A 56837-nucleotide genomic window follows, 5' to 3' on the forward strand; every position below is an offset into this window, starting at 1 on the left:
AGGCTCATCAACAAGTTCATAAGCTCGATTCGCGATACCACAGTCGCGGATATCGACGTGGACGGAGATCACCGGCTTGCCATCCATGCCCGCATCTTCGAGAGCAAGCCGCTATTGCGGAGTGTCTTTTCCGAGCTCCACCGCACCTTCATCGCCCTGGACGAAAAGTATCTGAGCGGCGACGGACTGCGAATCGAGATCGGAGCTGGCGTAGCGCCGGTCAGGGATCTTGCGCCGGACGTCCTTGCAACCGATATCGTCCCGGGTCCCGGGCTCGATCGCGTGCTGGACGCCCAGGCGATGGACCTCGCCGATTCCTCGGTTCGCACCATCTTTGGCCAGAACTGTTTCCACCACCTGCCCGATCCGGAAGCCTTCTTCCGGGAATGCGAACGGGTCCTGAAGCCAGGTGGTGGCGTCATCCTGCTTGAGCCTTATCACGGTCCTTTCGGATCATTTCTCTTCAAGCGCCTTTTCACGACAGAGGGTTTCGACAAGAGATATCCATCATGGCAGACGCCTGTGGCCGGCCCCATGAACGGTGCAAACCAGGCATTGAGCTACATCGTTTTCAAGCGCGACAGGGATGAGTTCACCCTGAAATTTCCCGCACTCAGGATTGTCCACGAACAAACCTGTTCGAACTACCTCAAATACCTCGCCTCGGGCGGATTGAATTTTAGGCAGCTGTGCCCGAATTGGGCGATCCCCGCTGTCTCGCTCCTGCAGTTCATGTTGTTTCCATTGAACCGATGGCTTGCATTGCATCACATCATCGTCCTCCGGAAAGAGCCTTGAAAGCGATGCTGACGTGCGCCGAGACCGATTCACTTAATACATCCGCCGCATCGGTCCATTGCTGTTTCGTCCGGATCCATCTATCCAATCGTAGTTCCTATCCCCGGCTTCAATGGTCCCTGCAGATATGAAGATCATTGTCACCGGCGCAACGGGATACATCGGGGTCCGGCTGACCGATCTGGCCCGTCAACTGGGGCACGAAGTTATCTGCATGACGCGGCATGCGCATGCTTCGGACAAAGCCTGGATCAAGTTCGATCTTCTCGATCCAGCACCCCTCGAACTGCCTGCCGACACTGATGCGGTGATTCATCTTGCCATCACCCCTCACTCAAGGGCCGCAGACCCAGACTTCGAGTTTGAGGCAACCAGATTTCTGGTCGAAGCGACGCAGCGGGCAGGTGCCCGGATGGTTTTCGTTTCAAGCCAGACCGCGCGGCAGGATGCTCCCACCTCCTACGGCCGCCTGAAGTGGCAGATCGAGCAATTGGTGGGCAAGTCCGGCGGTCTCTCGGTCCGTCCCGGACAAGTCTATGGCGGAGCCGAAAAAGGCCTGTTCGGAGTGCTTGTTCATCTTGTCCGAACCCTGCCGGTCGTCCCCGCGTTCCTGCCCGCCCCGAAAGTGCGCCCAGTCCATGTGGATGACCTTGCCGCGGTACTGCTGGGCTGCGCGAGTGTGAACTATCCGTCCGGCACGGTGCTGTGCGTCGGTTCTGAGGAGCCGGTGTCGATGACACGATTCCTCACAACCATTGCCACCGTTCGGGTTCGTCGCTTGCGCCCCCCCATCCCGGTTCCTGTGATGGCAATCCGAATCCTCTCCCGCATGGTTGGACCGAGCCTGCGCAGCCGTCTGGGGCTCGTTCGGCTGATGTCGCTGATCGAATTGCCAGACATGGAGACAACTGACGATCTGCGAAGGACGGGCATAACCCTGCGTCCGCTATCGTCGGGAATGACAGTATCGGGAAATGATCGACGCCGGAGGCTGGCGGCCGAAGGGCGTGCCCTGCTATCCTATGTATTGAAGGCCGATCCGGCGCCGGGTCTGATCAGGCGGTATGTGCGATGCGTGGAGACAACCAGGTCACCACGACCAATGGACCTCCCCGGTATCTTTTTACGGTATCCAGCGGCTTTGGCACTGCTGGATTCACCGGCCATCCGGAAGCTTGATTGCGCAGGGGAGTTTGCCTGGCGGCTCGACGCTGCCGTCCTATTGGCCGAAGCCACAGTCGCTGGATCCAGACGCTTTCTTGAGATCAATCGGCCCGTGGGACGCACCCGCAGTCTGTTCCGGCTGGGCCACGCGGTGCATATGGAAGCCTGGTGGCGCCTGCTCGCGCTGGCGGGCAGGCCGGTTGTTGACCAGATAATTCGAAAGACATGGCAGAGCTGATGGCTGCAGATTTCGACATCATCGTCATCGGCAGCGGCCCCGCCGGTGTATCCGTCAGCTTCCCCCTTGTTGAGGCCGGACTGAAAGTCCTGATGGTGGACGGTGGACGCGAACCGGACTCTCCATCCCCTTCATCCCCGTTTCTTGTTGGGCGCTCCGAGGACCGCAGCCAGTGGAAGTGGATGATCGGAGAGGACTTCCATGCGCTCCGGGACGATTCAGGTTCGCCCAAGATGCGTGTCCCGGGACACGCCTTCGTTTTCGACGGTTTCGGCGATGCCAATCGCATCGGCGCCAGCGATTACGTTGCGATCGGCTCGCTGGCCCGAGGCGGGTTGTCGAATGCCTGGGGCTGCGGGGTTGCCACGCTTTCGCAGGACGAGATGCGGGAATTTCCGTTCCCGCGCACTGAGCTTGAGCCGTCCTATGCCGCCGTCGCCCGGCGCATCGGAATCAGCGGTGCCGAGAACGATGATATGGCTGACTATTTCGGCCTTGATGCTTGGGCGGATCCACCAATCCGGGCCGACGCTCTCAATGCCCGGCTTCTTGAGCGCTACTCCGAGATTCCGAACGCGGCGTCTGCGCTTGGCTTCCGCCTTGGGCGGTCACGGACAGCCGTTCTCCAGACGGATCGAGGTGCGCGAAAGGCCTGCGATCTGTCCGGTAACTGCCTGTGGGGCTGCGACCGGCGCTCGCTCTACACAGCGACCGAAGACCTGTCCGCACTGAAGAAGCACACAAACTTCGTCTACAGGCCAGGTTTTGTGGTCGAAAAACTGATTGACAAGAATGGATGGCACCAGGTGCTGGGATCCGGCCCGGATGGGAACACGACTTATGGTGCGCCCAGGCTCGCCCTTGCCGCTGGAACCCTGGCAAGTACGCGGCTTTCGCTGCAACTCATTGGCCATCGTCTCCCCGTGCCGATGCAGGCATGTCCCTCCGCTGCCTTCATGGTCTGGATTCCGGTGATGCTTGGGCGAAGACGTGAACCAGCGTTCGGACTGGGGCAATTGTCATTCGCGATGGACCTGGCTGGAGGTGCCGGCGCTTTCGGCTCGCTGTTCAATCCGACGGGCATCCCCATTGCGGAGTTCAGTCGGCACATGCCGTTTCGCAAGCGTTTTGGCATCGACATTCTCGCAACACTGATGAGTTCATGTCTCGCCGGAAACGTCTTCCTGCCCGGCCGACTGTCGACGGCAACCGTGACCTTGGGTGGCAGTGGTCAGTTGCATGTGCAAGGCGCTTACGCGACGGAGGTCGCCAGCCTGATGTTGGAGGCCGAGAAGCTTTTGCGTAGAGCATTCCGCAGACTCGGTGCTGTGATGCTGCCGGGCAGCTTTACAATCGGCCGCCCCGGAGGTGACATCCACTATGCCGCCACCCTGCCGATGCGGGCGGCACCGACAATCGGAGAAACAGACAGCCTTGGCGAGCTTTATGGCGTCAGCGGCATCCACGTTGTCGATGGAGCCAGCCTGACCGATTTGACCGAAAAATCCCACACTTTGACTATCATGGCTAATGCCGACCGCATTGGGCGCAGAATTGTTGCCGCCAGGAGCCAGCCGGCCGGTTAGATGCCCGGAAAATGGCAGCCCTGATACTCCTCACGACCGAAAGTGTTCCTGTGAACTGATGGGACTGGTCGGCACGCGCGACACGTCGAACGCCAGTGCCGCCAGCAGCAGTTGCGCGCCGAGGATGACCGGCAGCGAGGCGATCATGATGGTGCCGACCGGCGTCGGCACCCCGGCCATGCCGTAGGAGATCCAGTTGACCAGGCCGAACAGGGTGCCGAAGCCGAACAGCAGCAGGCCGGTCACGGTCTCGATCGAGCCCACATTGAAATCGCGCATCAGGTAGGAATAGACGAAGCGCTTGAAGAAATTGCGCAGATAAAGTTTCGGGAACTCGCGCAGCACCCGCCGGATGTTGAGCGTGCTGATCTCCTCGCCGTAGATGGCCCGCATTGGCACATCGCGGACTACGGCACGCGCCAGATAGAGCCTGAACAGCATGTCGGATTCGAAGAAGAAGCGCGTGGAGATCTTGCCGAGCGGCAGTTGCGCCAGCGCCGAGCGGTGGATGGCGGTGAAGCCGTTGGTCGGGTCCATCACGTCCCAGTAGCCCGAGGACACCTTGCTGACGAAGGACAGCGCCGCGTTGCCAACCAGCCGGATCTTCGGCATCCGCTCCAGGTCCTCGATCGAGAAGAAGCGGTTGCCCTTGGTGTAGTCGGCGCGGCCCTGCAGGATCGGCGCCACCAGCGCCGGGATGTTGGCGGGATCCATCTGGCCGTCGCCATCGACCTTGATCATGATGTCCATGCCGTCGGCGAGCGCCCGGCTGTAGCCGGTCATCACCGCGCCGCCGACGCCGAGATTGGTGTCGTGAAAGATCACCGTGACGGCCTCGCCGAAACCCGCCGCGACGACCAACCGGCCCGCGCCTTCGCTGCACTTGTCATCGATGACGTAGACCCGCTCGACATAGGGCAGCAGGCCCGAGACGACGGCGACGATGTGGTCGGCGCAATGGTAGCAGGGAACAATGGCCGAGATGCGCTCGGGCTTGCTGTCGATCATGGTCATGCTGTGTGCCATCCTGCGGTTGCCTCATGCGGGTTTAGCAAGCGGCATCGCGCCCGCACAACCCCGACAAACCGGCCATGGTTTTTGATAGGCGCGCGATCCGGCGCGGGGCACGCAGGCGCCGCTCGCCACGGTCGGGATATACCGGGCTCACTGCGGCCGGTACCAGTAGCCCGCGCGTTCTACCGCGAGGCCCTCCGGAAACTGGTAGAACACCACAAGCGACGCATTCCTGCCGTCCGCCGCCAGCAGCGGCGACCGCCAGCTTGCCTGCCGGTTGTCGCAAAGCCCGAAAGCGGGAAAACTGTCCCGCCATTGGCCTCCAACTATGTTGACCCGGAGAATGGTGCCGGATTCACGACAGACATAATCTATCTGCCAGGCGAAGCTACCCTTTTCCGGTGTCGCCTGGTATTGCTGCCGGCCGGGGATCGCCGGCACCTCGATGAACCGGTCGAAGCGGATCTCGTCCCGGAGGTGGAACACCAGCAGGCTGCCCTCCTGGTCCACCTGTTGCGAGGAATCGCGCAGCAACGCCAGGGTTGCGCTGTCGAGGCGGGTACTGTCGTAGCGGCCCACCACGACGGCGTCGATGTTCTCGTCGGCAAGGAAGGCCGCAAATTCCTCCGCGCCTTTCTTGAGGGCCGTACCGATCCTTGTGGCGGCCGGGTGGTCATACCAGCCGTTTTCCAGCGTCTCGCCGATGGAGACCGCCTGGCCGCCGAGATCGAGGATCCGACCCTGCTGCCCATAGCGTCTCGACAGGTCATCGGCGATCCTCTGCCGGTCCAGCTTGTGGTCGTAGAGGGCTGCGTGGGCGGCCTTCGGCGAGTCCGCCAGCGCGAAGGTCCCGGCGCCGTAGCCATACCGCGGGATCAACGCGATATGGCCGGTGAGCATGATGACGAAGAAGCCGGTCCAGAGCCGCCGGTGGTTCCCCTGCAGGACGAACAGCACCGCCGGCACGAGGAGGGCCAGACTGGGAGCGACATAGCGTGACGAATTCTGCGCCCAGGACAGCAGCACCGTCGCGATCAGGAAGGTCGCGGCGGTGAGCCAGATCCCCGCAGCGACGTCGCGGCGGAGCAAGGCCCGGGCAACCGCATAGAAGGCCACCACCGCGCCGAAGAGATAGGACAGGCCCAGTTTTCCGTCCACCGCGCCGCTGACGCTGTAGGCTCCGGTGTTGACCGTCATGTCCCAAAACAGCGCCGGATGCAGATAGCCGCTGTGGACAGAGACGAAAACATGGGTGCCGAAGAACGGACTCTGCCACTTCTCGTTTTCGAAGGGGAAGAATGGATTGCCGGTCACGTAATAGACAAAGAGCAAATAGGAAACCGGCAGGATCAGAGCGGAAACGGCGGTAATTGCTATCTTGCTGTATTTCTCTTGAAACCGCTTGCTGGCCGCGATGTAGGCTGTCAGGGCAATCGCCAGGAATGCAATCGAAAAGACCAGCGTGTATTTCGATATGAAGGCCAGGCCAAGGATCAGCCCTGCCCAAATGGCATTGCGATATGTGAAGCCGTCGGTCTCCGTTTCGGAAGACACGATCCGCAGGCACCAGAATACCATGACCGCCGTCATCAGTAGCGCCGAATTGTCAACAAACCCGCTGAGCGTAACGTTGTAGAAGGCCGGCACAAGGATGCAGACAGCCGTACCCAACAGGATGGCGGTGTGCGGCAGGCGCGCGCCCAGCCGGGAGCCGGCGCTGGCGAGCACATAGAACGCAAAGAGAAAGATCGACAGATTCCAGATCTTGGCCGCGTGCAGATCCTGCGCCAGCGTCGCCGACGCGGTCTGGCCCCACAGTTCGATCAGCGGCAGCAGATTGATGGTCCGCTTGGTCGGGTCGATGGTGAGGGCGCCGTCGCGCAGGATGTCGGTGATCATCGGCCGGTAGGCGGCGATGGAGTCCGAGCCGTTGTCGGGGACTGTCGCGAAATAGACAAGGATGATCGCGCCGGCGAAGACCAGAAACAGGATGGCGAGGTCGGTGAGAGCGGATGTCGCATCCTGCGCGCGCCTGCTCAGAATGCTGCCGGGACGCAGCTTCCCGCGACAGAACCAGCCGGCAGCGGCGATCGGGATGAGGTGGAAGGTGGCGATCACCCAAGGGGTAAAGACCCCGAGATGGACCAGGCACAGCAGCGCCACGGAATAGACCACGTAGCCGATGATGAGGGCGCCGGCGACCTGATCGTTGCTCTCCACCCGGCCGGGCGCGAACAGCAGGCCGAGGGCAAAGACCGTGCACCATTGGAAGACGACGATCATCAGCGCCGGCGTGTGGCCCAGAAGCATCAGCGGGACGGCAACGGAGGCGAGCAGCAGCCCCGGCAGCGCGCGGGGAAAGCGCAGCGCCATGAGCGCCAGCACCAGGCCGCCGGCCAGGGCCGAACCGTAGACCGGGATCCAGTCGGAACCGATGTCGAAGGCGGATTTCATGGCGAGCTGGAAGACCGCCGCCGCCATCAGCACCAGGAGAGCGAGGACCAGCGCGGCCTCGGCGTCAATGCGGGAGAAAAGCTTCATATCGACATCCATGGCTGTGGGCGTGAACGCGGCGGCCGGCGGCCGTGCCCTGTCGCCATTGCGGGCAGCTGACACGCCCACCCCTCCTCTGGCGGCCCCACAATCCGGCGAGACCATGAGCAGCCGGAAACCGGATGAACGGCCATCAGGCGAACGGCGAGGTCTCATCCAAGCCGGCGGCACCCGCTTCATATTCAACACTTGCCGCCAACACAAGCGCGGGGCGCGGCGCCGGACAACCGAAGTCGCGGCAGACGCAGTGAGGGCCGGGCTGCTGGCGCGCGGCCGGCCGTGGGACGGATCAGCGACTGTTCGGCGGGACTGCCGGCAGGAAGCCGTCCGTTGCGGCGCCAGCCGCCCTAGCTACTGAGGGAACCCCTGCAGGCACGTCAATCCGGCTGCTCGACCAGTTGCAGACGGATGTCCTCGATGCGGATGCCGCCACCCGTGCCGGAGGTGTCGGCCCAGATGCCGATATAATCCTCTCCTTCATCCTGAAGACGTTTCGGCACAGTGTAGTCGAAGCTCCAGGATTGCAGGCGCGAATCTGGCGCGAATTTTCGCCAGCCGCTATTGCCGACACTCGCCGTGGAATAGGCAACCGCGAATTCCGCCGACGGCCGGTCGGCAACCGTCGCGGCACGGATAGTCACCCTCACCGTGCGGCCGCTGGCCAGATCCTCGACCTCGGGCGACAGCGCAATGAACGCGCCTCCAGTGGTGTAACCGCTCGTCGGATCTTCGGCCGTCGACCGGAGCGTGAAGGCCACGTCGCCAGGGCTGCGATCAATGGTGTTGTCCGCCGCCGCCGTGATCGGGGTGCCGGCATCGAGCGTGAACAGCGGCCGGTCCGCCGAAGTCGGAAAGAGTGCGGGAAAGAAACCGGCCCACCAGGCAAAGGCCGCCGCGAGGATGCAGGCCAGCCCGAGGAGCGCGCCGACCGGCCCGGCGCGAAACGACCGGGCTCCGGCTTGTTCGGGTGGGCGGCCCGCATCGTTGGCCACGTCGAAGACCTCGGGACCGGCGGAGACGTCTGGGGAGCCTGAGACATCCGGCCAGGCTGGTTCATCGGCGCCGAGCTGCCGGCGCGCTTCGGCAAGCGCCTGGTCGATCCTCTCCTGCATCTGGCGGCGGCGATCGCCGTCAATGGCGCGCTCGTCCATCCAGCGCTCCATTTTCCGCACCGCGGTTTCCATGCCGGCTTCAGCGCCCTGGGGATCGGTGCGCGCGGCATCCACGATCCGTTTGACCAGTGGTGAGTCAGGCATCTGGTCTGTCATTGCGGCTCCCTCAGCACTCGATCATGGTCGTCACCACCGTCCGTCCGGTCCGGTCCCGCAGCATGGCAAAGACCGATTCCGCAGGCAAGAAGCGCAATCGGGCAGGGGCGGCCCCCTGGTCGATAGCGGCTTGCTGCCCGCCTATAGCACAGCCGTTTCCCAAAGGTCGAACCAATGCCTGGTCGATGCTCCGGGACGCGGAGATTGAGGGCAGAAGGATGATGGCGCCGCCGCCAAAGGCGCGGCCATGACAGCCGCGCCCTTGTGAGTTCAATGCTCCCGCCGCTCAGAACGTGAGCAGTCGGAGCGCATTGAAGTCGGTGATGCCGCCGCCGACGCGCTTGGTGGCGTAGAAGAGCACGTAGGGCTTGGCCGAATAGGGATCGCGCAGGATCTGCACGCCCTGGCGGTCGACGATGAGATAGGCGCGGCGGAAGTCGCCGAACGCGATGGCCGGCGCGCCCGGGGCGATGTCGGGCATGTCCTCGCATTCCTCGACGCGGAAGCCCATCAGGCTGGTCTCCAGCCCCTCGCCCAGCCGCGGTTGCCAGAGATAGTCGCCATCGGCGTTCTTGAGCCGGCGCACGGCGCTCAGCGTCATGCGGTTCATGAGAAAGACGCCGTTGCGGCGGTAGCGGGCGCCGAGCGAATGCACCAGGTCGAGCAGCACGTCGGCGGGCGCGTCGGGATCGAAATCGCCCGGAGTGCCGGTCGCAAGCGTGCCGACCTGGCCGAAGCCGGCGGCGTCATGGGCGACGCGCGGATAGGCGAGGATGCCGCGCGGCATGGTCAGGCCGTCGCCCTCGATGAAGGCGCGGGTCTCCTGCTCGCCGAAGGCGGTGGCCATTTCGCCCACCAGCCAGGTCTCGATGTCGACCACCGAATCGTCGAGCAGCTGCTTGGTGGCCGCCGGGCAGGCATAGAGCTCCATGGCGGGGAAGCCGAGCTCGGCCAGCTGCGGGGTGCTGGTCTCGACGCGGGCGGCGGTTTCGGCCACCCAGCCGGAGCCGGCGCCCGAGACCACGAAGGGCCGCTTGTAGAGGCTGGTGGAGATGGTGAGCGCGGAGGCGAGCGCGCGGATCGGCGATTCGTCGCGCAGCGCGGCCGTCAGCGCGGTCTCGGTCTCGTCAGGGACGAGATAGCCGCCATCGGCCTCGGAGCCGACGCTCATGCCCTTGCCCTCGAGCCCCTCGTAGCCATCGGTGCGGCCCTTGCGGACATAGGCGTTCATCGCCGCGCGGACCTCGCCGTCGCCGCCTGGGCCGCCGAGAGGGGGCCGGGCGGCGCGGACCACCAGCCGGTCGAAATCGGCCAGCGCGGTGTCGAGCCGGCGCAGCTTGTCCTCGGTGAGCGCGTCGGCGGAGCCGCGGCGCTCGAGCTGCGCCAGGCGGGCGTCGTTGGTGGCGCGGAACTCGCGAAAAGCCTCGCCGAATTCGTCGAAGGCCTCGGCGATGTCGAAGTCGGCGGCGGGGGCAACACCGGCGGCGGCTTCCGGCTGGCGGGCCTCGCCGGCCTCCTGGATCTGATGGGTCATGGGACGTCTCCTGTGGTTGAATTGGATGCAGGATCATCGCATGGCGGGCGGGAGGGTGGACGAAAGGGCACCCTTTTTTCCGCGGGGAGCCGGGTGGGCCTGGCCAAGCGGCTGATTTTCCACAACCCGTCCGATGCCGCGGGATGGCCGCGGGGTCGGAGTCATCCCACAGATGGCGAGGCCAGGAACGATCTCGCCCCACCCGGCGCTGCGCGCCACCCTCCCCGGAGCGGGGAGGGAAAACCCGCCTCGAGCACGATGGTTTTCCTCCCCCGCCCCCGGGGGAGGTGCCGGCGCAGCCGGCGGAGGGGGCAAGTTTTGGATTCTGTGGTGAGGGGGTCCGGAGGCACCCGCCCCTCCTCCCCGTCACCCGAGCCGGGGTCCAGCGGCGGCGCGTCGGCGGCGCGGAAGACTCCGCGGCCGTCAGGATGCCGGCTCGGGGGCCGGCATGACGGCGGAAGCAACACCGATGTGCCAATGTGACAGGGCGGCGGGGAGGTGGTCGGGCTACACCCATTGCCGCCCGCTTAGGCGCGAACCATCCTGACCATCCGCCGCGTATCGGGACCAGCATCCGGCGAATAGCCGTGACTGTCCCCGAAATCGGAGCGAGACCCAAGATCCTCAATAGCGAGCCCCCAACGCGCGCAGGCCTCGGTGTAGAAGCCCCAGGGGCGCTCCACGACCGGCAACCCGGTATCGCGCCAGAGCTTGTCAGGCCCGTCGCCAATGATGATGTTGCCGAGCAGCATGCCGCCATCGGCCAGGGACCGAGACACCAGGGAGAGCGCATCTTCCAACACAGCATCGGTGAAATGGATCATCACCGAAAAGGCCCAGATATAGTCCTGCCTGTTTTCCAAATGGATGTCGGCGAGTGAGACGACGTGCAGCAGCGTCGGGCGACGGTCAGTCAATCCGCTTTCGGCCAGTTCCTGACGTGCCTCCGCAAGGGTTTCCGTCCTGCTTTCCAGCCCAGTGTAGTGACCCGGTTGGAGATAGGCGATCAGCGGTATACCGCCGCGCAATGTGCCGCAGCCGAGATCAAGCAGCCTGTGAACAGGAGCCAATCCAAAGCGCCGGAGAAAATCGAGCTGGAACTGGCGGCGTTCGGCCCAGACTTCCAGGGGACCAACATCTGCATGGCGGCGGCCAATCGGCGACTTATCCGACGTCATCGTCATCTCCCGACAGAGGGTTGCTCGCCTGCAGCGCAAATACTGCACTTGAAGACCCAGGAGCAGCCTATGCCAGCAAAAAGCACACTGGCAAGACGGCGACCGCTCGGCGTGGAAGAGACGAGCGCCTCGCAGTGTGGGTCAGGCCAAAACGGCGATCGACGACACCAGCCGGGTTGTGGCGGTTCCTGCGATCTGTTCCCGTAGCCGCACGAGGTTGGAATTCGAGACCGGCGACGGTTCGGTGCAGGCCATCATAGTCACTCCGGCGCTGGACGGGGCAGCGGCGCAGGAGACAAAAGAACCGGCAATACCTGTCGGTGAAACCCCCAAACCATCTCCGGCGGCGGCGGCGGGGATGTTGGCGCGGATGACGATGCCGGTCTGGCGGAAGACGGTGCCGAAGACCGCAAACAGCATCGGCGAGATGTCGAGCGTGATGCAGCGCCCCGGCGTGACCGACAGCGGGTCGCCGAGCTGGATGGTGTCGCCGGGCAGCCAGCCGGCGGTGGAGGCGGCCGAGATGAGCTCGAGCGTCGAGGCGTCGGGCCTCGCCCTGACCCAGGCGCTGTGGCCGTCGGGGCTGCGCGACACGTTCCAGATGCGGGCGTAGCTGACGCCGCCCATCAGGTGGCCGAAGATCGTGTCGGCGACCGGCTCGCTCAGCGTGAGGGTGTCGCCCGAGACCGACGCCAGCACCGCGGTGCGCGGATTCTGCCCGGAGACGGAATCGGTGCGGTAGAGCGAGACGGCGCCGTCGCCGCCCGGGGTGAAGAGGATGGTGCCGGCCGGCGCACCGTTCGCCCGCGCCTGGCGCAGTCCGCGCACCGAGGTCTCGCCACTCTCCCGGTCCACCCGCAGCGCCTCGGTCCAGGCATCGCCGTCGGCCGAGACCTTGAGGCGAAGATCGTCGTCGCCGGTAAGCCCCCATTCGGCGCGGCCCGACCAGCCGGTCTGGAGGACGAGCGAGGCGGTGCCCTCGGGTGCGGCCTTGTTGAGCTTGATGCGGACGCTGCCGCTGCCGGGGGTGACGTCGTCGTGGGAGATCAGCACCGCCTCGGACTTGACGGCGAGCCGGTTGACCGCGTCGGCGGTGGTGTTGACGCCGACCAGCTCGGCCGGGTTGAGCGGCTCGCCGCCCGCCGCGGTCCAGCCGGCGCCGGACCAGGCGATCAGCGCCTCCTCGTCGCCGACCCAGGCGAGCCAGCCGCGGCGCGGCGCAAACAGCGTCCATCCGCCCGACTGGAAGGCGGCGATGCTATCCTGCCGGCCGGCCCAGGCGCCGGTGGCGCCGGCGGGCACCAGGTAGCGGTCGCCCTCGGCCGGCGCGCCCGGCGGATCGGCGAGCGAGCGCGACAGCACCGAGAGCTGCACCAGCGCGTCGAGCGCCTGCAGCGCCTCGTTGTGGGTGACGTGCTTCTGGGCCTGGGCGGGAAGGATGAAGGGCAAGGCGAGATTGGCGGTCTGGTCCATCGGCGGATCCTCCGGGAGCGAAGCCTGCAGTATCGCCCCGGCCGCGACGGTGTGGACGCGGGCGGCCATATTTTTTCGCGGGCGCAGCGTGGCGCCGCGGCAGATCCGCAGGCCGGGCCGGGCGGTCCTGGCTGCCGCGAGGGCGCCGGCGATGACGCAAGCCGCGCCTCCTCCGACATGGCCGGGCGGAGACGCGGCTCGAGGCCGGGCCGCCCTGGCGCGCGGTCGGGGACCCGCCCGGGCGACCGTCGGCGCGGCGGAATTATCGCTTGCGCAGCAAGAAGTTAGATCCGACCCGGGGCGGCCTCGGCGGCGGCGGCGCGGCTGTCGGCGGCGAGCCGGCGCACCACCGCGGCGACCGACAAGCGCCAGTCCGGCAGGCCCGATCCGAAGACGGATGCGGCCCGGGCGGTGTCGAGGCGGGAGTTCGTCGGCCGGCGCGCGGCGGTGACGAACTGGGCCCCCGGAATGGGCTCGATGGTGGCGTACGGGCCGCCCGACCGGCGGCTTTCATCCAACACCTGGGCGGCAAAACCGGCCCAGGACGCCGCGCCCGACCCCGCCATGTGATAGATGCCCCAGGCCGAGAAACCGGGATAGAGTGCGCGCCGCGCCGCGGCGACGAGGCCGTCGGCGAGATCCAGCGCCGAGGTCGGATTGCCGAGCTGGTCATCGACCACCTGGATGGTATCGCGCGTGGCCGCGAGCCGCAGCATGGTGCTGACGAAGTTGCCGCCGAAAGGACTGTAGACCCAGGCGGTGCGGACGATGAGATGGCGCGGATTGGCGGCGGCGACCAGGCCTTCGCCGGCGAGCTTGCTCGCGCCATAGACCGACACCGGGCCGGTCGGCGCGGTTTCGGCATAGGGGTCGGGCGCCGTGCCGTCGAAGACATAGTCGGTGGAGATCTGAATCACCGGCAGGCCGAGGCCGGCGGCTGCGGCGGCCACGGCTTGCGCGCCGGTCGCATTGACGGCATGGGCCAGCGCCGGCTCGCTCTCGGCCCGGTCGACGGCGGTGTAGGCGGCGGCGTTGACGACGATGTCGGCGCCGCAGGCGGCCAGCGCCGGCGCGACGGTTTCGGGCCGCAGCAGGTCAAGCTCCGGCCGACCCAGCCGGATGACGCTGACGCCGGCCACGGCCGCGGCGCGCTCGCCGAGCGAGAGAGCCAGCTGACCGCTCGTGCCGGTGACCGCGATCCGCACGTTCAGCCCGCAGCGGCGCCGAGGCGGGCGCCCGAATATTTCCGCTCGCGGATCGGCTTCCACCACCAGTCATTGCCGAGATACCAGTCCACCGTCTTCTCCATGCCGCTCTCGAAGCTCTCGAGCGCGCGCCAGCCGAGCTCGTCCTCGGCCTTGCGCGGATCGATGGCATAGCGGCGGTCGTGGCCCGGGCGGTCGGCGACCATCTCGATGAGGTCGAGATGACTCACCCCGCCGGCGCGCGGCCGGCGGCGGTCGAGAATGCGGCAGATGGTCTCGACCACCTCGATGTTGCGGCGCTCGGCGCGGCCGCCGATGTTGTAGCTCTCGCCCGCCCTGCCCCTTGTGGCGACGGCCTCGAGTGCTGCGGCATGGTCGTCGACATAGAGCCAGTCGCGCACATTCTCGCCCTTGCCATAGATCGGCAGCGGCTTTTCATCCAGCGCGTTGAGGATGACGAGCGGGATGAGCTTCTCGGGGAAGTGGAACGGCCCGTAATTGTTGGAGCAGTTCGACAGCACCACCGGCAGGCCGTAGGTGTGGCCCCAGGCGCGCACCAGGTGGTCGGAGGCGGCCTTGGAGGCGGAATAGGGCGAGGAGGGCTGGTAGGGCGTCTCCTCGGTGAAGATGCCCGACTCGAAAGGCAGGTCGCCGAACACCTCGTCGGTGGAGACATGGTGGAAGCGGAAGCGGTCGCGGCGCTCGGCGGGCAGGCCGTCGCGATAGGCGCGGCTTGCGGCGAGCAACCGGAAGGTGCCGATGATGTTGGTCTCGATGAAGGCCTCCGGGCCGTCGATGGAGCGGTCGACATGGCTTTCGGCGGCCAGGTGCATGACGATGTCGATGCCGGCCTCGGCGAGCAGGGCCGAGACGGTGGCGCCGTCGCGGATGTCGGCCTCGACGAACCGGTAATTGGGCCGGTTCTCGATCTGGCGCAGCGAGGCGAGGTTGCCGGCATAGGTCAGGCTGTCGAGATTGACCACGGTGTGGGCCGGGTCGGCGGCCAGCCTGCGGCAGACCGCCGATCCGATGAAGCCGGCGCCGCCGGTGACCAGGAAATTCATCGCGGGGCGCTCCTCAATAGACAAAGCCGGTGTCGGTTGCGGCCAGCGCCGGGGCATCGCGGTCCTTCGGCGACAGCGCATCCGGATCGACCGGCGCCGGCCAGCGGATGCCGATGGCGGCGTCGTCATAGCGGATCGAACGGTCGTGCGGCCGGGACCAGGCCGCCGAGACCTTGTAGAGGAATTCGGTGTCGGGCTCCAGCGTCAGGAAGCCGTGGGCGAAGCCCTCGGGGATGAACAGCTGGTTGCCGCGCTCGGCGCTCAATTCCACCCCGACCCAGCCGAGATAGCTGGGCGAGCCAGCGCGGATGTCGACGGCCACGTCGAAGGCGCGACCGCGGCTCACCCGCACCAGCTTGGCCTGGGCCATGGGCGGGGTCTGGAAATGCAGGCCGCGCAGCGTGCCTGGCTGGCGGCTGAGCGAATGGTTGTCCTGGACGAAGTCGGCGTCGATGCCGCCCTCGCGCCAGACCGCGCGGTTGTAGACCTCGGAGAAGAAGCCGCGCGGGTCGGCGAAACGGTCGGGCACGACCTCGATCACCTCGGGCAGGGCCAGCCTGGTGAAGCGCGGCATCAGGCCAGTTCCCCGACCCGGCGCCTGAGATAGGCGGCATAGTCGGTCTTGCCCAGCTCATGGGCGATGGCCAGCACCTCCTCGGCGCCGAGCCAGCCGTTCTCGAGCCCGATCTCCTCCAGGCAGGCGATCTTGATGCCCTGGCGGTGCTCGATGGTGCGCACGAAGGCGGCAGCCTCGTGCATGCTGTCGGGCGTGCCGGTGTCGAGCCAGGCATAGCCGCGGCCGAGCTGCTGCACATAGAGGTCACCGCGCCGGAGATAGGTGAGATTGACATCGGTGATCTCGAGCTCGCCGCGCCGCGACGGCCGGATCGAGGCGGCGATGTCGAGCACGTCGTTGTCGTAGAAATAGAGGCCGGTGACGGCCCAGTTGGACCGGGCCTGAGTCGGCTTCTCCTCGATGTCGAGCGCCTGGCCGGTCTCGGGATCGAAGGAGACGACGCCGTAGCGCTCGGGATCGAGCACGTTGTAGGCAAACACCGTGGCGCCGCTGTCGCGCCGGGAGGCCGCCGCGCACATGTCCGAGAGGCTGGCGCCGTAGAAGATGTTGTCGCCCAGCACCAGCGCGCAGCTGTCGCGGCCGACAAATTCGCGGCCGATGATGAAGGCCTCGGCCAGGCCGTTGGGGGCCGGCTGCTCGGCATAGCTGAAGGCGACGCCGAACTTGGAGCCGTCGCCGAGCAGATGCTCGAACATCGGCAGGTCGCGCGGCGTCGAGATGATGAGGATCTCGCGGATGCCGGCATGCATGAGCACGCTGAGCGGATAATAGATCATCGGCTTGTCGTAGATCGGCAGCATCTGCTTGGAGATCGCCTGCGTCATCGGATAAAGCCGCGTGCCGCTGCCGCCGGCCAGAATGATGCCCTTCATGACGTTCTCCCGTTCGGTCTCTCGCCGATGGTCAAAGCTTCGCAAACGCGCAGGCCGCGTACAAGTGCAGATTGCTCCACAGCGTCTGGCGGTAGACGCCGGACTTCAACAGCCAGGGCAGGCCGGCAAGGAACAGACGGCTGCGGGCGCGGCGGAAATCCGCCAGCACGGCGCGGTTTTCCTGAGTCAGCAGATCGGAGTTGAGGGCGAGAAGCCCGATGTTGCGCTGGTTCCAGTCGCGGAACTGGCCGCGCAGGCCGCGCCGGATGCGGTCGAGCCGGCTGAGCAGCCCGGTGTTGGCGCCCACCACGTTGCCGGCGTGCTGGCGGTAGGAAATCGTCGGTTCGGGCACGTAGATCACCGTGCCGCCGGCGCCGGTGACGATCAGATACGTCCACCAGTCGTGGCTGACGAAGGGCCCGTGGCCGGCGCTGCGGCGCAGCAGCGCGAAGGCGAGGCGGTTGAACGCCATGGTGTTGGCGCCGGCGATGCTCTGCACCAGGGCGTTGCGGAAGGAGGGCTGCCGCGAGAACAGCGGCGACAGGCCGACGCGGGCGCCGGTCTCGTCGATGTTGAGCGTGCGGCCGCAGACCATGGCCGGGGCATTGGCGAAGGGGGCGAGACGACTGATGGCGGACTGCAGCTTGTCGGCGTGCCAGAGATCATCCTGGTCGCAGAACAGGTAGATGTCGTGGGCGTCGCCGCAGGTGAGGACGAGGTGGCGGAAGTTCTCCGCGAACCCCATGCAGGGGCCGGCGCCCTCGACCACCCGGACCGTGCCCTCGGCGCCGAATTCGGCGATGATGGCGCGGGTGTCGTCGCGCGAGCCGTCGTCGGAGACATAGAGCGTCAGCCGCGGCGTCAGGCCGCCGGCAAGCTGCTGGCTGCCGATCGACCGCAATTGCGCCCTGAGATAGGTCGCGCCGTTGTAGGTGCCGAGCAGCACCGCGATATCGGGCCGCTCCGCCGCGGCGTTCATTGAAGGCCCCATTTAGCGGTCATGCATCATGCTGTCCAAGCCTGCCGCGCCCGAACCGGTCGCAAGCGTCATTGCCGATGGTCCCGGCCGGCTGCCGTAACGTAAGCCCGATGGAACCCTGTCTCCGCCCATAGCGAGGATGCGGTCGGCATTCAACTGCGAAATATCGGGTCTGACGGTGCAAGGTGGCGCTTGCCGCCGCATTCCCATTGCCTTTTTTCCCGGGCCTGATACATCGCGCGCATGACAACAACGCCCCTTTCCCACATTCGCAACTTTTCCATCGTCGCTCACATCGACCACGGGAAGTCCACGCTCGCCGACCGGCTGATCCAGACCTGCGGCGGACTGGCCGACCGCGAGATGAGCGCGCAGGTGCTCGACTCGATGGATATCGAGAAAGAACGGGGCATTACCATCAAGGCGCAGACCGTGCGGCTCAGCTACACGGCCAATGACGGCGAGACCTATGTGCTCAATCTGATCGACACGCCGGGCCATGTCGACTTCGCCTACGAGGTGTCGCGCTCGCTCAGGGCCTGCGAGGGCTCGCTGCTGGTGGTCGACGCCAGCCAGGGCGTGGAGGCGCAGACGCTCGCCAATGTCTATGCGGCGCTCGATGCCGATCACGAAATCGTACCGGTGCTCAACAAGATTGATCTGCCGGCGGCCGAGCCGGAGCGCATCAAGGCGCAGATCGAGGAGGTCATCGGCCTCGACGCGTCCAACGCGGTGATGATCTCGGCCAAGTCCGGACTCGGCATTCCCGACGTGCTCGAAGCCATCGTCAAGCGGCTGCCGGCGCCCAAGGGCGGCACCACCCGGGACCCGCTGAAGGCGCTGCTGGTCGACAGCTGGTATGACACCTATCTCGGCGTCATCGTGCTGGTGCGCATTCTCGACGGCGAGATGAAGAAGGGCCAGGCCGTGCGGCTGATGGGCACCGGCGCCAAGTACACCATCGAGCGGCTGGGCGTGATCACGCCGAAGCTGGTGATGGCGGATGCGCTCGGACCCGGCGAGATCGGCTTCTTCACCGCCTCGATCAAGGAAGTGGCCGACACCCGCGTCGGCGACACCATCACCGAGGACAAGCGCCCCACCGCCAAGGCGCTGGCGGGCTTCAAGCCGGCGCAGCCGGTGGTGTTCTGCGGCCTGTTTCCGGTCGACGCCGCCGATTTCGAGGACCTGCGCGCCGCCATGGGCAAGCTCAGGCTCAACGACGCCTCGTTCTCCTTCGAGATGGAAACCTCCGCGGCGCTCGGCTTCGGCTTCCGCTGCGGCTTCCTCGGTCTCTTGCATCTCGAGATCATCCAGGAGCGGCTCGAGCGCGAGTTCGACCTCGACCTCATCGCCACCGCACCCTCGGTGGTTTACCGGCTCAACATGACCAATGGCGATGAGAAGGAACTGCACAACCCGGCCGACATGCCCGACGTGGTGCGCATCGATTCGATCGAGGAGCCGTGGATCAAGGCGACGATCCTGACCCCGGACGACTATCTCGGCGCCATTCTCAAGCTGTGCCAGGACCGCCGCGGCGTCCAGATCGACCTGTCCTATGTCGGCAAGCGCGCCATGGTGACCTACGAGCTGCCGCTCAACGAGGTGGTGTTCGACTTCTACGACCGGCTGAAGTCGATTTCCAAGGGTTACGCCAGCTTCGACTACCAGATCACCGGCTACAAGGAAGGCGACCTGGTGCGCATGTCCGTGCTGGTCAACGACGAGCCCGTCGACGCGCTGTCGATGCTGGTGCACCGCTCGGCGGCGGAAAAGCGCGGCCGCGCCATGTGCGAGAAGCTCAAGGACCTGATCCCGCGGCACATGTTCAAGATCCCGATCCAGGCCGCCATCGGCGGCAAGGTGATCGCGCGCGAGACCATCTCGGCCATGCGCAAGGACGTCACCGCCAAGTGCTACGGCGGCGACGCCACGCGCAAGCGCAAGCTGCTCGACAAGCAGAAGGCCGGCAAGAAGCGCATGCGCCAGTTCGGCAAGGTCGAGATCCCGCAGGAAGCCTTCATCGAGGCGCTCAAGATCAGCGAATAGGCCCGCCCGGCCGTTCCGGGCGGCCCCGCCCGTGCTTCGGCACTGCGGGGCGGAAAGGGCGTAGACGGAAACGGCGGGCCGCCTGCAGATCCGTGCGGCGGCGTCAGCTCGGGATCGGCAGCGCCATGCGGCGGCTCATCCGCCATTGCCACATGATGTGCGCCATCAGCGCCAGGAAGACGATGCCGCCGCCGGCGAGCGTGCGCCCGGCCGGCACCTCGTCGTGGACGATCCAGACCCAGACCGGCCCCAGCACCGGCTCCAGCGTCGAGATCAGCGCCGCGATCACCGAGGGCACCAGACGGGCGCCGGTGACGAACAGCGCCAGGCCGAGGCCGAGATTGAAGGCGCCGAAGAGCACCAGCAGCCCGGCATCGCGGGCACTGACGGCAAGCTCGCCCGCCAGCGCGAAGCCGATGGCCGAACCGATGATGCAGCCGAAGGTCACCGCGGGCGTCATGCGCATGCCGGAATGGCGCCGCGTGATCACCGTGGCGGCGGCGAAGGTGAAGGCGATCAGCACCGCCAGGCCGTCGCCGATGGGCGAGACCTCTGCGCCGAAGGAATCCGACACCATCACCGCGATGCCGGCGATCACCGCCAGGATGGCCGCCCAGGTCACCGCGTCGACGCGCTCCCTGAGAAACACCACGCCGAGGAGGGCTGCGATCAGCGGCACGCCCGCCTGCATGAGCAGGATGTTGGCGACCGTGGTGTAGCCGAGCGCGACGATGAAGGACACCGAGGAGGCGACGAAGCAGAGCCCGACGGAGATGCCGGGCCAGCCCATGCGGGCAAACAGCCGCACGGTGCCGCGCGGCCCGTCGCGCCAGAGCATGAAGCCGGTGAGGAAGAGGGCCGCGACCAGCGAGCGCCAGGCGATGATGGTCCAGGGATCGGCGGTCTCGAGGCTGCGGGCGATGACGCCGCCGAAGCTCCAGGCGAGCGCCGCCCCGAAGACCAGCACCATGCCGCGGCGCGTCTCGGCTATAGCAGCCGGACCCGGCAGAGGTGTTGCAGCGCTGATCAGGTTCTCGCTCATCCCCGATCCCTACGCCGGGCGCTGGGGCTTGGGAAGACGTGAATGCGACATGACGCGGGCCGCCACCGCCAGCACCGGCCGGCGCGCCGCCGGAGCCGCGGTCGGGCCCCTGCTCCGGCGCCGCTCCGGCCGCATCGCGGCACCGGCAACGACTTGAATTGTCATGGCTGCGACCGTCATTTTCAGGAAACATCGGCCCGGAGCGAAACAACCGTTGACAGGACGCGGCTCAACCCCTAAATCGCACCAGCCTGCCCAGATGGCGGAATTGGTAGACGCACTAGCTTCAGGTGCTAGCGCTCGAAAGGGCGTGGAGGTTCGAGTCCTCTTCTGGGCACCAATTCTCTGTTTTCGGCCGTTCCGACGGTCCGCAGACACCACAGAAAACCCGCGCAAGCGGGTTTTTTTGTGCCTTGCGTCCGGGCTGTCGCGGTTTCCACGCCGGCACCATCCCGGTCCCGATTCCGGATCGCCTCAGGCTTCCGCGGCTGCCAGCCTTGAGGCGAGCCAGGCTCCGCCGGCGACGCAGGGCAGCGCGCCGAGGAAGGCCATCAGACCGCCGCCCAGTTGCTGGTCGACGAGCGGCTCGAGGCCGAAAGCGCCGAGGCAGAATTGCGGCGCGTAGAGCAGCGCCGGCGCCACCACCAGCAGCAGGCCGAGCATGGCCATGTGCATCGAGGTGAACAGCATCGCCAGCACGCCGACGGCCAGTTGACCGCGCTCGCGGCCGACAAGGCATACGAACCACAGCGCCAGCCCCGAGAGCAGGAAGCTCGCCTGCTGCAGCACGAAGACCGGGTCGAGCCGCGCGGCCGCCTCGTGCAGCGCCGGCGCATGCCAGCCCCAGACCACCGCGAACTCGAAGGCGGAGGCGGCAAGGGCCGCCAACATGAGCCGTCGGGGCGGCCGGGCCGCGGGAACCAGCCGCAGCAGGCCGATGACGATCAGCGGCGCGGCGACCACCACCACGCCCAGATGCAGCATCATGTGCGGCGAGAAGGCCCGCCGCGCCATCCCGGCCAGCGGACCGAGCCAGAGCCAGGCAAGCAGCAGGAGTCCTGCGGGGAGCGGCCAGATGCTCACAGGCAGGCGGAAGCGGCGAGCACGGGAAACAGCGTCCAGACGGTGGCCACAAGGCCGGTCACGGCGCTGATGCGGCTCACCACCCGCACCAGCCCCGGTTCGGCGCCGAAGCGGGCGGACCACACGAGCGCCAGCAGGCCTACCTGGAGGAGAACGGCCAGCAGGAAGGCGATGACCAGCACCATCCTCGGCCCCGATCCATCCGCGACCGCCGCGCCGGGGCCGGCGGCGCAGACGATGCCGCTGAGGCCGTAGATGGCGCTGAAGCAGGCGAGCCAGGCCGCCGGCGAGACCAGGATGCGCAGCAGGTCGCTCATGCCGCAAACCCCGGCAGGTAGACGGCGGCCAGGATGAGCGCGGTGACCACGGCAAGGTAACCGGTCCAGACCGGCACGATCGCCAGCTCCGCCCGGCGGCTGCGGGAGACATAGCCGGCCCTCTGCCGGGCGAGGAGGAAGGCCAGCATCAGCGCCACCAGCAGCGCATGCACGAGCCCGTAGCAGCCCAGCACCCAGAGCGTGGCGCCGTAGGCATGGCCGGTGGGATGCGGCGCTCCAGCAAGCAGCAACGCGAAAGCGCCGGCAAGGCAGAGGGCGCCGGCGAGCGCCGCGAGAAGCGCGGCCGTGGGGTCGCCGCCGATTCGGTTGCGGCGGACGGCGAGCGCGATGCCCGCCACCGCCAGCGCAGCCCCCGCCGGGGCGGCGACGAGGACGAGAAGCGATGGCTCCATGAAGGCCGCAGGCGGCCAGCCGGGGGCGACGGTCCAGAGGAAGGCGTAGCCGAAGAGCAGCGAGCCGAAGAGGGTGGCGTTGGCCACCAGCAGGAAGGCCGAGCCCCACCAGCCGGGCGGCCGGTCCGTCTCAGACGCGCTCGCAAGCGCGAGGCCGTGGCCGACCGGCTGGCAGCCGAGGTCCGTGTCCGAGCCGAGCTGCCAGACCCAGCGCCAGCCGAGCACGGCCACTCCCGCCAGCGCGAGCGGCGTCAGCCAGTAGAGCTTGAGGAGCAGCGACAGGAAGAAGACGCCCGTCACCGCCGCCATCACCAGCGGCAGGCGGGTGTTGGCGGGGTAGACGACATGCTGCTCGGGCTCTCCCGTGGCGATGTCGACCATCAGCGTTTCGCGCAGTCCGCCGCGTGCGTCGCCCAGATATCCCTCGCCGCGCGCGAGCCGCACGCCGAGATCCGGATCGTCGGCGAGCGGCTCGCGCGAGGTCACGCGTGGCAGGCTGGCGAAATTGTAGGCCGGAGGCGGCATCGGAACCGCCCATTCCAGCGTGCCGGCGCCCCAGGGATTGCGCCGGGAGCGGCGGGGAACGACGAGGTGCAGCACGATCTCGATGAGCACGATGACCAGGCCGAACGCCAGCACGAAGCCGCCGACCGAGGAGATCAGGTTGATGGCCGTCCAGCCGTCTTCCGGGGCGTAGGTGGATATGCGCCGCCGCTGCCCCATCAGCCCGACCCAGTGCATGGCAAGGAAGGTGACATGAAAGCCGATGAAGATCAGCGCAAAGGCCACATTGCCGAGCCGGAAGAAGCGCCTGCGCCCGGAGGCCAGCGGCAGCCAGTAGTAGATGCCGGCCAGGATCGGGAAGACGAAGCCGCCGAAGAGCACGTAGTGCAGGTGAGCGGTGACGAAGGCGGTGTCGTGCACCTGCCAGTCGAAGGGCACCACCGCGACCATGACGCCGGTCAGCCCGCCGATGACGAAGGTGACGAAGAAGCCGAGAATGTGCAGCATCGGCAGGTGCAGCCGGGGAGTGCCCTTCCACATCGTTCCGATCCAGGCGAAAACCTGGACCGCCGTGGGGACGGCCACCAGCGTCGAGGCCGCTGAAAAGAAGGCAAGCCCCATATGCGGGATGCCGGTGGTGAACATGTGGTGCACCCAGAGCCCGAAGCTCAGGATCGCCAGCGCCACGGCGGCCGCCACCACCCAGCGGTAGCCGATCAGCGTGGTCGAGGCCATCACCGGCAGCACGGTCGAGACGACCCCGGCTGCGGGGAGGAAGATGATGTAGACCTCCGGATGGCCGAAGAGCCAGAACAGGTGCTGCCACAAGAGGCTGTCGCCGCCCAGCTCCACCTGGAAGAAGGGCATCCCGAAGGCGCGCTCCAACTCGAGCAGGATCGATCCCAGGATCAGCGGCGGAAAGCCGGTCAGGATCATCAGCGAGACCACCAGCATGTACCAGGCGAAAATCGGCATCCGCGCCAGCGACATGCCCGGCGCGCGGTATTTCAGGATCGAGACGGTGAACTCGACCGCGGCGCAGATGGCGGAGATCTCGACGAAGGTGATGCCGATCAGCCAGAAGTCGGTGTTGATGCCGGGCGAATGGATCCGGCCGGTCAGCGGCGGATACATGAACCAGCCGCCGTCGGGCGCGATCCCGAAGAGGAGCGAGACGAGCAGCATGGCGCCGCCGAAGAAATAGCACCAGTAGCCGTAGGCGGTCAGCCGCGGATAGGCGAGGTCACGGGTGCCCAGCATCTTCGGCAAGAGATAGATCGCCATTCCCTCGATGGCCGGAATGGCGAACAGGAACATCATGATGGTCCCGTGCATGGTGAAGATCTGGCTGTAGATCCCGGGGCCGGCAAAGGCCGAGTGCGGGGTCGCCAGCTGCGCCCGGATCAGCATGGCCAGGATGCCGCCGACCAGGAAGTAGAAGAACGCGGTGACGAGGAACATCCGCCCGACGTCGCTGTGGTTGACCGTCGAGAACCAGCCCTTCCAGCCGGGCCCCGAGGCCCAGGCGGCGCTGAGCCGGCGGTGGCGGGCCAGTGCGGTCATTGTCCGTCCTCCAGGAAAGCCTGCCAGTCATCCGGGGCGTGGGCAATGACGGTGAAGGAATGGTCCTCATAGCCGTGGCCGCTGAACTCTGCGCTCAGCCCCGCATAGCTGCCCGGAGTATCCGCCTCGATCCTGAGCACGTTGACGTGGCCCGGAATCGCGTCGAGCTTGCCCGCCAGGCGCGGGACCCAGAAGCTGTGGATGACGTCGCGCGTGGTGATGGCCACGTCGACGGGCCGGCCGGCGGGGATGTGCAGGACACCGTCGGTGGTCCGACCGGGTGCCTCATCGTAGGAAAAGGTCCAGGACCATTGCCGCGCGACAGCCGCCACCCTGGCGACGTCGGGGCCGGCGCGCGGCAGAAGCCGCTCGCCTAACCACAGTCCATAGCCGAGAAGCACAAGCAGCACCGCCACCGGGAATGCGAGGCCGAGGCCCATGATCCAGGTTCGCTCGGCCGCTGCCTCTGTCGCGCCGGCACGCGCCGGCCGCCAGGCAAGCGCCAGAAGCAGCATGACCAGCGCGAAGATCGCCGTGGAGCCGATCAGCATCACCCACCAGAGGCGGGCGATCGAATGCGCCGCGGGCCCCGCCGGGTCGAGCATGGAGAGTTGCCCGGCGCAACCCGACAGGCTACCAAGCGTTGTGCAGATCAGGGCCAGCTTGAGGAGACGACCGCCATGGCGGCGCAGAAGATCAAAGGCAAGGGTGAAAACGAGCAACTCATCGATCCTGTTGCGGAAATGCCGGGCTTCGACGATACCGAGTCGAAGATTGCCATACTTGGCCACCCCGTGCACGCCATGAGCGTGGCGTTTCCCATTGCGCTTACCTTCTGCACCTTCGCGGCCGACCTTCTCTACTGGTGGACGGGCGATCCGTTCTGGGCCCGGGCGGCGGTCTGGGCGGTCGGCGCCGCCTTCCTGCTCGGAATGTTCGCCGGACTGTCGGGAACGGCCGAACTGCTGCTCGTCTCCGGAATCCGGGTGCGGGCCGCCGCCTGGACGCATTTCATCATCGCCGTCACGCTGCTGTCGCTTCTCGGCACCAATTGGGGCTATCGGCTCCTCGGATACGAGAGCGCGGTCCTGCCCTACGGCATCCTGCTTTCGGCCGTCGGCGTGCTGATCGCTGGCTTCACTGGCTGGCATGGGGGCAAACTCGTGTTCGACTACCGGCTTGGAACTTCGAAAGGCAACTGACCGCCGCGCGGAACTCGCAGCCATTCGGGCATGACAATCCATCCGAAATCGGGCTTGGCGAGCACCAGCACCAGGATGGCGGTTGCGCAGGCCAGAACGCCCGTCACCGGCAGATAGGGATTGGGCGGCGTGTGATTGCCCGGCTCTTCCGCGATCCGCACGATACTGCTGCCGATCCAGACATGGATCAGCAGCAGCAGCCCGACGACCGCCAGCTTCGCAAACAGCCACGGCACGAAGGCCTGGCGCAGGAAGATCAGCCAGGTTCCGGCGATGACGGCGATCACAGCCGCCGGCGTCACCACCGCGGTGTAGGCAAGGTGGGTGCTGTGGCGGATGATCCGGTAGTCATTGCCCGTCACCAGCGGAACGTGGCGCGAGAGCATCATCGGCAGCGCGATCAGGCCCCCGCACCAGATGCCGAGCGCGGTCATATGCAGCGCCTTCCACAAGGGTATGGTTGAGATCAGCCACTCTGTCACCGGCGTATCACCACTGGCAGCCTATCCTCTCGCTCATGCGGCGCGGCCTTCAGGACGCGATCCGAACCCGAACCGGCCTGGCAGCCGGACATGTGACTTCAACTGGTGCTGCCAGGGTGCACCGGCGGATCTACTTCGGGACAATAGCCCGCGCAATTGCCGTTGGGAATCGGAAACCGCGTGACGCCCAATCCGTCGAGACGCCGCGGCGCTCCACCGTCGGCCCCTGTGTTCAGCCCGCTCTCCTCCCCTGGCGAAAACCAGGGCGGCCCGGTCATCCCCGGTCGGCACCACCACCGCGTGAACACCCCGCATGAGTTGCGAGCTTCCGCGTCTTGCCCGCTTCTCCGGCTGTTGCATGAGACAACCAGCAAGTGAGCCGCTTGTTCCACAGCTTCGCGCGCGCGCCTACCTTCGCCAGAGCGCATTCTGCTCGTGCTTGGAAATGGTCGAAGCCAGCGCGGTGAACTCCTTGGCGATGAACTGCCGGAAGCGGCGCACCGAGGGGCGCAGCGGCGAGTCGCGCGGCCAGAGCATGCCGAGGCTGCGCTCGGGATGGCCGATGCGGATCGACAGCGCCGACAACGCCTTCTGCCGCCTCAACATGAAGACCACGGAATAGGGCAGGACAGTCAGTGCGTCCGAGCGCTCGAGGATGGTGACGACCGAAGTCAGCGAGCCACCGGAAAAACTCACCTTGAAGTCGCGCATGCCGATGCTCGCCAGCACATTGCGCAGATCCTCGTACAGCGGACTGTTGGCAGGCGGGGCGATCCAGGGATAGGGGGCGATGTCGGACAGCTTGACCGACGTGCGGCGGGCGAGCGGGTGGACGACGCTGCAGGCAATCACGTTGCGGCCCGGCAGGATCCTGGCGAATTCGAACTCATCCGGGATGGTCTCCGGATTCATCGGGCAGATGGCAACGTCGAGCGACCCGGTCTCGAGCCTGCGCATCAGCTCGGCGGCATAGTCGTAAGACTGGTCGATGCGGATGTCCGGATAGGCCATCTGGAAGTCGGCGATCATGCCGGAGATGACACCGTCCATGAAGATCGGCGTGCCGCCGACGCGGACGACGCCGGACTTGCCCTCGCGGTAGCGGGAGACGAGCAGACCGGCACTGTTGCCCGCCTCGATGATGCGGCGGCCTTCGGCGGCCAGCGCCAGGCAGATCTCGGTGGGCTTGAGGGGTCGCTTGCCCTTCTCGAACAGCCGCGTGCCCAACCGGGTCTCGAGCAGCGCCAGCGAGCGCGAGACGCTGGGCTGTGACTTGCCCATGGCTTCGGCGCCTTCGGTCAGGCCGCCATGATCGACGATGGCGGCAAGCAGTTCGAGATGTCTTGGATCCAGCTTCATAACATCGAGTTATGTAAGATCGCGCAGATTCAATCAAGTTCGCGTTTTTCCATGCTAGGTTGGCCTGGTTGGGGCGCAGGCCGTCCAGCGCCTTGGGAGGGGCCTTGTCCTATTTTCAGACCAGTTTCGAGCAGCAGGGCGCCGCAGTCCGGGTGCGCTTCGCGCCGGGCGTCAGCCGCGAAGCCGCCCTCGAGGTGGCGAGGCTCGGCTGCTCGCGCGCGCTGGTTCTCTCCACCCCGCCGCAGGCCGACGGCGCTCTGATGCTGGCCGAAACGCTGGGCGCCTCTGCCGCCGGCGTCTTCACCCGGGCGGTGATGCACACGCCGGTCGCCGTCACGGAGGAAGCCGTGGCGCATGCGCTTTCGGTCAAGGCCGATTGCATCGTCGCCATCGGCGGCGGCTCGACCACAGGGCTCGGCAAGGCCATAGCCTGGCGCACCGACCTGCCGCAGATCGTCATCCCGACCACCTATGCCGGCAGCGAGGCCACCGGAATTCTTGGACAGACGGAAAACGGCATCAAGACGACGGTCACCGATCCGAAGATCCGCCCCGAAGTCATCCTCTATGACGCCGAGCTGGTGGCGACCCTGCCTGTCGCAATGACGGTCACCAGCGCGCTCAACGCCATGGCGCATGCCGTCGAGGCGCTGTACGCGCAAAACCGCAATCCGATCTCGACCATGCTGGCGACGGAAGGCCTCCGCGCCTTCGTCAGCAGCCTGCCGGCGGTCGTCGCAGAGCCGGCGGGTCTCACCGCCCGCGGCGAGACCCTGTATGGCGCCTGGCTCTGCGGCACCGTGCTGGGCCAGGTCGGCATGGCGCTGCACCACAAGCTCTGTCACACGCTCGGCGGCTCCTTCGACCTGCCGCATGCCGAGACCCACGCGGTGATCCTGCCGCACGCCACCGCCTTCAATGCGCGGGCCGTTCCAGAATTGCTCAAGCCGGTCCGCGACATCCTCGGCGGCACCGCCCCGGGCGCCGCGCTGCACGATTTCGCCCGGCGAATGGGAGCGCCGACAAGCCTGCGCGAACTGGGCATGGCCGAGAGCGATCTCGACCGGGCCGCCGAACTCGCGACCACGAAACCCTACTGGAACCCGCAGCCGGTCGATCGCCAATCGATCCGCCGGCTGCTGCAGGCGGCCTGGTCGGGAGACAAGCCAGACGCCTGATCTGCATGACGCCATCACTCATCTGGGAGGACAACCATGATTACCCGCCGCACACTTCTCAAGAGCACAGCTGCCACCGGCATGGTCGCCGCCATCGGCGGCCTGTCCGCACCGGCCATCGCCCAGGGCGCGAAGATCAAGCTCGGCTATGTCAGCCCTCAATCGGGGCCGCTTGCAGCATTTGCGGAAGCCGACAACTTCATTCTCTCCAACTTCGCCTCGCTCGACATCGCCAAGAACTTCGAGGTGATCGTCAAGGACAGCCAGTCCAACCCGAACCGCGCCGCCGAGGTCGCCAAGGGCCTGATCGTCGACGACAAGATCGACCTCATGCTGGTGGCCTCGACGCCGGAAACCACCAATCCGGTCGCCACCACCTGCGAGGCCGAGGGAGTGCCGGTGATCTCGACAGTGGCCCCGTGGCAGCCCTATTTCATCGGCCAGCAGGGCAATCCCGGCGATCCGGGGAGCTGGAAGCCGTTCGATTATTCGTTCCACTTCTTCTGGGGCCTGGAGGACGTGATCTCCGTGTTCACCGCAATGTGGGCGCAGCTCGAGACCAACAAGAGCGTCGGCGGGCTGTTTCCCAATGACGGCGACGGAAACGCCTGGGGCGATCCCAATGTCGGCTTCCCGCCGGTGCTTTCCAGCAAGGGCTACACGCTCACCGATCCGGGCCGCTACCAGAACCTGACCGACGACTTCTCCGCCCAGATCAACGCCTTCAAGCAGGGCAATGTCGAGATCGTCACCGGCGTGCCGATCCCGCCGGACTTCACCACCTTCTGGACCCAGGCCAAGCAGCAGGGCTTCAACCCGAAGGCCGCCTCGATCGGCAAGGCGATCCTGTTCCCGCAGGCGGTCGAGGCGCTCGGCAGCACCGGCAACAACCTCTCCTCCGAGGTCTGGTGGTCGCCGAGCCATCCGTTCAAGTCCTCGATCAACGGCATGTCGGCGGGCGATGTCGCCGCGGCCTACACGGCCGCCACCGGCAAGCAGTGGACCCAGCCGATCGGCTTCGTCCACGCTCTGTTCGAACTTGCCGTCGACGCCATGGGCCGGACCAGCGACACGAGCGACCCGGACCAGATCGCCGAGGCGATCGCCGCCGCGCAGCTGCAGTCGATCGTCGGCCGCATCGCCTTCGACGGCGCCGGCCTGCCGCCATTTGCGCAGACGAACGTCTCGAAGACCCCGCTGGTCGGCGGGCAGTGGCGGCTCAAGGAGGGCGGTGGCTACGATCTCGTCATCGTCGAGAACACCGACCAGCCGTCGATCCCGACCGGCGGCACGATGCAGCCGCTCGGCTGACACCGCAACGCCGGGGCGGCGGTTCCGCCCCGGCCCCTTCATCCCAGTGATCGGCCGACCAGACGATGCCCATGCTTGCCCTCGACACTGTCTCCAAGAGCTTCGGCGCGCTGACCGTCGCCGACGGCGTAACGTTCGCCGTGCCAAGGGGCCAGGCGCTCGGCATCATCGGCCCCAACGGAGCGGGCAAGTCGACGCTGTTCAATCTCATCACCGGCAATCTGGCGCCGGATGCCGGGCGCATCGAGCTGATGGGCCGCGACGTGACGCGAATGCCGGCGATGCGGCGCTGCCTGGCGGGCATCGGCCGCTCGTTCCAGATCCCGCAGCCGTTCTCCCGGCTGACGGTCTTCGAGAACCTCATGGTGGCGGCAAGCTTCGGCCGAGACATGTCGGAGGCCGCGGTGGTCGACAGCTGCGCCGGCATTCTTGAGCGCACCGGGCTGATCGCCAAGGCCAACACGGTGTCTGGATCGCTGTCGCTGCTTGACAGAAAGCGGCTCGAGCTGGCCCGCGCGCTGGCGACCGATCCGCAGCTGCTGCTGCTCGACGAGATCGCCGGCGGGCTGACCGAGGGCGAGTGCCGCTCGCTGGTGGAGACGATCTCGGCGATCCATGCCGGGGGCGTCACCATCATCTGGATCGAGCATGTGCTGCATGCACTCAATTCCGTGGTCGAGCGCCTGCTGGTGCTCAACTTCGGCAGGGTCATCGCCATCGGCGCGCCCGGGGAAATCATGGCCAGCCGCGAGGTCCAGGAGATCTATCTGGGGATCGACATCTGATGGCGCTTCTCGAAACCCGCAACCTGACCGCCCGCTACGGCGACTTCCAGGCGCTGTTCGGCGTCGACATCGTGCTCGAGGCGGGCGAGACGATCTCGATCATCGGCGCCAACGGCGCCGGCAAGACCACGCTGATGCGCTCGATCTGCGGGCTGCTCGCCAACCAGCCCGACAGCATCCGCTTCGACGGTCGCGCCATCGGCCGGCTTGCCGCCGACGAGATCATGGCCATGGGAATAGCCATGGTGCCGGAAGGCCGCAAGCTGTTCGCCTCGCTCAGCGTCGAGGAGAACCTGCTGGTCGGCCGCTATGGCCGGGCGATCGCAGGCCACTGGTCGCTTGAGACCGTCTACGGGCTGTTCCCGATCCTCAAGGAGCGGCGCCACAGTCCGGCCACGGCACTGTCCGGCGGCCAGCAGCAGATGGTGGCCATCGGCAGGGCGCTGATGTCCAACCCGAGGGTGCTGCTCTGCGACGAGATCAGCCTCGGGCTGGCACCGGTCGTCATCAGGGACATCTACCGCGCGGTGCCGGAGATCAAGGCCGCGGGGGCCTCGCTGATCGTCGTCGAGCAGGACATCGGCCAGGCGCTGCGGGTGGCTGACAGGGTCTACTGCATGATGGAGGGCCGGGTGACGCTGTCCGGCACGCCGGCGGAGTTCAGCCGCGAGGCGATCCATGACGCCTATTTCGGGGCGGCGGCATGATCTGGTTCGACACCATCCTGCAGGGCGTTCTGCTCGGCGGTCTTTACGCCCTGTTCGCCGCCGGCCTCAGCCTGGTGTTCGGCGTCATGCGGCTCGTCAACCTGGCGCATGGCGACTTCATCGTCGCCGCCGCCTATCTGATCCTGCTGATGGTCACCATGACCGGCATGTCGCCATTCCTGGCAGTGCTGATCGCCGCCCCGGCGATGTTTGCCTTCGGCTGGGCGCTGCAGACATTCATGCTCAACCGGGTGATCGGAGACGACGTGCTGCCGCCGCTGCTGGTGACGTTCGGCCTCTCGGTGGTGCTGCAGAACGTGCTCCTGGAAAGCTTCTCCGCCGACAGCCAGCGGCTGCCGTCCGGCCCGATCAGCACGGCCTCCCTCAACCTGGGCGGGATCAATCTGGGCGTCATGCCGCTCCTGACCTTCGGCTCGGCCGTCGTGGTGATCATCGCGCTCAACCAGATCTTCTACCGCACCGCCCTGGGGCGGGCCTTCCGCGCCACGTCCGACGATCCGTCGACCGCCAGCCTGATGGGCATCCGGCCAGCCGGTATCTTCGCCATCGCCACCGGCATCGCCTTTGTCATCGTCACCATCGCCGCGCTCTATCTCGGCATGCGCTCCAGCTTCGATCCGAATATCGGCCCGGCGCGGCTGATCTACGCCTTCGAGGCCGTCATCATCGGAGGGCTCGGATCATTCTGGGGCACGCTGGCCGGCGGCGTCATCATCGGCGTGGCGCAGACACTGGGATCGGCGGTCAATCCGGAATGGCAGATACTCGCGGGTCACGTGGCGTTCCTCCTGGTGCTGCTGGTGCGCCCGCGCGGGCTGTTTCCGAGAGCGGTGGATTGAGCATGGCCCATTCCTCCCCCTATGCCAGCCTCACCCGCACCCGCGCCTCCAGAGTCGCCGGGCTGGTCGCGCTCGGCCTCGCCGTCCTGCTCTTGGTGCTGCCCGCCTTCGCCTCTCGCGGCCTCATCCAGGACCTGTTCTTTATCCTCACCATGCTGACGCTGGCGCAGTTCTGGAACCTGCTTGCGGGCTATGGCGGTCTCGTCTCCATCGGCCAGCAGGCCTTTGTCGGCATCGGCGCCTATGCATTGTTCGGCACGGTCATCCTTGCCGGCATCGACCCGGTACCGGCGCTCCTGCTGTCCGGGCTGGCGGCGCTGCTGCTTGCCATTCCGACCGCCTACTTCGCCTTTCGGCTGCAGGGCGCCTATTTCGCCATCAGCACCTGGGTGATCGCCGAGGTGGTGCGGCTTTCGGTGGCGCAGTGGAAGTCGGTCGGCGGCGGCACCGGCACGTCGCTGCCGCGCTCTGCCACCGGCTCGATGTGGTTCACCCAGGCAATCGAAACCCTGTTCGACGTGCGCAGTGCCGCGGCGCGCGACATTCTCGCCTACTGGCTGGCGGTGCTGCTCGCCGTGGCGACGATCGGCGGCCTCTACTGGCTCCTGCGCACCCGGCGCGGCCTGGCGCTTGCCGCGGTGCGCGACACCATGGACGCGGCCCGCTCGGTCGGCGTCGACGCCGGGCGGATGAAATGGCTGGTGTTCCTCGTCTCGGCCTTCGGCACCGGTCTGACCGGCGGGCTCATCTACCTGCAGAAGGCGCGGATCTCGCCAGACGCCGCCTTCAGCGTCACCGACTGGACCGCCTATGTGATCTTCATCGTCGTCATCGGCGGCATCGGCACGATCGAGGGCCCGATCATCGGCATCATCGTCTTCTACGCCTTGCAGACGCTGCTGGCCGATTATGGCAGCTGGTACCTGATGGTGCTCGGGTTGATCGGCATCGCCGTCATGCTGTTTGCGCCGCGCGGGCTGTGGGGCCTGTTCTCCGACCGCACCGGCATCGAGCTGTTTCCCGTCCGCCGCCGCCTGACCGGCGGCCTCCTGTCCCACCCGCACCATCCAGAGAGCAAAGATCATGGCTGACATCACCACGGACGTCCTCATCATCGGCACCGGTCCGGCAGGTTCCGCGTCGGCGGCGCTGCTGTCGACCTATGGCATCGAGAACATGGCGATCAACCGCTACCGCTGGCTTGCCAACACGCCGCGCGCGCACATCACAAACCAGCGCACCATGGAAGTGCTGCGCGATCTCGGCAAGGACGTGGAGGCGGAAGCCTACCAGTTCGCCTCAAGCCAGGAGCTGATGGGCGAGAACGTGTTCTGCGAGAGCCTCGCCGGCGAGGAAATCGGCCGGATGAAAAGCTGGGGCAACCATCCGCTTTCGAAGGCCGAGCATCTGCTGTCCTCGCCGACCTCCATGAACGATTTGCCGCAGACCTTCATGGAGCCGCTCCTGTTCAAGACCGCCTGTTCGCGCGGCACCCAGGCGCGGATGTCGACCGAATATGTAAGCCACGTCCAGGACGCGGACGGCGTGACCACCACCTGTCATGACCGTCTGACCGGCAAGAACCTCACCATCCGCTCCAAATATCTGATCGGCGCCGACGGCGGCAATTCGCTCGTCGCCGAGCATGCCGGCCTGCCCTTCGAGGGCAGGATGGGCGTCGGCGGCTCGATGAATATCCTCTTCCGCGCCGACCTGTCCCGCTATGTCGCCCACCGCCCGAGCGTGCTCTACTGGGTGATGCAGCCGGGCGCCAATGTCGGCGGTATCGGCATGGGGCTGGTGCGGATGATCCGGCCGTGGAACGAATGGCTGATCGTCTGGGGCTACGACATCAACGAACCCGCGCCGGTGGTGGACGACAAGATGGCCACGGAAGTCGCCCGGCAGCTGGTGGGCGACCCGGAGCTGGAGATCGACCTGATCTCGGCCAGCGTCTGGACCGTCAACGACATGTACGCCACCCATCTGCAGAAGGGGCGCGTCTTCTGCATGGGCGACGCCACCCACCGGCATCCGCCGTCCAACGGGCTGGGATCGAACACCTCGATCCAGGACGCCTACAATCTGGCCTGGAAGCTGGCCGCCGTGCTCAAGGGCCGGGCCGGCCCCGGCCTGCTCGAGACCTACAGCGCCGAGCGGGCGCCGATCGCCAAACAGATCGTCAAGCGCGCCAACCAGTCGATCGGCGAGTTCGGGCCGATCTTCGAGGGCCTGGGGCTGACCGAGAGTACCGACCCGGAAATCATGCAGGCCAACATGGACAAGCGCTGCGATTCCACCGCGGAGGCGGAGCGGCAGCGAGCCGCAATCCGCGACGCCATCGCCTTCAAGACCTACGAGTTCGACGCTCATGGCGTGGAGATGAACCAGCGCTACAAGTCGACCGCCGTCGTCACCGACGGACAGATGGAGCCCGCCTTCGAGCTCGACGCCGAACTGCACTACCAGCCGACCACCTGGCCCGGCGCGCGGGTGCCGCATGTCTGGGTCTTTGACGCCAGGGGCGGCAAGCATTCGACGCTCGACCTCACCGGCCATGGCCGCTTCACGCTGCTCACCGGCATCAACGGCGCCGGCTGGGTCGAGGCTGCCACCCAGGTGGCGGCAGAGCTCGGCATCGACCTCGCCGCCCATGTGATCGGGCCGCGGCGGCCATTGATCGACCACACAGGCGACTGGGCCCGGGCCAGCGAGATCGGCGAGAGCGGCTGCGTGCTGGTCCGCCCCGACCAGCATGTCTGCTGGCGCGCCGAAGAAATGACAAGCCAGCCCGACAAGGACCTGCGCCGGGTGTTCGGGACCATCCTTGATCTCAAGGGCAGAACCGCGGCAAAGGCATCGGAAGGAGCAAACTGATGGACCCGCACGAACAGGGATTCTTTTCGGAGGAGAACTCCGCCGACGTGGTGATCGCCCGCAACGCCAGGGCCAGGGACAAGCGCCTTGCCGAGGTGATGGCGGTGATCACCCGGCACCTGCACGCCGCGGTCAAGGAGATCGAACCGACGCAGGCGGAATGGATGGAGGCGATTCAGTTCCTCACCCGCACCGGGCAGATGTGCAACGATTGGCGCCAGGAATACATCCTGCTCTCCGACGTGCTCGGCGTGTCGATGCTGGTGGATGCAATCAACAACCGCAAGCCGTCCGGCGCATCGGAGTCCACCGTGCTCGGGCCGTTCCATGTCGATGACGCGCCGGAGCTGCCAATGGGCGCCAATATCTGCCTTGACGCCAAGGGCGATCCGATGCTGGTCAGCGGCCGCATCACCGGCACCGACGGCCAGCCCATCGCCAACGCCAAGATCGATGTCTGGCAGGCCAATGACGAGGGTTTCTACGACGTGCAGCAGCGGGGCATCCAGCCTGACTTCAACCTGCGCGGGGTCTTCCGCACCGGCGCCGACGGCAGCTATCATTTCAGGGGCGTGAAGCCGAAATTCTATCCCATTCCCGACGACGGGCCGGTGGGGCAGCTGCTCGGCAGGCTCGGCCGCCATCCCTACCGGCCGGCGCATTTGCACTACATCCTCTCGGCCGAGGGCTTCGAGACGCTGGTCACCCACATCTTCGACCCCGACGACCGCTACATCCATTCGGACGCGGTGTTCGGCGTCAAGGAGAGCCTGCTCGCGAGGTTCGAGCCGGTCGAGGATCCGGACCGGATCGCCGCCGCCGGTTTCGACGGGCCCTATTACGAGGTGGTGCACGACTTCGTGCTGGCGCCGAAAACCGCCTGAACTGCTCTCGGTGTGGCGATGACGGCTGCCCATATCCTGTCCGGCCCCGGTTTGGCCGCCTTGGAGACGCTGTCGAGGCACCGGGGCGGTTGAAGATTGCCACGGACCTCAGCGGCACGTGCAGTGTTCTGGTCCTCCAGTCATCAAGCCGGTGTGGGGGCTGGCTCGGTCGGCGGCAAGCATCCGGCCCACCCTGCCGCGGAGACGGACGGGGCATGGCCAGGCCAGGCACACCCTGCCGCAAGCGGCTCCCTACAGGTTGTCGATCGGCGGCGGCGCGGTCGATTCACGGACCACCAGCGAGAAGTCGATCTCGCGGTGCATGATGGCTGGAGAGCCGTCGAGCCGGTCGACGAGGTACTCGCCCGCCCGCACCCAGATCTCGTCGGTCGGCATGTGGATGGTGGTCAGGCTCGGGCTCAGATGCCGGCTCCACTCCAGATCGTCAAAGCCGACCACCGACAATTGCTCCGGCACCTTGATGCCGAGCTTGGCTGCCTCCAGCATGACCCCATAGGCAATGACGTCGTTGCCGCAGACCAGCGCCGTGGGACGGTCGGCGGAATCGAGCAGCACGCGGGCGCCCTGGCGGGCGTCGTCGAGCCGGTAGTTGACCTGAAGCCGCCAGCGGTCGGGCGGCGTGGCAGCGTTCTCCTCGAGCACCTCGAGCACGCCGGCGAGCCGCGCCTGGGCGCGGTCGTTGTTGCGCTGCATGGCGGCGACGACGCCGACGCGGCGGTGTCCGAGCTGGATCAGATGCTGGGTCACCCGGCGCCCGGCCGCCCGGTTGTCGACGCCAATGCTCGGATAGGGTTTCCTGGGTTCGTAGACGCCGACATTGACGAAAGGGATGTCCTGCGAGATCAGCAGCCTGCGCAGATCGTCGTGGCGGCGGTCGCCACGCAGGATCAGCCCGTCGATGCCGCGGCTGACCAGGTTGCGGGCCTGCTTGAGCTCGATGTCGAGATCGTATTCATTGGTGGCCAAGAGCAGCAGATAGTCCCTGGTGGCCAGAAAGGACTGCAGCGCCTGCAGGCCCTGGGCGAACATCGCGTTGTCGATGGTCGGGATGATGGCACCGATGGTACGGGTGCGCCGGGATGACAATGCCCGCGCCGACGCATCGGGAATGTAACCGATTTCATCAATGGTGGCGCTGATGCGGCCGCGCAGGGCGGCACTGACGGAGTCCGGATTGTTGAGCGCCCGCGAGACCGTGGCGGTGGAGACGCCGGCCTGCCGCGCCACCTCCCGAATTCCCACGGAACGCGTCGCCACACCGCCCTGCTTCGTCTCATTCTTGCTGATCGGTTTCATCATCCCCCCGAAAATTCGCCCCGTTTTTGAGTGTCGAATTCCTGCTCCGCCCCTTCCTTAGCTGCATTTTTACGCCCGGGCAATTCTCGCCACCCATTGTTGACGGAGAAACTCAGACGCGCTATGTAACCGGTTACAGACCTTTGAAACGGGCTGGACCGCATTGCTGGAGGCGATGCTACTGCAAACTAGGGAGGATCATCAAATGCCAAAATCACTGCAGGTGTCGCGGACGCTGGCCGCCGCGCTGCTCTTGAGCACCACTCTGACCGCCGCGGCCATCGCCCAGGACTTCAACTGGAAGGCCCATGAGGGGCAAACGGTTACATTCCTCGCCAACAACAATCCCTGGGCCACCAAGGTGCTCGAGCACAAGGCCGAGTTCGAGGAACTGACCGGGATCACCCTCAAGGTCGATTCCTACCAGGAACAGCAGATGCGCCAGCGCATGATGACGGTGATGAACGCGCGCAGCGACGAATTCGACGTGTTCATGACGCTGCCGTCGCGCGAAGGCGCGCAGTTCGCCGCCGCCGGCTGGTATGAGGATCTCAAGCCGCATGCGGAAAAAGATGCGTCGCCGGACTACGATTATGCGGGCCTCAGCCCGGCCCTGCTGGAGGCAGCCACCTTCGACGGAGAACTGACCGGCATGCCGCTCAACATCGAGGGCCCGCTGCTCTACTACCGCACAGACCTGTTCGAGAAATGCGGCATCGACGCCCCGGCGAAGCTCGAGGACCTCACGGCCATTTCCGCCAAGCTCAAGGACTGCGCGCCTGACGTGACGCCGTTTGCGACGCGCGGCCTCAAGCCGGCGCTGCCCTATACCTTCTCGGCCTTCCTGCACAATATGGGCGGAAGCTACATGAAGGACGGCAAGTCCAATCTCTGCTCGGCCGAAAGCAAGGCGGCGATCGGACTCTACGCGTCGCTGCTCAAGGATTTCGGCCCTCCCGGCGCCGTCAACTACTCCTTCTACCAGCTGACCTCGCTCTACCGCGAAGGAAAGTCGGCGATGTCGTTCCAGTCCTCGAACGAGTTCAGCTCGATCATGGAGGGCGACGCCCGCCTCAACGACACCGCCATCGTGCCGCTGCCCGAAGGTGCCGGCGGATCGCATCCGACCGCCATCGGCTGGGCGCTTGCCGTGTCCAAGTTCAGCTCCAATCCCGATGCCGCCTGGTACTTCGTGCAGTGGGCGTCAGGCCCCGACATGCAGGCCAAGCTGGCGCTGGAGGGTATCGCCCCGCCGCGCAACTCGGTGGCCGGCGATCCGGCCTATCAGGCATGGCTGGCCGAGAAGCCCGTCCGCCAGGCCTGGCAGAAGGCGCTCGGCCATCTCGCCGATGCCGGGACTTCGGAGGTCGGCTATCCGATCATCCAGAACCCGGAATCCCGCGAATATATCGGCCAGGCCGTCAATGCCGTGCTGCTCGGCACCAGCACGGTCGACGAGGCCTGCGCCGCGGCCGACGAGCAGCTCAACACCCTGATCGAACGCGAATAGTCCTCCCGGACCGCAGCACCGCCCGGAGCCTCGGCTTCGGGCGGCAACCCACCAGGATCCCTCAGATGTCATCCCAGTCCTTTGCGTTCGCGCCCGGGTTCACCGCGGTCGTTGTCGGCGGTGTCGGCGGAATCGGCGCCGCGATCGTCCGCCAGTTCCTGGAACTCGGCGCGACGGTGTCGGCCACCGGCATCAGCCAGGCGGAGATCGACGGCTTTGATGCCGCCGGCCACGAGCGCCTGTCGCTCGGCGTTCTCGACGTCACCGACGACGCGGCCATGCGCGCGTTTGCCGCCGGTTTCGACGGGGTGGACGCGCTGGTCAACTGCGCCGGCATCCTCCGGCGCGACCGCGAATTCGATCTCGACATCTTCCGCCAGGTGCTCGACGTCAACCTGACCGGCACCTTTTCGGCCTGCCTCGCCTTCCGCAGCGCGCTCGCCGCGCGCTCAGGCTCGATCATCAACATCGCCTCGATGAACGCCTTTTCAGCCCTGCCGCGGATTCCCGCCTACTGCGCCAGCAAGGCCGGCGTCGTCATGCTGACCAAGACGCTGGCCCACGCCTGGGCGCAGGACGGCATCCGCGTCAACGCGGTTGCGCCCGGCTTCATCGAAACCGCGATCAATGCCGAAGGCCGCAAGGACCTCGCGCATTACGAGCGGATCTCAGCGCGCACCGCGCTCAAGCGCTGGGGACAGCCGGACGATGTCGCCGGCACCGTTGCCTTTCTCGCCATGCCCGCATCATCCTATGTGACGGGAAGCGTCTTCGCGGTCGACGGCGGCTACCTTGCCAGCTAGCAACGGGATCAGGACATGAGCAAATCCATATCACTCAGGGGACAGATGGCGGCGATGTCGGCGCCTTCGGTGATCTTCACCGTCGGCATGATCGCCTTCCCCTTCTTCTACACCATCTGGCTCAGCTTCCAGACCATGTCAGCGACCGGCACCATCCGCTACACGGGAGCGGCCAACTATGTCCGGATGGTTAGCGACGACCAGTTCTGGAACGGCCTCACCATCACCGCCGCTCTCTACTTCCTGTCACTGGTCATGCAGCTCATCTGCGGCACGGCGCTGGCGCTGCTGCTCTTCCGCGCCAAGAAGCTGCCCGGCATCGTCCGGTCGCTGTTCATTTCGCCCTTCATGATGCCGCCGGTGGTGGCGGGAATGATGTGGCTGGTAATTCTCGATCCGTCGCTGGGGGCTGCCAACTACATCCTCACCTCCTTCGGCCTGCCGCCGTCGGAATGGCTGGCCTCCCCCGGCTTCGTGGTGCCGACGCTGGCGCTGATCGACACCTGGCAGTGGACCCCCTATGTGGCGCTGATCGTGCTGGGCGGGCTGCAATCCCTGCCGCCCAGCGTCTACGAGGCGGCCGAGATCGACGGCGCCTCGAAGTTCAAGACGCTCTACCGCATCACACTGCCGCTGCTGTTGCCGACGCTGGTCACCGCCGCCGTGCTGCGCAGCGTCGATCTGCTCCGCTTCTTCGACCTGATCTACATCACCACCCAGGGCGGGCCGGCCAACGCGTCCTCGACGCTCAACATCTACGGCTTCCGCACCGGTTTCGAATTCTTCCAGCTGGGCTACGCCAGCGCGCTGATGGTGACGCTGTCGGTCATCGTCTTTGGCGCAGTGCTGGTGCTCAACCGGCTCCGCACCGCCGTGGCCTGGTAGGAGGGCGCCCCATGACCGATCTCGCTTCAAACGACCGCTGGTTCAGCCGCCTCAACACGCTGCTGCTGATCCTCGCCGGAATCATCGTCATCACGCCCACAGCATGGATGGTGCTGTCGTCCTTCAAGCAGTCCTTCGAGGTCACGGCCTATCCGCCGACGCTGTTCTTCAGCCCGACGCTCGACAATTACCGGTCGCTGTCGGACACCACGCCGTTTCCGCAATACGCGCTCAACAGCATGATCGTCACGGTCGGCTCGACGAGCCTCGGCCTGCTGCTGGGCGCGCCCGCCGCCTTCGTCGCCTCCTGGACCCGCATCACCTGGCCGGCGGTCGTCACGCTGGTTGCCCGGATGGCGCCCGGCACGCTGTTCCTGCTTCCCTGGTACCTGATGTTCCGCCAGTTCGACATGATCGGCAGCTACTGGGCGCTGATCCTGACCCATGCGGTCATCACCATGCCGATCGTCATCTGGGTACTGCTGCCGTTCTTCGACAACATTCCCCGCAGCGTCTACGAGGCAGCACAGGTCGACGGCTGCTCGCCGTTCAGGATCTTCTACCGCATCGCCCTGCCGCTGGTCAGTTCGGGCCTCGCCGTCTCGGCCATCCTCGCCTTCGTCTTCTCGTGGAACTACTTCCTGTTCTCGCTGGTGCTGTCGAACTCCGACACCAAGACGCTGATTGCCGCGTCCTTCAATTTCATCGGCGAAGGCTCGACCAACTGGGGCGGGCTGATGGCCGCCGCCACGCTGATCGCCCTCCCGCCGCTGATTCTTGCAACCATTGTCCAGCGCTGGCTGATTTCGGGCCTGACGCTCGGCGCCGTGAAAGGCTGATTGAATGTCCAACCTGCACCCGAACATGCGCGCGGCCGATTTTCACGGCGACGACCGGATCACCATCGAAACAAGGCCCCGTCCCGAGGCGGGCGAAGGCGAGGCGCTGGTCCGCGTCCTGCGCACGGCCCTGTGCGGCTCGGACTTCAAGCTGTGGCACAAGGGATCGGAACACATTGCGGGCCACGAGATCTTCGGCCGTGTCGATCACCCCGGCCACGCGCTCGACGGTCGCCGCTGCGCCGTCTACATCCCGCTGCATTGCGGCCACTGCCAGCCCTGCCGCGACGGCAACACGCAGATGTGCATCACCGTGTCCTCGCTGATCGGGTGGAACCGCGACGGCGGCTATTGCGAATACGTCGCCGTGCCCGACAACTGCCTGCTGCCGGTGCCCGACGACATCGAGGACAACCTGGCGCCGCTGCTGCTCGACACCATCGGCACGTCGGCGCATGCCGTGCGCGAGGCGAGCCGCTTCCTGCCCGCGGGCGCGGATCCCGAGGTGCTGGTCACCGGCGCGGGCCCCGTCGGCCTCGGCGTGGTGCTCGCCCTCAAGGCGCTCGGCTTCCATCGCGTCTTCGTCTCCGATCCCAATGCCGAGAGGCTGGCCATCGCCGTCGATTTCGGCGCCGCCGCCCATCCGGTGGGCAGCCGCGACAGGCAGTTCCTGCTCATCGTCGAGTGCTCCGGCGCCCATCCCGCGCGCAATCTCGCCATCGAGCTGGTGCTGCCCAAGGGCGTCATCGTGCTGGTGGGCGAGAACGCCGCGCCATGGACCATCACCGAGGACAAGGTCTTCCGTCGCAAGGACTTCATCATGCTGCGCACCTTTTATTTCCCCAAGGGCGATCTCGACGCCAATGTCGAGCTGCTGCGCCGGAACCGGGACAGCTATGCCCGCCTGGTGGACGAGTCATTCGGGCTAGAGTCGCTGCCCGAGCGCTTCGCCAATTTCGCCGCAGGCCGGTCGATCAAGCCGGTTCTGAGCTTCGAGGAGACACGCTGATGGCTTCGATTCGCATGCGCAACCTGGTCAAGCACTATGGCAGCTTTCCTGTCATTCCCGGGCTGGACCTCGATATCGCCGACCACGAATTCGTCGTTCTGGTGGGCCCTTCCGGCTGCGGCAAGTCGACCCTGCTGCGGGTGCTGGCCGGGCTCGAAAGCATCAACAGCGGCGACCTGTTCATCGGCGATGTCCGGGTCAACGACGTGCAGGCCGCCAAGCGCGACATCGCCATGGTCTTCCAGGACTACGCGCTCTACCCGCACATGACGGTCCGCCAGAACATGGCGTTCGCGCTGGAAATGCGCGGCATGAAGAAGCCCGAGATCGACGAGCGGGTCGCCAGTGCCGCGGCCATGCTCGACATCGAGAGCTTTCTCGACCGCAGGCCCAAGGCGCTGTCAGGGGGCCAGCGCCAGCGCGTCGCCATGGGCCGCGCCATCGTCCGCGACCCCAAGGTGTTCCTGTTCGACGAACCGCTGTCCAATCTCGACGCCAAGCTGCGCGCCCAGGTGCGCGCCGAGATCAAGGCGCTGTCGCAGAAGCTGCGCACCACCATGGTCTTCGTCACCCACGACCAGATCGAGGCCATGACCATGGCCGATCGCATCGTGGTGATGAAGGCCGGCGTGATCCAGCAGGTCGGCACCCCGGAGGAAGTCTACGAGCGGCCCGAGAACATGTTCGTGGCCGGCTTCATCGGCTCTCCGGCCATGAACTTCCTGCCGGTGACGATCGACGGCGAAACGCTGCGCCTCAAGGACGGCACCAGCTTTTCGGCAACCGGGCTTTTCGCCGCCGACGCGCTCGCCCGCGCCAGCAGGGGCGATGCCTGCCTCGGCGTCCGCCCGGAGCATCTCATGGTCTCGCCCGACAAGCCCTCGGCGCTCGACATTGAGGTCAGCCTCGTCGAGCCGCTGGGTTCGGACACGCTGGTCCATTTCCAGCTGGGCGGAGTGGCCTGCATCGGCCGTGTCTCGCCCGACCTGCGTCCCCGCCCCGGCGACCGTCTGCCGCTGCTGCCCGCTGCCGGCAAGGCTCACCTGTTCGACCAGACCACCGGCGAAGCATTCCGCTAGACATTCAAGGACACCGCAATGACCGATATCGGGCTCACCGACCCCAGCCTGCTCACCCAGTCCTGCCTCGTGGACGGCAACTGGATTGCCGCCCGGCCGGGCGCGGGCATCGCCGTGCACAATCCCGCGACTGGCGCGCTGATCGCGGAAGTGCCGTCGCTGGACCTCGAACAGATCCGCACGGCCATCGACGCCGCGCACGGCGCACGCAAGGCCTGGGCCGGGCGGCCGGCCAAGGAGCGCGCCAATCTCATCCGCCGCTGGTACGACCTGATCATCGCCAACGCCGACGACCTGGCGCGCATCCTCACCGCCGAGCAGGGCAAGCCGCTGGCAGAGGCCAGGGGCGAGATCGTCGCCAATGCCGCCTATCTCGAATGGTTCGCCGAAGAGGCCAAGCGCGTCTACGGCGACGTCATCCCGTCCCCAGCGGCCGACCGCCGCGTGATGGTGATCAAGCAGCCGGTCGGGGTCTGCGTTGCCATCACACCGTGGAATTTCCCCAACGGCATGATCACCCGCAAGGCCGGGCCCGCTCTGGCAGCCGGTTGCCCGATCATCGTCAAGCCAGCCTCGCAGACGCCATTGTCGGCTCTGGCACTTGGCGTCCTCGCCGAGCGCGCGGGCATTCCCTCCGGCGTGTTTCAGGTGGTGACCGGCAAGGCACGGGATCTCGGCGGCGAATTCTGCGCCAATCCGAAGGTCGCCAAGATCAGCTTCACCGGCTCGACCGAAGTCGGCCGTTGGCTGATCCGAGAGGGCGCCCACGACATCAAGCGGCTGTCGCTGGAGCTCGGCGGCAACGCCCCCTTCATCGTCTTCGAGGACGCCGACCTGGATGCTGCCGTCGATGGCGCGATGATCGCCAAATACCGCAATTCCGGCCAGACCTGTGTCTGCGCCAACCGCTTCTACGTCCACGAGAGCCTGATCGATGACTTTGCTGCAAGGTTGGCGAAGAAGGCGGCAGCGCTGAAAGTGGGGCATGGCAATGAGACCGGCGTCGAACAGGGGCCGCTGATCGACGAAGCCGCGGTTACCAAAATGGAGGTTCACCTTGCCGACGCGCTTGCACACGGCGCGAAACTGGTAACCGGCGGCAAGCGCCATGCTCTCGGCGGCACCTTTTTCGAGCCGACAGTGATCAGCCATGCAGGACAACAGATGAAGCTAGCGCGCGAGGAGACCTTTGCGCCGCTGGCCGCGCTGATCCCGTTCTCAACCGAAGACGAGGTCATCGAGATGGCCAACGACACCGAGTTCGGTCTGGCCAGCTATTTCTACACCCGCGATCTCGCCCGCATGTTCCGGGTCTCCGAGGCGCTCGAAAGCGGCATTGTCGGCGTCAATTCCGGCCTGATCGCCAACGAGATGGCGCCCTTCGGCGGCTACAAGCAGTCAGGCATGGGCCGCGAGGGATCGAAATACGGCATCGAGGACTATCTCGAGATCAAATATATCTGCGTCGCCGGCCTATGAGCGCGTTTCCTCCCCGCGACCCGAACGAGATGCCACATGTCGCCTGCATAGGGCTTTCGGCGCTGGACTATATCTGGACCGTGCCGCGGCTCGCGGACGAGGGCAAGATGCGCGCCGACAGCTTCGCCACCAAGGGCGGAGGCATGGCGGCGACGGCGGCGGTCGCGGTGGCACGGCTCGGCGGCCACGCCCGGTTCCTGGGCCGGGCCGGCGCCGATCCGGAGGGTCGCTTCATGCGCGACGCGCTGGAAGCCGAGCGGGTCGACGTCTCGGCGTTCCGGCTGTTCGAGGACGGCCGTTCGTCGATCTCCAGCGTCTGGGTCGACCGCACGGGTGAGCGCCGCATCGTCAATTTCCGCGGCTCCGGGCTGCCGTCCGATGCCGGCTGGCTGCCGCTGGCCGACATCGGCCGGTGCGGCGCAGTGCTGTCGGACCCGCGATGGCCGGAGGGCACCGAGGCGGCCTTCGCCGCGGCGCGCGCCGCAGGCATTCCCACCGTGCTCGATGCCGACATGGCCGATGCCGACATCTTCGAGCGGCTGCTGCCGCTGACCGACCACGCGATCTTTTCCGAGCCGGCGCTGCATGCCTTTGCTGGCCCAGAGGATCCGCTGGCCCGGGTGGCCGCCCATGGCTGCCGGGTGACGGCGGTGACGCGCGGCGGCCAGGGCGTCGACTGGATCGAGGCCGGCGAACGCCACCACGCCGACGCCTTTCCGGTGGCCGCCATCGACACCACCGGCGCCGGCGACGTCTTCCACGGCGCCTATGCCTTTGCCATCGCCGCCCGGGCGGACAGCCGGGAGGCGATGTCCTTCGCGGCGGCGGCGGCCGCCCTCAAATGCACCCGGCCCGACGGCCGCAGCGGCATTCCCAACCTGCAAGACACGATTCAACTATGGAGAAGCAGACTATGAGCACGATCGGCAAAATGCGCGCCCTCACGCGGATGGCGAACGCAGACGGGTATTTCACCATGGTGGCGCTGGACCAGCGGCCGCCGATGATCGGCGCGATCTCCAAGGCCCGCGGCATCGCCCCCGAGGCCGTCAGCTTCGCCGACATGCTTTCGGCCAAGCGGATGATCGTCAAGGCGCTGGGCGATGCGGCAAGCTCGATGCTGTTTGATCCCAATTACGCCATTCCGGCGGCCATCGACATCCTGCCCTCCAAGACCGGCCTGATCGTCACCCTGGAAGAGCACCGCTTCGAGGACACGCCGACGGGCCGCAAGGGCCGCGCCATCGACAACTGGAGCGTCGAGAAGATCCGCCGCATGGGCGGCAACGGCGTCAAGCTGCTGGTCTGGTACCGCCCCGACGCCAGCCGGGACGTGCTCGACCACCAGCAGGCCTTCGTCCGCGCCGTCGGAGCCGAATGCCGCCGCTACGACATTCCCTTCGTGCTCGAACTGCTGGTCTACCCCTTCCCCAGCAGCGCCAGCCACACCACCGACTATGTCGAATCCGCCGACAAGAAGGCCGAGATGGTCATCGAGAGCGTGCGCGAATTCGCCAAGCCCGAATACGGCGTCGATCTCTACAAGCTGGAGACGCCGCTGCCGGCCGCGTCGCTGCCTGAGATCGGCGACAGCGCGGCCTCGCGCACGGCGGCGGCCGAGTTTGAGACCATCGGCAGGATCTGCCGCGATGCCGGAATTCCCTGGGTGCTGCTGTCGGGCGGCGCGACCCAGGAACAGTTCGAGCGGGTGCTCGGCTACTCCTATGCCGCCGGCGCCCAGGGCTACCTCGCCGGACGCACGATCTGGCTCGATGCCATCGAGACCCACTTTCCCGACGAGGCGAAGGTCATGGCGGCCTTGAAGGCCGATGGACTCGAGCGGCTCCGGGCGCTCGAAGAACTGACCCGGGCCAAGGCCGAGCCGTGGACGGCCAGGTATGACATCGACGGCATCACCCGCGAAGGCGGCTTTGCCGCAGCCTATTGCTGAGGCGACCGAGTCGGCGCACCGCGCCGTCGGACGGGAACTGCATCGTCCCATGCCGTGATGAGATGACGACAGGCATGGGATGAGGCGGGCCCCGCCTGTCACGGCTGCTCCGCACACGCCTGGTGCGGCGCGGCCGGACCACCGGGCACTAAGCACATCGCGTGAATTCAGATTCACGCGACGTGCTTTAGCGCTCTGTGCGTATGCATGCCGTGGTCCCGAGACCGCTGCGCACTTTCGGGCGACATGCATTAGGCCGCAGCCATCGCCATGGCCGAAAGGTGTTCGTGAACGGCCAGCCAGCGGCCGCCGGGCTCGCGGGCAAAGACGATCGTCTCGCGCTCGCTGCTGGTCGTGGTGCTTCCGGCAATCGACACATCGGTTTCCACGGCATGGGTGAAGATGGCCACGTCGCCGGCAAGCTGGACCTTGCGTTCGCTCGAACGGCATCCGAGCACCCGGAAGCCGTCACGGCTTTCCCACAGCGACCACACGGCTTCATATTCCGCACGGTTGGCGAGCGTCCGGTCGAGCGTGTGGAAGACGAAGGTTGCGGCCGGCGAGAATGCCTCGAAATAGGCCTTGCGGTCATGGGCGCCGAAGGCGCGCACAAGCGCGTCCGCGGCCGCCAGCACCGTGGTCGGGATATCGGTCGTGTCGGTCATGGCTGGGCTTCTTTCAGGATGGGTCAAACGGCCTTGACGCTGCTGATCAGCGCGGCGATGGGACGATGCTGCTCCGCGACGCGCAGCTTCAGCTCTTCCAGCGGCATCGAGTCCACCTTGCAGAACTCGATGAACATCATGTTGAGATTGTTGAAGATGACTTCGCCGATGGCGCGGGAGTCGATGCCAACGATGATCACGCCGCGCTGCTGGAGCGTTTCAACGAGCTGAACCACCTGAGCGCACAATCGCTGATCGAGCTCGGTGTAGCGTTTCGAAAGCGGCGTTTCAGGCTGCTGGATCGAGGAGGCCATCGCCGTGCGCCACATCTCCTTGCTGAGATAGACGAGCGAGTGGTCGTAGTACTGGCCAATCAGGACGCGGAGCGCCTCGGCAACATTGAGCGGCGGGCTGGCGACAATCCTATCGCCGGCCTCCAGGACTTCTGTGACCTCCATGGAGACGGTGGCGACGAGGATGTCGCCCTTGTTCTCATAGTAGTTGTAGAGCGTGCCGACCGAGACCTCGGCCAGTTCGGCGATGTCCTCTATGCGGGCGCTGTCGTAGCCCTGAACGCGGAACAGCGTGGTGGCGGCCTCCAGGATGCGGCGATTCCGGTCGGCCTTCTGTCTGGCGCGCAGTCCTGTCACGGGACCCTCCACTGCAATCTCTTCAATATGAAATCTCCTCAAAAATGAAATTGACTTAAAAAATGAATTCATTCAATCTTTTTCTCAAGGTGCCAGGACGAGTGCCATCGGATCAACGCGAAGCCCAGGAGCGGGCCTTCGGATAAAGAGGGAAACGACATGAAAATGACCATCACGGCCGCTGCCGTACGCCGCCTGCTGCTGGCAACCGCCGCCTGTGCCCTGTCCACTGCCGCCGTGGCGCAGGAGGAACTCAATGCGCTCGTCTGGTGCGATCACACCGATCCGGCATTGATCGAGCCCTTCGAAAAGGCCAATGACGTCAAGGTCAATCTGAAGGAGTACGAAGGCACGGGCGCCGGACTGTCGATCGTCGAACAGTCCCGCCCCGGCGATTGGGACGTCTTCGTCATCGACGGAGTCGATGTCCCGCGGGCGATCGACATGGACCTGCTGGCGGAAATCCCGGCAGGCAGGTTGCCCGCGGACGACATCTTCCCGGAGGTGCGCATGGAGGCCAACAACAGCAAGGACGGCAAGATCTATGCCGTGACCGAGAAATTCGGCTACAACACCATCTCCTACGACAAGACCAAGGTTGATCCCAAGGACATGGAGGATCTGTCGATCTTCTGGTCAGACAAGTACAAGGGCCGCATCGCCCTCTACGATTATTACCTGCCGATGATCGGGCTCACCGGACTCGCCATCGGCAAGACCACCGCCGAGCTGACAATGGACGACCTGCCGGCGATCAAGGAAAAGCTGTTCGAGATGAAGAAGGTCGCCCGTCAGGTGAGCGACGTGGTCGCGTCGCAGACCGCCCTTGTCACCGGCGAGGTCGATATCATCCTCGGCGGCGGCGAGTGGGTGACGGCGGGCCTGATGGCGGAAAAGCCCAATCTCGACTGGACAGTGCCGAAGCAGGGCGCGCTTCGCTGGGCGCAGTCGATCGGTGTGTTCAAGGATTCCGCCAAGCAGGACCTGGCGCTGAAATTCGTCGAGTATATCCTTAGTCCGGAAGGCCAGGCGAAGCTCGCCACCTCGTCCTGCTACTGGGGCATGCCGGCCAATGCCAAGGCCGGCGAGCACCTGACCGACCAGCAGAAGACAGCGCTGCGCTGGGACCAGCAGCCCGAATACCTCCGCACGACGCAGCTCTACCCGGTTGTCGATGCGGAGCTGGACGCCGCCATGCAGGATGTCTGGACGGAAATGCTGCAGCAGTAGACGGGACCATCGCAGCCTTCGGCGTGATTGTCCCATCACGCCGAAGGGTCGGCCATGGACGCCGCAATGGGACAGGCCGAGACAGCAGTCATTCTCTAGGATCTCCCCGCACGCGGCAGGAGAGGCAGCATGATCGGAGATCGCACGACATGACCGTCACGCCGCTCGAGCGCGCCGAACAGCGCAAGGCCTGGGGATTTGCGCTGCCCGCACTGGTCTGGACCACCGCCTTTTTCCTGTTTCCGTTCGCCTATATGGCGGCCATCAGCCTCTGGACCCGCAGCGGCGGAAAGATCGTCGCCACCTGGACGCTCGACAACTACGCCGCCTTCTTCGGCAAGTCGCATCTGCTCAAGGCATTGTTGAACTCTCTGGAAGTGACGGCGATCGTGACCGTCATTTCGATCCTGCTTGCCTATCCGCTCGCCTGGATCATCGCCGAACGGGTGCCGAAGCGCTGGCAGCGCATGGCGCTGATCATGGCGATCCTGCCGTTCTGGACGTCCTATGTGGTGCGATCCTATTCCTGGCTTCTGGTGCTCTCGAAGGGCGGCGTGGTCAACCAGACGCTCATCTGGGCGGGGCTGGTCGCCGAGCCGCTTCAATTGTCGGCCAGCCGCACGGGCACGGTCATCGGCTTCGTGCACTTCTTCGTCATGCTGCTGACACTGACCATCTACGCCAACCTGGTGCAGCTCTCGCCGAACTACCGGCGCGCCGCCGCCGATCTGGGTGCCAGCGGCCTGCAGACCTTTCGCCACGTCATCCTGCCGCTGACCCTTCCCGGCATCATGGTCGGGGCCTTCCTCACCTTCGTGCTGTGCATCGGCGACTACATCACGCCGCAGATCCTCGGCGGCAACAACGAATTGCTGCTGCCGCAGGTGATCATGCTGCAACTGGGCCGGCGCGCAGACTTCCCGATGGCCGCGGCCCTGTCGCTGGTGCTGATGGCCGTCGTGACGCTCGCCTATCTCTTCTGCGCCCGCTGGCTGAAGATGGAAAGGACCTGACATGCCGCGCCAATTGCAGACGGCGTTCGCCATTCTCTATGCCGGCGTCCTCTATGGCTTCATCTTCCTTCCCGTCGTGGTGCTGGTGCTGTTCTCCTTCCAGGACGGAACGCTGCCGGTGCCGCCGCTGCACGGGCTGACGCTGCACTGGTACGGCGAGATCTTCGCCGACCGCAAGCTGATGGCGGCACTCGGCAATTCGCTGCTGGTGGCAGTCATCTCCTCGGCGGTTGCCTGCCTGCTCGGCTTTCTCGCGGCCTATGCCTTCGCCCGCTACCGGCTCCCGGCCTCCAACCTGCAGCGCGCCCTTATCGTCGCACCGATGACGGTGAGCACCCTGATTATCGCGCTGGGGCTTCTCTCCGTCTTCAGCCGCCTCGACATCCAGCTGTCGCTGTGGACCGTCGGCGCCGGCCATGTGGTCATCAACCTGCCGCTCTGCTTCGCCATCATCTATGCCTCGATGGGCGCGCACCAGATCAACATCGAACGCGCCGCGCGCGATCTCGGCGCCCGCGACTGGCAGGTGATGCTGCTCGTCACCGCGCCGATGCTGATGCCGTCGATCCTCGCCGCCTTCTTCCTGTCCGTGACCTTCAGTTGGGACGAATTCATCATCGCATTCCTGCTGTCGCGCTTCGACGTCACGCTGCCGGTTGAGATCTGGAGCATGCTGCGCTCCGGTCTCGACCCCAAGACCAATGCCATCGGCAGCGTCGTCTTCCTGATGTCGGTCGTGCTGCTGTTCATGCTCGAACTCATCGTCCTCAGAAAATCCGGGAAGCCCTCATGACCGCCGATGTCTCGATCCGAAACGCCACGAAGGACTTCGGCTCCTTCCGGGCGTTGAACGATGTTTCGCTGGAAATCTCAGCGGGCGAGTTCATCGTGCTGCTCGGACCGTCCGGCTGCGGCAAGACCACCTTGCTGTCCATCCTCGGCGGCTTCCTCGAGCCGACCTCCGGGACGGTCCTGATCGGCGGCCGCGACATGACCCATGTCGCCGCCGCCAGGCGTCCGACCACCACGATGTTCCAGGACTATGCGCTGTTTCCGCACATGTCGCTTCTGGACAATGTCGGCTTCGGCCTGCGCATGCGCGGCCTGGCCAGGTCGGAGCGGCATCGGAAGGCGCTGGCCCATCTCGACCTGGTCGGCCTGCGGATGTCGGCATCGCGAAAGCCGCACGAGTTGTCCGGCGGCCAGCGCCAGCGCGTCGCGCTCGCCCGCGCCCTGGCGGTCGACCCGGATGTGCTGCTGCTCGACGAACCCCTGGGTGCGCTGGACCTCAAGCTGCGCCGGCAGATGCAGGACGAACTGAAGGCGATCCAGCGGCGGGTCGGCACCACCTTCGTGCACGTCACCCATGACCAGGAGGAGGCGATGGCCATCGCCGACCGCATCGTGGTGATGAACCAGGGGCGCATCGAGGACATCGGCCTGCCCACCGACATCTACATGCGGCCGCGCTCGCTGTTTTCCGCCGGCTTCATGGGCGAGGCGAACTTCCTGCCCGCCCGCATCATCGGCGCGGCGGATGGCGAGGTCCGGGTCGAGACCGCGCTCGGCGAGGTGCTGTTGCCTGCGGCAGCGTTTGCCGCAGCCGTCCCCCCGGCGGGCGGGCGGATCACGCTCTGCATCAGGCCGGAGCATTTCCGGCCCGCCGGCGGAGCGGAAGCCAGCGTGGCGCTCGGCCGCGCCTCGATCATCGACAGCGCCTTCTTCGGGGGCCACCACCGCTGCCATCTTCGGCCCGAGGCGGCGCCCGACATGATCCTCACCGCGCATCTGCCGCAGACGGCGCAACCGCGAACCGGCGACCTGATCGATCTCGCGGTCGCCGCCGCCAGCGTCGTCGCGCTTGCCGAAGCACCTGCCTCAACTCAGGGAGACCCGCAATGAAGCCGCGCATCCGGCCGGACGACTGGTACCGCCAGCGCCGCCTCGACGATGATGTCACCGCCATCAGCGAGCCCCATATCCAGGAGTTCTATCGCTGCAACATATGGCATGTGCGCGGTCGGGATCGCGACATGCTGGTCGACAGCGGCATGGGCGTGGTCTCGCTCCGCCAATGGGTTCCACTGGTCACCGAGCGACCGCTGACCGCCGTCGCCAGCCACACCCATTTCGACCACATCGGCTGCCATCACGAATTCGAGTGCCGGGCGGTGCATGCGGCGGAGGCCGGGCTTCTGGCCGATCCGACCCGGCAGAACACTCTCGCCGACCCCTATGTCACCGACGACATCTTCGATGCGCTGCCGCCCGAGCCGTATTGCTCGACATGCTATGCGGTCAAGCGGGCTCCGGCGACGCGGATCCTCGAGGACGGCGACATCATCGATCTCGGCGACCGCTCATTCGAGGTGATCCACACGCCCGGCCATTCCCCGGGCGGGATCGCGCTCTATGAAAAATCCACCGGAATCCTGTTTTCCGGCGACATTCTCTATGACGGCCCGCTGATCGAGGACACCTACCATTCCGACGCCGCTGACTACCTCGCCTCGATGGAGCGGCTGTTGAACCTGCCGGTCCGGCTCGTCCATGGTGGCCATTTTCCAAGCTTCAGCGGCGAACGCTATCGGCATCTGATCTCCGCATGGCTCACCGCCAAACAGAGGACCACGTGATCGGGCCCGAGGTTATTTTGTGCAGCGCAGCAACTTCCTGCTTCATGCCGCGTTGAACCTTTGAACATCGCCAGGACCGGCCGATGCTGTCCGGAGCCACCCCATGACCTTTTTTGCCAAAACTCTCGCCGGGCTTTCGACGCGCAAGCGGCCCGCCGCCGCGCGCCGGGCGACATCGGCGACCGATCTCGCCGAGCTGACCGGATTCGGATCCAATCCGGGCGCACTCTCCGCCAAGATCCATGTGCCCGCCTCGCTGCAGCAAAAGGCGGCACTCGTCGTCGTGCTGCATGGCTGCACCCAGACGGCCTCTGGCTATGACGCGGGATCGGGTTGGTCGCGGCTGGCCGACGAGCAGGGCTTCGCCGTGCTGTTTCCCGAACAGAACCGCGGCAACAACGCCAACCTGTGCTTCAACTGGTTCGAGACCCACGACATCGCCCGCGGCGGCGGCGAGGTGCTGTCGATCCGGCAGATGGTGGACGCGATGATCCGGCAGCACGGACTGGATGATCGCCGGGTCTTCGTCACCGGGCTGTCCGCAGGCGGAGCCATGGCCGGTGCCATGCTGGCGGCCTATCCCGACGTGTTTGCCGGCGGCGCCATCATCGCCGGCCTGCCCTATGCAACGGCGGGCTCGGTGCCGGAGGCGCTTGAGCGGATGCGCGGCGGAAACATGCCCGACACGGCCAGCTTGCAGGCGCGCCTGCGGGAGGCGGTCGATCATTCCGGGCCGTGGCCGACGATCTCCGTCTGGCACGGCACCGACGACAAGACCGTCGTTCCCGCCAATGCGCTGGCGATCATCGAGCAGTGGCGCGGCGTTCACGGCGTTGATGCCGATCCCTCGCACCAGGAGGCAATCGGACGCCACATCCGCCAGGTCTGGCCGGACGCGGACGGCAACGTGCTGATCGAATGCTACAGCATTTCCGGCATGGGCCACGGAACCCCGATCGATCAGGCAAGCGGCTACGGCAAGCGCGCCCCCTTCATGATCGATATCGGCCTCTCCTCGACGGAACTGATTGCCCGGAGCTGGCAGCTCACTGCGTCTTTCGGGCTCGAGCGCCCCTCGCCCGCCGTCAAGACCGCGCCGCGGACGGAGCTTGCCGCAACGCGGGGCAGAAAGGGCGCCAAGCGCGCCAGTGGCGAAAGCCAGCAAGTGCCGCTCGTCGGCAATGTCCAGAAGATCATAGAGGACGCGTTGCGCTCGGCCGGACTGATGAAATAGGCCCTGCTGACCACAGCTGCCGGTCCCGCGGAATCCCGGGCATCGGCACGGCGTCCGCCTCCCCCAAAAGGTGGAGGCGCGCTTGGCCCGACCGCGGTTAAGCTTCCCCATCACGGGGGTGTTCATGCGGTCATCGATCACAGGCAAGGTCGCCATCGTCACCGGCGGATCCAAGGGCATCGGCAAGGGCATCGCGCAGGTGCTCGCCGAGCACGGCGCGCGGCTGATGGTGGTGGCGCGCGGCCGCGAGGCAGCCGAGCAGGCGGTGGGAGAGATCCGCGACGCGGGCGGCGCGGCGGAGCTGTACCTCGGCGACATGGCGGACTGGGATGACGTCCGGGCCATGGTCGAGGCCACCGTGGCGGCCTACGGCGGCGTCGACATCCTGTGCGCCAATGCCGGCGTCTTCCCGGCGAAGAAGATCATCGACATGGAGCCCGAGGACTGGGACGCGGTGATGGCGACCAATCTCAGAAGCGCCTTTCTCTGCGTCAAGGCCTGCATCCCCGCCTTCGAGACCGCAGGCCGGGGCCGCGTGGTGCTGACCTCGTCGATCACCGGGCCGGTCACCGGCTTTCCCGGCTGGTCGCATTACGGCGCTTCGAAGGCCGGCCAGCTGGGTTTCTTGCGCACCGCCGCCATGGAGCTCGCCCGCTACAACACCACCATCAACGCGGTGCTGCCGGGCAACATCGTGACCGAAGGCCTCGGGGATCTCGGCGCCGATTATCTCGCCACCATGGCGGCATCGATTCCGCTCGGGCGGCTGGGTAGCGTCAGCGACATCGGCCATGCGGCGGCGTTCTTCGCCTCCGACGAAGCGGGATATGTGACCGGGCAGACGCTGATTGTCGACGGCGGCCAGGTCCTGCCGGAATCGCTTGAGGCCATGGCCGGCATCTGACCCTGGCTCGGACCTACCGGCCACGGCGAGGTGCGGCTGGCAGCCAGCAGGTCAGACCGCTTCAAGCCTCGACTTGCGCCAGGCCATCAGGCTGAAGGCGGCGTAGCCCAATGCCATGACGATCGCCGCCGCCGCCATGGTGAGCGTGCCGACCGCCGGCACCTGCGGCGTGTAGCCCGACTGGATCTTGGCGCTGATCCATTCCGGAATCGTCGAATCCGCTCCGGACGAGAACAGCGACAGCGGAAAATTTGCCCAGGACAGCAGGAAGGAGAAGGTGAAGCCCGAGAAGATGCCCGGCGCCAGCAGCGGCAGCGTGACTTCCCTCATCACCTGCCAGCGCGTCGCGCCGAGATCGAAGGCCGCCTCCTCGACGGCCGGATCGAAGGCATAGACCTGGATGGAGATGACCAATGTGGCAATCGGCGCGATCCAGACGAGATGGGCAAACACGGTCGCCTGCCAGGTCGGCGTGATCCCCAGCGCGGTGAACCACAAGAGCAGCGCCAGACCCAGGACCGCCTGCGGAAACAGGATCGGCAGCAGGATCAGCTTCTGGTAGATGCGGCGGCCGGCCCAGTCATAGCGGGCAAAGGCGAGCGCCCCGAAGAAGGCTATGACGGTGGCGACGACGCCGACGGTGATGGCGACGACGAGCGAGGTCGAGAACAGCTCGCGGATCGAGAGCGACTCGTAGACCTTGGCGTACCACTCGGTCGACCAGTCCGGGATCGGGAACTTGAAGTAGCGCGACCGGGAGAACGAGGCCAGCGCCACCGTCAGCATCGGCAGATACATGAATGCGATCAGCAGGCCGATTGCGCTCCCGTAGATCCATTTCGCCGTCCTGCTCACGTCATCCATGATCGTGCCCCCGCTTCATTTGCGCCCGAAGATGGTGTCGAGATCGACCCGCTTGAACAGCGCCCAGGACAGCGCTCCACCCATGGCGATCAGCAGCACCGACAGAGCCGAGCCCTTAGGCCAGTTCTGGGCGAAGGTGAATTCCTTCTGGATGTCCTGGGCGATCATCACCACTGCAGTTCCGCCCAGCACCTTCGCCTCGGTGATGGCGCCGGCCACCAGAATGAAGCAGATCAGCGCCCCGATGATGATGCCGGGCATGGCGAGAGGAATGTCGATCTCGCGCAGGACCTGCGCGTTGGTGGCGCCGAGGTCGAAGGCGGCCTCGCGAAGCTTCGGCGGCACCATGGAGACGCCGAGAACCATCGGAAACAGCATGAAGGGCAGATAGATGTAGACCAGCCCGAACAGCGTCGCCGAGAAGGTGTAGAGCATGGAATCCAGCTCGATGCCGAAATAGGTCTGCAAGGTGCCCGAGACCACGCCGCCCTTGACGAGAAACAGCATCCAGCCCATCAGCCGCAGATTGTCGGCCACGAACAGCGGCGCGGCCAGCACGATGGCAAGGATGCTGCCCTTGTTTCCGAAGATGCGCACCATCGCGACGGCCAGCGGATAGCAGACCACCAGCAGGATGACGACAGTGC

The 56837-nt window shown here is 66.2% G+C and carries 52 protein-coding genes and 1 tRNA gene (2 of these 53 running past the window's edge); 30 read left to right on the plus strand and 23 right to left on the minus strand.

Going from position 1 to position 56837, the window contains the following annotated elements:
• The 3 genes from DFR52_RS13390 to DFR52_RS13400 form a co-directional block, all read left to right on the plus strand.
• Positions 1–798 carry the 3' portion of a methyltransferase domain-containing protein gene (locus tag DFR52_RS13390; RefSeq protein ID WP_210205829.1) on the plus strand. The gene continues 6 nt to the left of window position 1, outside the view, so 798 of the gene's 804 nt are visible here — the last part of the coding sequence; its start codon lies off the left edge, out of view; it ends in the stop codon at positions 796–798.
• Positions 799–925: 127 nt separating this feature from the next.
• Entirely contained in the window at positions 926–2200 is a 1275-nt protein-coding gene (locus DFR52_RS13395) for an NAD-dependent epimerase/dehydratase family protein (RefSeq protein ID WP_158284961.1), read from the plus strand.
• Positions 2188–3786, plus strand: coding sequence for a GMC family oxidoreductase (locus tag DFR52_RS13400; protein ID WP_210205830.1), 1599 nt, complete (start codon positions 2188–2190; stop codon positions 3784–3786). The genes DFR52_RS13395 and DFR52_RS13400 overlap by 13 nt, the downstream gene beginning before the upstream one ends.
• Before the next feature lie 30 nt (positions 3787–3816).
• Here DFR52_RS13400 and DFR52_RS13405 read toward each other — a convergent pair whose 3' ends face one another.
• The 11 genes from DFR52_RS13405 to DFR52_RS13455 all read right to left on the minus strand — a co-directional run bounded on the left by DFR52_RS13405 (position 3817) and on the right by DFR52_RS13455 (position 17503).
• Positions 3817–4800 carry a glycosyltransferase family 2 protein gene (locus tag DFR52_RS13405; RefSeq protein ID WP_110032469.1) on the minus strand — a complete coding sequence of 328 codons (984 nt, stop codon included), beginning with the start codon at positions 4798–4800 and terminating at the stop codon, positions 3817–3819.
• 150 nt (positions 4801–4950) lie between these two features.
• Entirely contained in the window at positions 4951–7341 is a 2391-nt protein-coding gene (locus tag DFR52_RS13410; protein WP_110032470.1) for a hypothetical protein, read from the minus strand.
• 389 nt (positions 7342–7730) lie between these two features.
• A complete protein-coding gene (locus DFR52_RS13415; protein ID WP_110032471.1) occupies positions 7731–8621 on the minus strand; it encodes a hypothetical protein in 891 nt (296 codons plus the stop codon).
• 286 nt (positions 8622–8907) lie between these two features.
• Positions 8908–10155: a phage major capsid protein gene (locus DFR52_RS13420; protein WP_110032472.1), complete on the minus strand. Its 1248-nt coding sequence runs from the start codon at positions 10153–10155 to the stop codon at positions 8908–8910.
• Between the two features lie 527 nt (positions 10156–10682).
• On the minus strand, positions 10683–11333 hold the full coding sequence (locus DFR52_RS13425) for an SAM-dependent methyltransferase (protein ID WP_158284962.1): 651 nt from the start codon (positions 11331–11333) through the stop codon (positions 10683–10685).
• Positions 11334–11474: 141 nt separating this feature from the next.
• On the minus strand, positions 11475–12806 hold the full coding sequence (locus DFR52_RS13430) for a DUF2793 domain-containing protein (protein ID WP_158284963.1): 1332 nt from the start codon (positions 12804–12806) through the stop codon (positions 11475–11477).
• 284 nt (positions 12807–13090) lie between these two features.
• Positions 13091–14011, minus strand: coding sequence for a dTDP-4-dehydrorhamnose reductase (gene rfbD / locus DFR52_RS13435; protein ID WP_110032475.1), 921 nt, complete (start codon positions 14009–14011; stop codon positions 13091–13093).
• A gap of 2 nt (positions 14012–14013) precedes the next feature.
• Entirely contained in the window at positions 14014–15075 is a 1062-nt protein-coding gene (gene rfbB, locus DFR52_RS13440; RefSeq protein ID WP_110032476.1) for a dTDP-glucose 4,6-dehydratase, read from the minus strand.
• A gap of 13 nt (positions 15076–15088) precedes the next feature.
• Positions 15089–15649, minus strand: coding sequence for a dTDP-4-dehydrorhamnose 3,5-epimerase (rfbC, locus tag DFR52_RS13445; RefSeq protein WP_110032477.1), 561 nt, complete (start codon positions 15647–15649; stop codon positions 15089–15091).
• Positions 15649–16524 carry a glucose-1-phosphate thymidylyltransferase RfbA gene (rfbA, locus tag DFR52_RS13450; protein WP_110032478.1) on the minus strand — a complete coding sequence of 292 codons (876 nt, stop codon included), beginning with the start codon at positions 16522–16524 and terminating at the stop codon, positions 15649–15651. Before rfbA ends, rfbC begins: the two co-directional genes overlap by 1 nt.
• A gap of 31 nt (positions 16525–16555) precedes the next feature.
• The gene (locus DFR52_RS13455) at positions 16556–17503 is read right to left on the minus strand and encodes a glycosyltransferase (protein WP_245415332.1); all 948 of its coding nucleotides are present in this window, start codon (positions 17501–17503) and stop codon (positions 16556–16558) included.
• Positions 17504–17746: 243 nt separating this feature from the next.
• Between DFR52_RS13455 and lepA the strand changes: the two genes are divergently transcribed.
• On the plus strand, positions 17747–19555 hold the full coding sequence (lepA, locus tag DFR52_RS13460) for a translation elongation factor 4 (protein WP_110032479.1): 1809 nt from the start codon (positions 17747–17749) through the stop codon (positions 19553–19555).
• Between the two features lie 103 nt (positions 19556–19658).
• Here the strand turns inward: lepA and DFR52_RS13465 are convergent, their stop codons facing one another.
• Positions 19659–20597: a DMT family transporter gene (locus DFR52_RS13465; RefSeq protein ID WP_110032480.1), complete on the minus strand. Its 939-nt coding sequence runs from the start codon at positions 20595–20597 to the stop codon at positions 19659–19661.
• A 253-nt stretch (positions 20598–20850) separates the two neighbouring features.
• Here DFR52_RS13465 and DFR52_RS13470 point away from each other — a divergent pair.
• Positions 20851–20937, plus strand: a tRNA-Leu gene (locus DFR52_RS13470).
• A 134-nt stretch (positions 20938–21071) separates the two neighbouring features.
• Here the strand turns inward: DFR52_RS13470 and DFR52_RS24890 are convergent.
• The 4 genes from DFR52_RS24890 to DFR52_RS13490 are packed head-to-tail and all read right to left on the minus strand — an operon-like array spanning position 21072 to position 25199.
• Positions 21072–21680: a cytochrome c oxidase assembly protein gene (locus DFR52_RS24890; protein ID WP_245415333.1), complete on the minus strand. Its 609-nt coding sequence runs from the start codon at positions 21678–21680 to the stop codon at positions 21072–21074.
• On the minus strand, positions 21677–21997 hold the full coding sequence (locus DFR52_RS24895) for a hypothetical protein (protein ID WP_110032481.1): 321 nt from the start codon (positions 21995–21997) through the stop codon (positions 21677–21679). The genes DFR52_RS24890 and DFR52_RS24895 overlap by 4 nt, the downstream gene beginning before the upstream one ends.
• A complete protein-coding gene (gene ctaD, locus DFR52_RS13485; RefSeq protein WP_110032482.1) occupies positions 21994–24477 on the minus strand; it encodes a cytochrome c oxidase subunit I in 2484 nt (827 codons plus the stop codon). Before ctaD ends, DFR52_RS24895 begins: the two co-directional genes overlap by 4 nt.
• Positions 24474–25199, minus strand: coding sequence for a cytochrome c oxidase subunit II (locus DFR52_RS13490; RefSeq protein ID WP_342587907.1), 726 nt, complete (start codon positions 25197–25199; stop codon positions 24474–24476). Before DFR52_RS13490 ends, ctaD begins: the two co-directional genes overlap by 4 nt.
• Between DFR52_RS13490 and DFR52_RS13495 the strand changes: the two genes are divergently transcribed.
• Positions 25158–25679 (plus strand): DUF2231 domain-containing protein, encoded by a 522-nt coding sequence (locus DFR52_RS13495; protein WP_110032484.1) that lies wholly within the window; start codon positions 25158–25160, stop codon positions 25677–25679. The two genes, DFR52_RS13490 and DFR52_RS13495, sit on opposite strands and share 42 nt — an antisense overlap.
• Here the strand turns inward: DFR52_RS13495 and DFR52_RS13500 are convergent.
• The gene (locus DFR52_RS13500; protein WP_110032485.1) at positions 25649–26161 is read right to left on the minus strand and encodes a CopD family protein; all 513 of its coding nucleotides are present in this window, start codon (positions 26159–26161) and stop codon (positions 25649–25651) included. The two genes, DFR52_RS13495 and DFR52_RS13500, sit on opposite strands and share 31 nt — an antisense overlap.
• 408 nt (positions 26162–26569) lie before the next feature.
• Entirely contained in the window at positions 26570–27520 is a 951-nt protein-coding gene (locus DFR52_RS13505; protein ID WP_110032486.1) for a LysR family transcriptional regulator, read from the minus strand.
• 104 nt (positions 27521–27624) lie between these two features.
• Between DFR52_RS13505 and DFR52_RS13510 the strand changes: the two genes are divergently transcribed.
• From DFR52_RS13510 to DFR52_RS13545, 8 genes are all read left to right on the plus strand, one after another.
• Positions 27625–28698: a maleylacetate reductase gene (locus tag DFR52_RS13510; RefSeq protein ID WP_110032487.1), complete on the plus strand. Its 1074-nt coding sequence runs from the start codon at positions 27625–27627 to the stop codon at positions 28696–28698.
• A gap of 36 nt (positions 28699–28734) precedes the next feature.
• Positions 28735–30009, plus strand: a complete 1275-nt coding sequence (locus tag DFR52_RS13515) for an ABC transporter substrate-binding protein (protein ID WP_110032488.1) — start codon at positions 28735–28737, stop codon at positions 30007–30009.
• Positions 30010–30074: 65 nt separating this feature from the next.
• Positions 30075–30794, plus strand: a complete 720-nt coding sequence (locus tag DFR52_RS13520) for an ABC transporter ATP-binding protein (RefSeq protein WP_110032489.1) — start codon at positions 30075–30077, stop codon at positions 30792–30794.
• The gene (locus DFR52_RS13525) at positions 30794–31501 is read left to right on the plus strand and encodes an ABC transporter ATP-binding protein (RefSeq protein WP_110032490.1); all 708 of its coding nucleotides are present in this window, start codon (positions 30794–30796) and stop codon (positions 31499–31501) included. The genes DFR52_RS13520 and DFR52_RS13525 overlap by 1 nt, the downstream gene beginning before the upstream one ends.
• Positions 31498–32361: a branched-chain amino acid ABC transporter permease gene (locus DFR52_RS13530; RefSeq protein ID WP_110032491.1), complete on the plus strand. Its 864-nt coding sequence runs from the start codon at positions 31498–31500 to the stop codon at positions 32359–32361. The genes DFR52_RS13525 and DFR52_RS13530 overlap by 4 nt, the downstream gene beginning before the upstream one ends.
• Positions 32362–32363: 2 nt before the next feature.
• Positions 32364–33452, plus strand: a complete 1089-nt coding sequence (locus DFR52_RS13535; RefSeq protein WP_110032492.1) for a branched-chain amino acid ABC transporter permease — start codon at positions 32364–32366, stop codon at positions 33450–33452.
• Positions 33445–35238 (plus strand): FAD-dependent oxidoreductase, encoded by a 1794-nt coding sequence (locus DFR52_RS13540; protein ID WP_110032493.1) that lies wholly within the window; start codon positions 33445–33447, stop codon positions 35236–35238. The genes DFR52_RS13535 and DFR52_RS13540 overlap by 8 nt, the downstream gene beginning before the upstream one ends.
• Positions 35238–36122: an intradiol ring-cleavage dioxygenase gene (locus DFR52_RS13545; RefSeq protein ID WP_110032494.1), complete on the plus strand. Its 885-nt coding sequence runs from the start codon at positions 35238–35240 to the stop codon at positions 36120–36122. The genes DFR52_RS13540 and DFR52_RS13545 overlap by 1 nt, the downstream gene beginning before the upstream one ends.
• A gap of 252 nt (positions 36123–36374) precedes the next feature.
• Here the strand turns inward: DFR52_RS13545 and DFR52_RS13550 are convergent, their stop codons facing one another.
• The gene (locus tag DFR52_RS13550; protein WP_110032864.1) at positions 36375–37439 is read right to left on the minus strand and encodes a LacI family DNA-binding transcriptional regulator; all 1065 of its coding nucleotides are present in this window, start codon (positions 37437–37439) and stop codon (positions 36375–36377) included.
• Between the two features lie 205 nt (positions 37440–37644).
• Here DFR52_RS13550 and DFR52_RS13555 point away from each other — a divergent pair, with 205 nt between their 5' ends.
• The 9 genes from DFR52_RS13555 to DFR52_RS13595 all read left to right on the plus strand — a co-directional run bounded on the left by DFR52_RS13555 (position 37645) and on the right by DFR52_RS13595 (position 46994).
• Complete coding sequence (locus DFR52_RS13555) at positions 37645–38949, plus strand: ABC transporter substrate-binding protein (protein ID WP_110032495.1); 1305 nt, start codon at positions 37645–37647, stop codon at positions 38947–38949.
• Positions 38950–39014: 65 nt separating this feature from the next.
• Positions 39015–39752, plus strand: coding sequence for an SDR family NAD(P)-dependent oxidoreductase (locus DFR52_RS13560; RefSeq protein ID WP_110032496.1), 738 nt, complete (start codon positions 39015–39017; stop codon positions 39750–39752).
• Between the two features lie 15 nt (positions 39753–39767).
• Entirely contained in the window at positions 39768–40637 is an 870-nt protein-coding gene (locus DFR52_RS13565) for a carbohydrate ABC transporter permease (protein ID WP_110032497.1), read from the plus strand.
• An 11-nt stretch (positions 40638–40648) separates the two neighbouring features.
• Positions 40649–41476, plus strand: coding sequence for a carbohydrate ABC transporter permease (locus tag DFR52_RS13570; RefSeq protein ID WP_110032498.1), 828 nt, complete (start codon positions 40649–40651; stop codon positions 41474–41476).
• Positions 41477–41480: 4 nt separating this feature from the next.
• Positions 41481–42485, plus strand: coding sequence for an alcohol dehydrogenase catalytic domain-containing protein (locus tag DFR52_RS13575; RefSeq protein WP_110032499.1), 1005 nt, complete (start codon positions 41481–41483; stop codon positions 42483–42485).
• Positions 42485–43564, plus strand: coding sequence for an ABC transporter ATP-binding protein (locus DFR52_RS13580; protein ID WP_110032500.1), 1080 nt, complete (start codon positions 42485–42487; stop codon positions 43562–43564). The genes DFR52_RS13575 and DFR52_RS13580 overlap by 1 nt, the downstream gene beginning before the upstream one ends.
• Before the next feature lie 18 nt (positions 43565–43582).
• On the plus strand, positions 43583–45043 hold the full coding sequence (locus DFR52_RS13585; protein ID WP_110032501.1) for an NAD-dependent succinate-semialdehyde dehydrogenase: 1461 nt from the start codon (positions 43583–43585) through the stop codon (positions 45041–45043).
• Entirely contained in the window at positions 45040–45960 is a 921-nt protein-coding gene (locus DFR52_RS13590) for a PfkB family carbohydrate kinase (RefSeq protein ID WP_110032502.1), read from the plus strand. The genes DFR52_RS13585 and DFR52_RS13590 overlap by 4 nt, the downstream gene beginning before the upstream one ends.
• Positions 45957–46994 carry a tagatose 1,6-diphosphate aldolase gene (locus DFR52_RS13595; protein ID WP_110032503.1) on the plus strand — a complete coding sequence of 346 codons (1038 nt, stop codon included), beginning with the start codon at positions 45957–45959 and terminating at the stop codon, positions 46992–46994. The genes DFR52_RS13590 and DFR52_RS13595 overlap by 4 nt, the downstream gene beginning before the upstream one ends.
• A 251-nt stretch (positions 46995–47245) precedes the next feature.
• Here DFR52_RS13595 and DFR52_RS13600 read toward each other — a convergent pair whose 3' ends face one another.
• Together DFR52_RS13600 and DFR52_RS13605 are read right to left on the minus strand one after the other, a co-directional pair.
• Positions 47246–47659, minus strand: a complete 414-nt coding sequence (locus tag DFR52_RS13600) for a YybH family protein (protein WP_110032504.1) — start codon at positions 47657–47659, stop codon at positions 47246–47248.
• 23 nt (positions 47660–47682) lie between these two features.
• On the minus strand, positions 47683–48309 hold the full coding sequence (locus tag DFR52_RS13605) for a TetR/AcrR family transcriptional regulator (protein WP_110032505.1): 627 nt from the start codon (positions 48307–48309) through the stop codon (positions 47683–47685).
• A gap of 159 nt (positions 48310–48468) precedes the next feature.
• On the opposite strand from DFR52_RS13605, the gene DFR52_RS13610 reads away from it, so the two are divergent.
• The 7 genes from DFR52_RS13610 (at position 48469) to fabG (ending at position 55326) form a co-directional block, all read left to right on the plus strand.
• Positions 48469–49539, plus strand: coding sequence for an ABC transporter substrate-binding protein (locus DFR52_RS13610; RefSeq protein ID WP_110032506.1), 1071 nt, complete (start codon positions 48469–48471; stop codon positions 49537–49539).
• 149 nt (positions 49540–49688) lie between these two features.
• Positions 49689–50552, plus strand: a complete 864-nt coding sequence (locus tag DFR52_RS13615; RefSeq protein ID WP_110032507.1) for an ABC transporter permease — start codon at positions 49689–49691, stop codon at positions 50550–50552.
• 1 nt (position 50553) lies between these two features.
• Positions 50554–51345, plus strand: a complete 792-nt coding sequence (locus DFR52_RS13620) for an ABC transporter permease (RefSeq protein WP_110032508.1) — start codon at positions 50554–50556, stop codon at positions 51343–51345.
• Positions 51342–52454, plus strand: coding sequence for an ABC transporter ATP-binding protein (locus DFR52_RS25095; protein WP_110032509.1), 1113 nt, complete (start codon positions 51342–51344; stop codon positions 52452–52454). Before DFR52_RS13620 ends, DFR52_RS25095 begins: the two co-directional genes overlap by 4 nt.
• Positions 52451–53188 (plus strand): MBL fold metallo-hydrolase, encoded by a 738-nt coding sequence (locus DFR52_RS13630; protein WP_110032510.1) that lies wholly within the window; start codon positions 52451–52453, stop codon positions 53186–53188. Before DFR52_RS25095 ends, DFR52_RS13630 begins: the two co-directional genes overlap by 4 nt.
• A gap of 103 nt (positions 53189–53291) precedes the next feature.
• The gene (locus DFR52_RS13635; protein WP_110032511.1) at positions 53292–54422 is read left to right on the plus strand and encodes an extracellular catalytic domain type 1 short-chain-length polyhydroxyalkanoate depolymerase; all 1131 of its coding nucleotides are present in this window, start codon (positions 53292–53294) and stop codon (positions 54420–54422) included.
• Between the two features lie 124 nt (positions 54423–54546).
• Positions 54547–55326, plus strand: coding sequence for a 3-oxoacyl-ACP reductase FabG (gene fabG, locus DFR52_RS13640; RefSeq protein WP_110032865.1), 780 nt, complete (start codon positions 54547–54549; stop codon positions 55324–55326).
• A gap of 51 nt (positions 55327–55377) precedes the next feature.
• Here the strand turns inward: fabG and DFR52_RS13645 are convergent, their stop codons facing one another.
• Both DFR52_RS13645 and DFR52_RS13650 read right to left on the minus strand, forming a co-directional pair.
• On the minus strand, positions 55378–56190 hold the full coding sequence (locus DFR52_RS13645; protein WP_110032512.1) for an ABC transporter permease: 813 nt from the start codon (positions 56188–56190) through the stop codon (positions 55378–55380).
• Between the two features lie 15 nt (positions 56191–56205).
• Positions 56206–56837, minus strand: the 3' portion of a protein-coding gene (locus DFR52_RS13650; protein WP_110032513.1) for an ABC transporter permease. 301 nt of this gene lie beyond the right edge of the window; 632 of the gene's 933 nt are visible here — the last part of the coding sequence; the start codon falls outside the window, past its right edge; it ends in the stop codon at positions 56206–56208.

Origin of the sequence: Hoeflea marina (genome assembly GCF_003182275.1) — a bacterium.
Classification (GTDB): Bacteria; Pseudomonadota; Alphaproteobacteria; order Rhizobiales; family Rhizobiaceae; genus Hoeflea; species Hoeflea marina.

What these genes read in the sequence shown, in the direction of transcription:
- DFR52_RS13395 (WP_158284961.1), top strand. Translation starts at nt 926, where the DNA reads ATGAAGATCATTGTCACCGGCGCAACGGGATACATCGGGGTCCGGCTG.
- DFR52_RS13400 (WP_210205830.1), top strand. Translation starts at nt 2,188, where the DNA reads ATGGCAGAGCTGATGGCTGCAGATTTCGACATCATCGTCATCGGCAGC.
- DFR52_RS13405 (WP_110032469.1), bottom strand. Translation starts at nt 4,800, where the DNA reads ATGACCATGATCGACAGCAAGCCCGAGCGCATCTCGGCCATTGTTCCC.
- DFR52_RS13410 (WP_110032470.1), bottom strand. Translation starts at nt 7,341, where the DNA reads ATGAAGCTTTTCTCCCGCATTGACGCCGAGGCCGCGCTGGTCCTCGCT.
- DFR52_RS13415 (WP_110032471.1), bottom strand. Translation starts at nt 8,621, where the DNA reads ATGACAGACCAGATGCCTGACTCACCACTGGTCAAACGGATCGTGGAT.
- DFR52_RS13420 (WP_110032472.1), bottom strand. Translation starts at nt 10,155, where the DNA reads ATGACCCATCAGATCCAGGAGGCCGGCGAGGCCCGCCAGCCGGAAGCC.
- DFR52_RS13425 (WP_158284962.1), bottom strand. Translation starts at nt 11,333, where the DNA reads ATGACGTCGGATAAGTCGCCGATTGGCCGCCGCCATGCAGATGTTGGT.
- DFR52_RS13430 (WP_158284963.1), bottom strand. Translation starts at nt 12,806, where the DNA reads ATGGACCAGACCGCCAATCTCGCCTTGCCCTTCATCCTTCCCGCCCAG.
- rfbB (WP_110032476.1), bottom strand. Translation starts at nt 15,075, where the DNA reads ATGAATTTCCTGGTCACCGGCGGCGCCGGCTTCATCGGATCGGCGGTC.
- rfbC (WP_110032477.1), bottom strand. Translation starts at nt 15,649, where the DNA reads ATGCCGCGCTTCACCAGGCTGGCCCTGCCCGAGGTGATCGAGGTCGTG.
- rfbA (WP_110032478.1), bottom strand. Translation starts at nt 16,524, where the DNA reads ATGAAGGGCATCATTCTGGCCGGCGGCAGCGGCACGCGGCTTTATCCG.
- DFR52_RS13455 (WP_245415332.1), bottom strand. Translation starts at nt 17,503, where the DNA reads ATGAACGCCGCGGCGGAGCGGCCCGATATCGCGGTGCTGCTCGGCACC.
- lepA (WP_110032479.1), top strand. Translation starts at nt 17,747, where the DNA reads ATGACAACAACGCCCCTTTCCCACATTCGCAACTTTTCCATCGTCGCT.
- DFR52_RS13465 (WP_110032480.1), bottom strand. Translation starts at nt 20,597, where the DNA reads ATGAGCGAGAACCTGATCAGCGCTGCAACACCTCTGCCGGGTCCGGCT.
- DFR52_RS24895 (WP_110032481.1), bottom strand. Translation starts at nt 21,997, where the DNA reads ATGAGCGACCTGCTGCGCATCCTGGTCTCGCCGGCGGCCTGGCTCGCC.
- ctaD (WP_110032482.1), bottom strand. Translation starts at nt 24,477, where the DNA reads ATGACCGCACTGGCCCGCCACCGCCGGCTCAGCGCCGCCTGGGCCTCG.
- DFR52_RS13495 (WP_110032484.1), top strand. Translation starts at nt 25,158, where the DNA reads ATGGCGGCGCAGAAGATCAAAGGCAAGGGTGAAAACGAGCAACTCATC.
- DFR52_RS13505 (WP_110032486.1), bottom strand. Translation starts at nt 27,520, where the DNA reads ATGAAGCTGGATCCAAGACATCTCGAACTGCTTGCCGCCATCGTCGAT.
- DFR52_RS13515 (WP_110032488.1), top strand. Translation starts at nt 28,735, where the DNA reads ATGATTACCCGCCGCACACTTCTCAAGAGCACAGCTGCCACCGGCATG.
- DFR52_RS13520 (WP_110032489.1), top strand. Translation starts at nt 30,075, where the DNA reads ATGCCCATGCTTGCCCTCGACACTGTCTCCAAGAGCTTCGGCGCGCTG.
- DFR52_RS13525 (WP_110032490.1), top strand. Translation starts at nt 30,794, where the DNA reads ATGGCGCTTCTCGAAACCCGCAACCTGACCGCCCGCTACGGCGACTTC.
- DFR52_RS13530 (WP_110032491.1), top strand. Translation starts at nt 31,498, where the DNA reads ATGATCTGGTTCGACACCATCCTGCAGGGCGTTCTGCTCGGCGGTCTT.
- DFR52_RS13535 (WP_110032492.1), top strand. Translation starts at nt 32,364, where the DNA reads ATGGCCCATTCCTCCCCCTATGCCAGCCTCACCCGCACCCGCGCCTCC.
- DFR52_RS13540 (WP_110032493.1), top strand. Translation starts at nt 33,445, where the DNA reads ATGGCTGACATCACCACGGACGTCCTCATCATCGGCACCGGTCCGGCA.
- DFR52_RS13545 (WP_110032494.1), top strand. Translation starts at nt 35,238, where the DNA reads ATGGACCCGCACGAACAGGGATTCTTTTCGGAGGAGAACTCCGCCGAC.
- DFR52_RS13550 (WP_110032864.1), bottom strand. Translation starts at nt 37,439, where the DNA reads ATGAAACCGATCAGCAAGAATGAGACGAAGCAGGGCGGTGTGGCGACG.
- DFR52_RS13555 (WP_110032495.1), top strand. Translation starts at nt 37,645, where the DNA reads ATGCCAAAATCACTGCAGGTGTCGCGGACGCTGGCCGCCGCGCTGCTC.
- DFR52_RS13560 (WP_110032496.1), top strand. Translation starts at nt 39,015, where the DNA reads ATGTCATCCCAGTCCTTTGCGTTCGCGCCCGGGTTCACCGCGGTCGTT.
- DFR52_RS13565 (WP_110032497.1), top strand. Translation starts at nt 39,768, where the DNA reads ATGAGCAAATCCATATCACTCAGGGGACAGATGGCGGCGATGTCGGCG.
- DFR52_RS13570 (WP_110032498.1), top strand. Translation starts at nt 40,649, where the DNA reads ATGACCGATCTCGCTTCAAACGACCGCTGGTTCAGCCGCCTCAACACG.
- DFR52_RS13575 (WP_110032499.1), top strand. Translation starts at nt 41,481, where the DNA reads ATGTCCAACCTGCACCCGAACATGCGCGCGGCCGATTTTCACGGCGAC.
- DFR52_RS13580 (WP_110032500.1), top strand. Translation starts at nt 42,485, where the DNA reads ATGGCTTCGATTCGCATGCGCAACCTGGTCAAGCACTATGGCAGCTTT.
- DFR52_RS13585 (WP_110032501.1), top strand. Translation starts at nt 43,583, where the DNA reads ATGACCGATATCGGGCTCACCGACCCCAGCCTGCTCACCCAGTCCTGC.
- DFR52_RS13590 (WP_110032502.1), top strand. Translation starts at nt 45,040, where the DNA reads ATGAGCGCGTTTCCTCCCCGCGACCCGAACGAGATGCCACATGTCGCC.
- DFR52_RS13595 (WP_110032503.1), top strand. Translation starts at nt 45,957, where the DNA reads ATGAGCACGATCGGCAAAATGCGCGCCCTCACGCGGATGGCGAACGCA.
- DFR52_RS13600 (WP_110032504.1), bottom strand. Translation starts at nt 47,659, where the DNA reads ATGACCGACACGACCGATATCCCGACCACGGTGCTGGCGGCCGCGGAC.
- DFR52_RS13610 (WP_110032506.1), top strand. Translation starts at nt 48,469, where the DNA reads ATGAAAATGACCATCACGGCCGCTGCCGTACGCCGCCTGCTGCTGGCA.
- DFR52_RS13615 (WP_110032507.1), top strand. Translation starts at nt 49,689, where the DNA reads ATGACCGTCACGCCGCTCGAGCGCGCCGAACAGCGCAAGGCCTGGGGA.
- DFR52_RS13620 (WP_110032508.1), top strand. Translation starts at nt 50,554, where the DNA reads ATGCCGCGCCAATTGCAGACGGCGTTCGCCATTCTCTATGCCGGCGTC.
- DFR52_RS25095 (WP_110032509.1), top strand. Translation starts at nt 51,342, where the DNA reads ATGACCGCCGATGTCTCGATCCGAAACGCCACGAAGGACTTCGGCTCC.
- DFR52_RS13630 (WP_110032510.1), top strand. Translation starts at nt 52,451, where the DNA reads ATGAAGCCGCGCATCCGGCCGGACGACTGGTACCGCCAGCGCCGCCTC.
- DFR52_RS13635 (WP_110032511.1), top strand. Translation starts at nt 53,292, where the DNA reads ATGACCTTTTTTGCCAAAACTCTCGCCGGGCTTTCGACGCGCAAGCGG.
- fabG (WP_110032865.1), top strand. Translation starts at nt 54,547, where the DNA reads ATGCGGTCATCGATCACAGGCAAGGTCGCCATCGTCACCGGCGGATCC.
- DFR52_RS13645 (WP_110032512.1), bottom strand. Translation starts at nt 56,190, where the DNA reads ATGGATGACGTGAGCAGGACGGCGAAATGGATCTACGGGAGCGCAATC.